The 54,977-nt window shown below is 68.3% G+C and carries 53 protein-coding genes (1 of these 53 only partly in view); 21 read left to right on the plus strand and 32 right to left on the minus strand.

The features are described from left to right. Window positions 1–122: 122 nt before the first annotated feature. From AC07Q9_RS09365 to AC07Q9_RS09375, 3 genes are all read right to left on the minus strand, one after another. Window positions 123–461: a hypothetical protein gene (locus AC07Q9_RS09365; protein ID WP_489056811.1), complete on the minus strand. Its 339-nt coding sequence runs from the start codon at window positions 459–461 to the stop codon at window positions 123–125. A gap of 19 nt (window positions 462–480) precedes the next feature. Next, complete coding sequence (locus tag AC07Q9_RS09370; protein ID WP_495308941.1) at window positions 481–1,530, minus strand: hypothetical protein; 1,050 nt, start codon at window positions 1,528–1,530, stop codon at window positions 481–483. A gap of 78 nt (window positions 1,531–1,608) precedes the next feature. Continuing rightward, window positions 1,609–2,301, minus strand: coding sequence for a hypothetical protein (locus AC07Q9_RS09375; protein WP_489056813.1), 693 nt, complete (start codon window positions 2,299–2,301; stop codon window positions 1,609–1,611). A 380-nt stretch (window positions 2,302–2,681) separates the two neighbouring features. On the opposite strand from AC07Q9_RS09375, the gene AC07Q9_RS09380 reads away from it, so the two are divergent. From AC07Q9_RS09380 to AC07Q9_RS09400, 5 genes are all read left to right on the plus strand, one after another. Continuing rightward, window positions 2,682–3,476: a LuxR C-terminal-related transcriptional regulator gene (locus AC07Q9_RS09380; protein ID WP_489056814.1), complete on the plus strand. Its 795-nt coding sequence runs from the start codon at window positions 2,682–2,684 to the stop codon at window positions 3,474–3,476. A 91-nt stretch (window positions 3,477–3,567) separates the two neighbouring features. Next, window positions 3,568–4,482 carry a sensor histidine kinase gene (locus AC07Q9_RS09385; RefSeq protein ID WP_495308942.1) on the plus strand — a complete coding sequence of 305 codons (915 nt, stop codon included), beginning with the start codon at window positions 3,568–3,570 and terminating at the stop codon, window positions 4,480–4,482. Between the two features lie 79 nt (window positions 4,483–4,561). Then, window positions 4,562–6,937, plus strand: coding sequence for a Tex family protein (locus AC07Q9_RS09390; RefSeq protein WP_495308944.1), 2,376 nt, complete (start codon window positions 4,562–4,564; stop codon window positions 6,935–6,937). Window positions 6,938–6,977: 40 nt separating this feature from the next. After that, entirely contained in the window at window positions 6,978–8,054 is a 1,077-nt protein-coding gene (locus tag AC07Q9_RS09395; RefSeq protein WP_495308946.1) for a phospholipase, read from the plus strand. Between the two features lie 95 nt (window positions 8,055–8,149). Beyond that, window positions 8,150–9,136: a tripartite tricarboxylate transporter substrate binding protein gene (locus AC07Q9_RS09400; RefSeq protein WP_495309956.1), complete on the plus strand. Its 987-nt coding sequence runs from the start codon at window positions 8,150–8,152 to the stop codon at window positions 9,134–9,136. A gap of 29 nt (window positions 9,137–9,165) precedes the next feature. Here AC07Q9_RS09400 and gbd read toward each other — a convergent pair whose 3' ends face one another. Then, complete coding sequence (gene gbd / locus AC07Q9_RS09405; RefSeq protein ID WP_495308947.1) at window positions 9,166–10,302, minus strand: 4-hydroxybutyrate dehydrogenase; 1,137 nt, start codon at window positions 10,300–10,302, stop codon at window positions 9,166–9,168. 63 nt (window positions 10,303–10,365) lie between these two features. On the opposite strand from gbd, the gene AC07Q9_RS09410 reads away from it, so the two are divergent. From AC07Q9_RS09410 to AC07Q9_RS09420, 3 genes are read left to right on the plus strand one after another with little or no spacing between them, the layout of a single operon-like run. Next, on the plus strand, window positions 10,366–11,235 hold the full coding sequence (locus tag AC07Q9_RS09410) for a 2-keto-4-pentenoate hydratase (RefSeq protein ID WP_495308949.1): 870 nt from the start codon (window positions 10,366–10,368) through the stop codon (window positions 11,233–11,235). Between the two features lie 50 nt (window positions 11,236–11,285). Then, window positions 11,286–12,200, plus strand: a complete 915-nt coding sequence (locus AC07Q9_RS09415) for an alpha/beta hydrolase (protein WP_495309959.1) — start codon at window positions 11,286–11,288, stop codon at window positions 12,198–12,200. Continuing rightward, the gene (locus tag AC07Q9_RS09420; RefSeq protein ID WP_095745275.1) at window positions 12,197–13,081 is read left to right on the plus strand and encodes a YbgC/FadM family acyl-CoA thioesterase; all 885 of its coding nucleotides are present in this window, start codon (window positions 12,197–12,199) and stop codon (window positions 13,079–13,081) included. Before AC07Q9_RS09415 ends, AC07Q9_RS09420 begins: the two co-directional genes overlap by 4 nt. Window positions 13,082–13,099: 18 nt before the next feature. On the opposite strand, the gene AC07Q9_RS09425 is transcribed toward AC07Q9_RS09420, so the two are convergent. Both AC07Q9_RS09425 and ygfZ read right to left on the minus strand, forming a co-directional pair. Further along, window positions 13,100–14,029, minus strand: coding sequence for a hypothetical protein (locus AC07Q9_RS09425; RefSeq protein WP_495308951.1), 930 nt, complete (start codon window positions 14,027–14,029; stop codon window positions 13,100–13,102). A gap of 148 nt (window positions 14,030–14,177) precedes the next feature. After that, on the minus strand, window positions 14,178–15,104 hold the full coding sequence (ygfZ, locus tag AC07Q9_RS09430; RefSeq protein WP_492696201.1) for a CAF17-like 4Fe-4S cluster assembly/insertion protein YgfZ: 927 nt from the start codon (window positions 15,102–15,104) through the stop codon (window positions 14,178–14,180). Between the two features lie 138 nt (window positions 15,105–15,242). On the opposite strand from ygfZ, the gene mltG reads away from it, so the two are divergent. From mltG to AC07Q9_RS09460, 6 genes are all read left to right on the plus strand, one after another. Further along, a complete protein-coding gene (mltG, locus tag AC07Q9_RS09435) occupies window positions 15,243–16,268 on the plus strand; it encodes an endolytic transglycosylase MltG (RefSeq protein ID WP_159271839.1) in 1,026 nt (341 codons plus the stop codon). Window positions 16,269–16,273: 5 nt separating this feature from the next. Then, a complete protein-coding gene (gene tmk, locus AC07Q9_RS09440; RefSeq protein WP_495309961.1) occupies window positions 16,274–16,945 on the plus strand; it encodes a dTMP kinase in 672 nt (223 codons plus the stop codon). Continuing rightward, window positions 16,942–17,964 carry a DNA polymerase III delta subunit-related protein gene (locus AC07Q9_RS09445; RefSeq protein ID WP_095947640.1) on the plus strand — a complete coding sequence of 341 codons (1,023 nt, stop codon included), beginning with the start codon at window positions 16,942–16,944 and terminating at the stop codon, window positions 17,962–17,964. The genes tmk and AC07Q9_RS09445 overlap by 4 nt, the downstream gene beginning before the upstream one ends. Then, complete coding sequence (locus AC07Q9_RS09450; RefSeq protein WP_062472893.1) at window positions 17,961–18,344, plus strand: PilZ domain-containing protein; 384 nt, start codon at window positions 17,961–17,963, stop codon at window positions 18,342–18,344. Before AC07Q9_RS09445 ends, AC07Q9_RS09450 begins: the two co-directional genes overlap by 4 nt. Before the next feature lie 85 nt (window positions 18,345–18,429). Continuing rightward, window positions 18,430–19,236 (plus strand): TatD family hydrolase, encoded by an 807-nt coding sequence (locus AC07Q9_RS09455; RefSeq protein ID WP_070060615.1) that lies wholly within the window; start codon window positions 18,430–18,432, stop codon window positions 19,234–19,236. After that, entirely contained in the window at window positions 19,233–19,913 is a 681-nt protein-coding gene (locus tag AC07Q9_RS09460; protein WP_095745272.1) for an ankyrin repeat domain-containing protein, read from the plus strand. The genes AC07Q9_RS09455 and AC07Q9_RS09460 overlap by 4 nt, the downstream gene beginning before the upstream one ends. A gap of 148 nt (window positions 19,914–20,061) precedes the next feature. Here the strand turns inward: AC07Q9_RS09460 and AC07Q9_RS09465 are convergent, their stop codons facing one another. Further along, the gene (locus AC07Q9_RS09465) at window positions 20,062–21,111 is read right to left on the minus strand and encodes a CaiB/BaiF CoA transferase family protein (RefSeq protein WP_495308955.1); all 1,050 of its coding nucleotides are present in this window, start codon (window positions 21,109–21,111) and stop codon (window positions 20,062–20,064) included. Between the two features lie 164 nt (window positions 21,112–21,275). On the opposite strand from AC07Q9_RS09465, the gene AC07Q9_RS09470 reads away from it, so the two are divergent. Further along, entirely contained in the window at window positions 21,276–22,250 is a 975-nt protein-coding gene (locus AC07Q9_RS09470; RefSeq protein WP_495308957.1) for an NAD(P)H-dependent flavin oxidoreductase, read from the plus strand. Window positions 22,251–22,293: 43 nt separating this feature from the next. Here AC07Q9_RS09470 and AC07Q9_RS09475 read toward each other — a convergent pair whose 3' ends face one another. From AC07Q9_RS09475 to AC07Q9_RS09535, 13 genes are all read right to left on the minus strand, one after another. After that, window positions 22,294–23,517, minus strand: coding sequence for a CaiB/BaiF CoA transferase family protein (locus AC07Q9_RS09475; RefSeq protein ID WP_495308959.1), 1,224 nt, complete (start codon window positions 23,515–23,517; stop codon window positions 22,294–22,296). Beyond that, complete coding sequence (locus AC07Q9_RS09480; protein WP_495308962.1) at window positions 23,514–25,865, minus strand: acyl-CoA dehydrogenase family protein; 2,352 nt, start codon at window positions 25,863–25,865, stop codon at window positions 23,514–23,516. Before AC07Q9_RS09480 ends, AC07Q9_RS09475 begins: the two co-directional genes overlap by 4 nt. A 22-nt stretch (window positions 25,866–25,887) precedes the next feature. Then, window positions 25,888–26,742, minus strand: coding sequence for an enoyl-CoA hydratase/isomerase family protein (locus AC07Q9_RS09485; protein ID WP_495308964.1), 855 nt, complete (start codon window positions 26,740–26,742; stop codon window positions 25,888–25,890). Between the two features lie 14 nt (window positions 26,743–26,756). Next, window positions 26,757–27,752 carry a Bug family tripartite tricarboxylate transporter substrate binding protein gene (locus AC07Q9_RS09490; RefSeq protein WP_495308966.1) on the minus strand — a complete coding sequence of 332 codons (996 nt, stop codon included), beginning with the start codon at window positions 27,750–27,752 and terminating at the stop codon, window positions 26,757–26,759. Between the two features lie 133 nt (window positions 27,753–27,885). Beyond that, entirely contained in the window at window positions 27,886–30,654 is a 2,769-nt protein-coding gene (locus tag AC07Q9_RS09495) for a winged helix-turn-helix domain-containing protein (protein WP_495308968.1), read from the minus strand. 262 nt (window positions 30,655–30,916) lie between these two features. After that, window positions 30,917–32,530, minus strand: a complete 1,614-nt coding sequence (locus tag AC07Q9_RS09500; RefSeq protein ID WP_495308971.1) for a GMC family oxidoreductase — start codon at window positions 32,528–32,530, stop codon at window positions 30,917–30,919. A 39-nt stretch (window positions 32,531–32,569) separates the two neighbouring features. Further along, on the minus strand, window positions 32,570–34,042 hold the full coding sequence (locus AC07Q9_RS09505) for an aldehyde dehydrogenase (protein WP_495308973.1): 1,473 nt from the start codon (window positions 34,040–34,042) through the stop codon (window positions 32,570–32,572). Window positions 34,043–34,065: 23 nt separating this feature from the next. Next, window positions 34,066–35,295, minus strand: coding sequence for an ABC transporter substrate-binding protein (locus AC07Q9_RS09510; RefSeq protein WP_495263416.1), 1,230 nt, complete (start codon window positions 35,293–35,295; stop codon window positions 34,066–34,068). Next, entirely contained in the window at window positions 35,292–36,311 is a 1,020-nt protein-coding gene (locus AC07Q9_RS09515) for a branched-chain amino acid ABC transporter permease (RefSeq protein ID WP_495308976.1), read from the minus strand. Before AC07Q9_RS09515 ends, AC07Q9_RS09510 begins: the two co-directional genes overlap by 4 nt. Then, window positions 36,308–37,186, minus strand: a complete 879-nt coding sequence (locus AC07Q9_RS09520; protein ID WP_495308978.1) for a branched-chain amino acid ABC transporter permease — start codon at window positions 37,184–37,186, stop codon at window positions 36,308–36,310. The genes AC07Q9_RS09515 and AC07Q9_RS09520 overlap by 4 nt, the downstream gene beginning before the upstream one ends. A 2-nt stretch (window positions 37,187–37,188) precedes the next feature. Continuing rightward, window positions 37,189–37,902: an ABC transporter ATP-binding protein gene (locus tag AC07Q9_RS09525; RefSeq protein ID WP_495308981.1), complete on the minus strand. Its 714-nt coding sequence runs from the start codon at window positions 37,900–37,902 to the stop codon at window positions 37,189–37,191. Next, window positions 37,899–38,705 carry an ABC transporter ATP-binding protein gene (locus tag AC07Q9_RS09530; protein WP_495308983.1) on the minus strand — a complete coding sequence of 269 codons (807 nt, stop codon included), beginning with the start codon at window positions 38,703–38,705 and terminating at the stop codon, window positions 37,899–37,901. The genes AC07Q9_RS09525 and AC07Q9_RS09530 overlap by 4 nt, the downstream gene beginning before the upstream one ends. 385 nt (window positions 38,706–39,090) lie before the next feature. Next, window positions 39,091–40,026, minus strand: a complete 936-nt coding sequence (locus AC07Q9_RS09535; RefSeq protein WP_495309964.1) for a LysR family transcriptional regulator — start codon at window positions 40,024–40,026, stop codon at window positions 39,091–39,093. A gap of 83 nt (window positions 40,027–40,109) precedes the next feature. Between AC07Q9_RS09535 and AC07Q9_RS09540 the strand changes: the two genes are divergently transcribed. The 3 genes from AC07Q9_RS09540 to AC07Q9_RS09550 are packed head-to-tail and all read left to right on the plus strand — an operon-like array spanning window position 40,110 to window position 41,793. Continuing rightward, window positions 40,110–40,886 (plus strand): SDR family oxidoreductase, encoded by a 777-nt coding sequence (locus AC07Q9_RS09540; protein ID WP_062482489.1) that lies wholly within the window; start codon window positions 40,110–40,112, stop codon window positions 40,884–40,886. Beyond that, window positions 40,879–41,277 carry a GlcG/HbpS family heme-binding protein gene (locus AC07Q9_RS09545; protein WP_495308986.1) on the plus strand — a complete coding sequence of 133 codons (399 nt, stop codon included), beginning with the start codon at window positions 40,879–40,881 and terminating at the stop codon, window positions 41,275–41,277. The genes AC07Q9_RS09540 and AC07Q9_RS09545 overlap by 8 nt, the downstream gene beginning before the upstream one ends. A 36-nt stretch (window positions 41,278–41,313) precedes the next feature. Further along, window positions 41,314–41,793: a hypothetical protein gene (locus AC07Q9_RS09550; protein ID WP_139702312.1), complete on the plus strand. Its 480-nt coding sequence runs from the start codon at window positions 41,314–41,316 to the stop codon at window positions 41,791–41,793. Window positions 41,794–41,832: 39 nt separating this feature from the next. On the opposite strand, the gene AC07Q9_RS09555 is transcribed toward AC07Q9_RS09550, so the two are convergent. The 7 genes from AC07Q9_RS09555 to AC07Q9_RS09585 are packed head-to-tail and all read right to left on the minus strand — an operon-like array spanning window position 41,833 to window position 48,225. Then, window positions 41,833–42,915: a phosphotransferase gene (locus AC07Q9_RS09555; protein WP_495308988.1), complete on the minus strand. Its 1,083-nt coding sequence runs from the start codon at window positions 42,913–42,915 to the stop codon at window positions 41,833–41,835. Window positions 42,916–42,953: 38 nt separating this feature from the next. Continuing rightward, window positions 42,954–43,730, minus strand: coding sequence for an enoyl-CoA hydratase/isomerase family protein (locus AC07Q9_RS09560; protein ID WP_495308990.1), 777 nt, complete (start codon window positions 43,728–43,730; stop codon window positions 42,954–42,956). Continuing rightward, on the minus strand, window positions 43,721–44,908 hold the full coding sequence (locus tag AC07Q9_RS09565; RefSeq protein WP_495308992.1) for a CaiB/BaiF CoA transferase family protein: 1,188 nt from the start codon (window positions 44,906–44,908) through the stop codon (window positions 43,721–43,723). The genes AC07Q9_RS09560 and AC07Q9_RS09565 overlap by 10 nt, the downstream gene beginning before the upstream one ends. 18 nt (window positions 44,909–44,926) lie before the next feature. Next, window positions 44,927–45,898: a Bug family tripartite tricarboxylate transporter substrate binding protein gene (locus AC07Q9_RS09570; protein ID WP_495308993.1), complete on the minus strand. Its 972-nt coding sequence runs from the start codon at window positions 45,896–45,898 to the stop codon at window positions 44,927–44,929. Window positions 45,899–45,926: 28 nt separating this feature from the next. Beyond that, window positions 45,927–46,700: an SDR family NAD(P)-dependent oxidoreductase gene (locus AC07Q9_RS09575; RefSeq protein WP_495308995.1), complete on the minus strand. Its 774-nt coding sequence runs from the start codon at window positions 46,698–46,700 to the stop codon at window positions 45,927–45,929. 14 nt (window positions 46,701–46,714) lie between these two features. Further along, entirely contained in the window at window positions 46,715–47,851 is a 1,137-nt protein-coding gene (locus tag AC07Q9_RS09580) for a thiolase family protein (protein WP_495308997.1), read from the minus strand. Next, a complete protein-coding gene (locus tag AC07Q9_RS09585; protein WP_495308999.1) occupies window positions 47,848–48,225 on the minus strand; it encodes a Zn-ribbon domain-containing OB-fold protein in 378 nt (125 codons plus the stop codon). The genes AC07Q9_RS09580 and AC07Q9_RS09585 overlap by 4 nt, the downstream gene beginning before the upstream one ends. A gap of 104 nt (window positions 48,226–48,329) precedes the next feature. On the opposite strand from AC07Q9_RS09585, the gene gcvA reads away from it, so the two are divergent. Continuing rightward, on the plus strand, window positions 48,330–49,226 hold the full coding sequence (gene gcvA, locus AC07Q9_RS09590) for a transcriptional regulator GcvA (RefSeq protein WP_495309001.1): 897 nt from the start codon (window positions 48,330–48,332) through the stop codon (window positions 49,224–49,226). A gap of 3 nt (window positions 49,227–49,229) precedes the next feature. On the opposite strand, the gene AC07Q9_RS09595 is transcribed toward gcvA, so the two are convergent. Then, window positions 49,230–50,465: an iron-containing alcohol dehydrogenase gene (locus AC07Q9_RS09595; RefSeq protein ID WP_495309003.1), complete on the minus strand. Its 1,236-nt coding sequence runs from the start codon at window positions 50,463–50,465 to the stop codon at window positions 49,230–49,232. A gap of 327 nt (window positions 50,466–50,792) precedes the next feature. Between AC07Q9_RS09595 and AC07Q9_RS09600 the strand changes: the two genes are divergently transcribed. After that, complete coding sequence (locus AC07Q9_RS09600; protein ID WP_495309006.1) at window positions 50,793–51,749, plus strand: quinone oxidoreductase family protein; 957 nt, start codon at window positions 50,793–50,795, stop codon at window positions 51,747–51,749. Window positions 51,750–51,900: 151 nt separating this feature from the next. On the opposite strand, the gene AC07Q9_RS09605 is transcribed toward AC07Q9_RS09600, so the two are convergent. The 3 genes from AC07Q9_RS09605 to AC07Q9_RS09615 form a co-directional block, all read right to left on the minus strand. Beyond that, the gene (locus AC07Q9_RS09605; RefSeq protein ID WP_307636462.1) at window positions 51,901–52,029 is read right to left on the minus strand and encodes a hypothetical protein; all 129 of its coding nucleotides are present in this window, start codon (window positions 52,027–52,029) and stop codon (window positions 51,901–51,903) included. Window positions 52,030–52,229: 200 nt separating this feature from the next. Continuing rightward, complete coding sequence (locus tag AC07Q9_RS09610) at window positions 52,230–52,664, minus strand: DoxX family protein (protein ID WP_495309008.1); 435 nt, start codon at window positions 52,662–52,664, stop codon at window positions 52,230–52,232. A 70-nt stretch (window positions 52,665–52,734) separates the two neighbouring features. Then, on the minus strand, window positions 52,735–53,592 hold the full coding sequence (locus AC07Q9_RS09615) for a pirin family protein (protein WP_495309010.1): 858 nt from the start codon (window positions 53,590–53,592) through the stop codon (window positions 52,735–52,737). Between the two features lie 100 nt (window positions 53,593–53,692). On the opposite strand from AC07Q9_RS09615, the gene AC07Q9_RS09620 reads away from it, so the two are divergent. Then, entirely contained in the window at window positions 53,693–54,601 is a 909-nt protein-coding gene (locus tag AC07Q9_RS09620) for a LysR family transcriptional regulator (RefSeq protein ID WP_307636464.1), read from the plus strand. 15 nt (window positions 54,602–54,616) lie between these two features. On the opposite strand, the gene AC07Q9_RS09625 is transcribed toward AC07Q9_RS09620, so the two are convergent. Further along, window positions 54,617–54,977: the 3' portion of a hypothetical protein gene (locus AC07Q9_RS09625; protein WP_495309012.1), read on the minus strand. Its footprint extends 299 nt past the window's final position; 361 of the gene's 660 nt are visible here — the last part of the coding sequence; its start codon lies beyond the right edge, outside the window — the gene reads right to left on this strand; its stop codon occupies window positions 54,617–54,619.

Genomic DNA, 54,977 nt, shown 5'->3' on the forward strand with positions numbered 1-54,977 from the left:
AAAAAACCCCCCCCCCCCCAGATTCCATAATCCGTCTCGTGGGCTCGGAGATGTGGAGAAGAGACAGGCCGGGACCTTGCGGGCCCGGCGCCGCGGCGTTCGAAAAGTCGACGTCTGTTTTTCTACTTGCGGCCGACGCTGCTGTCTTCGGCGGGGCGGAAGAACAGGTACTCGCCCCGGCCCAGTTCGGGCGTGACCTCGTAGCCGCTGCACCGCGTGACGTTGCACTGGATGATCACGACGCGCGGCCAGATGGTGGCCGAGGTCGGAAACCCCGGCATGTACTGCGGCACGTGCCAGACGCCGTAGTCGCCCACCGGCTCGGCGTTCTCCGTGCCGCTGGCGTTCTGCAGGCCGCTGCCCATGGGCATCCGCTCGATGCGGATGACCGGCGTGGCGGCCACCGAGGCCGTGGCCACGCAGGAGGCGGCGACCCAGAGGAAGAGGGTCCTGGTGTTCATGATGGATTCCAGGCGGACCTCATTGCGCGTCGGCTGGGGCGGCAGCCACCTCGTCGGTCGCGTCGGCCGGTAGGCGGCGCGTGATGCGCGCTTCCAGGATGTCCGGCTGCGGGGCGGCCTCGACCGGTGCCGCGGTGACGCTGGCGACCGGGGCGGGTTCGGCCGTGGCCATGGCGCCTTCTTCCGGCACGGCCGCGATCGGGGCCGGTGCCGGCTCCATCGGCGCGGGCAGCGGTGCGGCTTCCAGGGCCGGCGCCGCCGTCACCGGCGAGGGCACGGCCGGCTGTTCCTGCGCGGGCGCGACCACTGGCACCGCCGCCACGGGCGCTGCCGGCGCTGGGGCGACCGGCTGCGGCACGACGGCCACCGGAGCTGGAACGGGCGCCGGCGCGGGGGCGGGTGCCACGACAGCGACAGGCGCCGCCGGTGCAGGCGCGGGCACAGGTGCCGGTGCAGCGGCCACGGGCGCAGCCACCGCCGGACGTGCCGCCACCGGTGCGCCGCTGCCTGATGCCTGAGGTCCGAACGCGCTCACACGTTCTTCGGCGGTCATCGACTGCGGGCACTTCGAGCCGGTCATCTCCAGCGCGGCCTGGGCCGCCGGGTCCATGCAGTCCATGGCCAGCGACGCTGCCTTCATGCCCTTGTTCCAGAGCTCGCGGCTCATCTTCAGGCGCTTGCAGTGTTCGTCCGTCCAGGTGGTGCCGAAGCTCAGGCCGACCCCGGGGCCGTTGGCGCTGGCGCTCGTGCTGCCCATGCAGGTGTCATTGCTGGTCGTCAGGTTCGGGCCGCTCACGGACGGCACGTTCTTGACGGTGTAGCTGCCACGGTAGTCGACGACGCTGGTCGTCGCACCCGTGTTGTTGATGTTCTGTGTGCTGTTGCTGTCCACCGTGGCTCGGGAGGTGACATCCGAGGGGGCGGAGCTGTTGAAGTTCACCGCCTGGGTGTTGCCCTGGGCGTTGGTGGTGGCCGAGCTCTGCGACTGGTTGTTGGCGCCACCCGCCGTTGTTTGCGCCAAGGCGCCCGCGGACAAGCCCAGCAAGGTCAGGGCAATCAATGTTTTCATTTTTTCGACTCCTTTGGGAAGCAGGGGAGGGGCGTGCCCCTCCCCGTTTCTGGTCCAACAACCGATCTACCGGATCGCTCAGGGAGCGTTGGCGGTTGCGCCAGCGATCGCGCCGCCAGCGGTGCCGCCACCGTTGCTGAAGGTCGCTGCGTTGCCGAGGTGGAAGTTGACGACGCCGGTCGAACCGCCGGTCGAACCTGCCGTGGCCGAAGTGGTCGTGCCGTTGACCACGCCGTTCACAGCACCGGAAGTGGCGTTGTAGCCAGCCGTCGTGCCCGAGGTGCGTGTCACCACAGCCAGACCGCCGCCAGGACCTGCAGCCGTTGCCGCCGTGTTGTTGGTGGTCGAGCCCGCTGCGCCGCCTGCGGAACCGCTCACCGGATTCGCACCGCCGCCAGCGTAGTTGGCATTGGCAGCCGACGTTGCATTGGCCTGTGCGTTCGCACCGCCTGCGGCCACGCCGTTGCCGGTCGTTGCTGCCACGCTGGTCACGCTGCCTTGGGTCGTTGCCGTGCCGCCTGCCGTGGCGCCGCCCACACGCAGGAAGGCATTGCCCGCCGCGCCGCCCGCTGCGTTGGCCGTGGCCGACGAGCTGGAGTTGGCTGCGTTGTAGCTCAGTGCGCTGCCCGTTCCGGAGCTGGCGGCAACCGAGCCCGCCGAACTGGAGGAGCCGGTCGTGGTGTTGGTGACGGCGAGCGCCACGCTGCTACCGGTTGCAGTCCCGATGCCAGCCACGAGAACCACTGCCATGGCGATAAGAGTCTTCTTCATGATGCTTCCTCGATAGTGTTGAAACGAACCCGATCGCCGGGGAATCCGGCCATCAGCTAACGGTCAGCGAGCACGGATTGAATGGATTCCGTTGCGACCGGGATGCAGTTTCAGCGGGGGGAAGGGATCGAAAAATGCCTCAGGCTGGGTAGTGCAAGGCTATGGCGAAAGCAATGTCCGCAGCCATTTCCGGTACCGGCAGGGAGCCGGTTTTCCGCAGGGTTCCCCTCGGAGCCACTATCACTTTCGTTCACAATCTGGCAATATTGCAACCAGACGAAACCAAGGTAATCAAAAAAGCCGCGAACCAAAAAAAGAGTAGAAATCGATTAACTTTTGTTCACGAAGTCGCGACTTATTTCTGTGACAAGGGGACGTAAATGGAAAACGAGCTTGACATTTCATTGACCGATGTCGGTGGCGGTGCTAGGAAGTTCTCCAATCCTGGCCAGTTTGGTGGGCTCCTGGCCCCCTCGGCGGATACCCTGCCGTGGCCTGACTACCTCACGGGTCAGGAAACCAAGCCCGTTCGTGTCTTGCTCGTCGACGACGACCCCTTTGTCCGCCGTGTCATCGCCCAGGAACTGCTGGGCGATCTGCGCATCCAGCTCGAAGGCCAGGCCGGCTCCCTGCGCGAGGGCCGGCGCCTCCTGATGCAGCATGAGTTCGATGTGCTCATGGTCGACATCCGCCTCGGAGACGGCAGCGGATTCGAGCTCATCGAAGAGGCCAAGAAACACCGCAGCGCCGCCGAGATCATCGTCATTTCCGCGCTGGAAGACGAGCCTCAGGTGCTGCATGCCTTCGAGCTCGGCGCCTCGGGTTACCTGGTGAAGAACGCCTGGTTCCAGAGCTACGCCCAGGCTGTGCTGCAGGTGGTCAACGGCGGGGCCGCCATCACGCCCCGGCTGGCACGCCGGCTGCTCGTGCACCTGGACCACCAGCGCTCCAATGCGAGTCCGGTGCGCCCGCCGGACAGCAAGGCCACCTTGTCGGCACGGGAGCGCGAAGTGTTGCGACTTGTAGCCACGGGATATGTGACGGAAGAGATCGCCTTGCAGCTCACCATCAGTGCCCAGACGGTTAACGCACACGTCAAGAACATCTACCGCAAGCTGCACGCCCACACCCGCGCGCAGGCCGTGAGCTTCGCCTCGCACCGGGGGCTGCTCTAGGGCGCGCTTCGGGCGCGCCGCGTTCGCAGCGGAGCCACCCATGCCCGCGCCGGCGTCCCCGCTCCCGCCGTATTTCCTGGAGGACCAGTTCGTGTGGCTTTCCATCGCTGCGTGGTGCGTGCTCCTGATCTGGCTGTGGCCCCGTGCCTCGCGCCGGCGGCTGCTGCTGTGGGTCGGACTGGCCTGCGCGCTGCACCTGACGCCGGTGGTGGGGCAGGTGATTCGCGCGACCTCGGCGATCACCACACTGGGTACCGAGGTGCCGGCCGCCTTCTGGGCCCTGCAGGGGGTCAACATCGCCGTGCTCTGCATGATCGTCGGCACGTGGTATCTCACGCGGCGCCGCCTCGTGCGGTACCGCCAGACGCAGGCTGTGCTTGCCGAGCGCCGCCGCATCGCCAGCGACCTGCATGACGGCGTCGGCTCGCGGCTGGTGGCGCTCATGGCCAGCTACGACCCGCGCTCCGCCGACGCTCGCGAGCTGTCGATGGCCCTGCAGGCCTGCCTGCTGGAGCTGCAGATGACGGTCGACTCCCTCGACGACCAGGCCGACACCAGCATCGGCGAGCGTCTGGGCCATTTGCGTTACAGGCTGCAACCGGCGTTCGACCGCCTGGGCATCGCGCTCGTGTGGAATGTGCAGGATGTGGTGCTGGCACCGCCGCTCTCGTCCGAGGCCGCGATACAACTGTGTCGCATCGCGCAGGAGGCCTTGTCGAACGTGCTGCGCCATTCGCAGGCCACCCGCGTGGAAGTGCGCTTCGGCCCGCGCGAACGTTCACACGGGCTGATGCTCGAAGTGCTGGACGACGGGCGCGGCCTGGATGGGGCGGCCGGTGAGCCCGGGGGCAAGGGACTGCGCAGCATGCGCGAGCGCGCCGATGCCCTGCACGGCGAGCTGGCCGTCATGGACGTGGCGCCGCACGGGCTGCGCATCCGGCTCGTGATGCCCGGTGAGGTGCTGCCGCCGACGGCGGTCGCCGCAGAGGCCGAGAGCACGTTGTAACCATGCCGTGGGGGTGCCCGGCGGGACGCCTCTTCGCCTATGGCAAACTTCCGCGCTTTGCCAGGGACGCGCTCAAGACATGCAGAAAATCATTCGCCAGCTCGCCGTTGAAATCAAGGTCGGCGAGCACCAGGTGAAGGCCGCCGTCGACCTGCTCGACGAAGGCGCCACGGTTCCATTCATTGCCCGGTATCGCAAGGAAGTCACGGGCGGCCTCGACGACATCCAGCTGCGCGAACTGGAAGCCCGCCTGTCTTACCTGCGCGAACTTGAAGACCGCCGCGTGGCGGTGCTCAAGGCCATCGACGAGCAGGGCAAGCTGACCCCCGAGCTGCGCGCCGCGATCGAATTCGCGCCCACCAAGCAGGAACTCGAAGACCTGTACCTTCCGTTCAAGCAGAAGCGCCGCACCAAGGGCCAGATCGCCCGCGAATTCGGCATCGAGCCGCTGGCCGACAAGCTGCTGGCCGACCCCATGCTCGACCCCGCCGCCGAAGCCCAGGCCTTCCTGCAGCCCGCCACCACGCTGGACGACGGCAAGCCGGGCCCCGATTTCTCGACCGTGCCGCTCGTGCTCGACGGCGTGCGCGACATCCTGTCCGAGCGCTGGGCCGAAGACGCCGTGCTCGTGCAGGGCCTGCGCGAATGGCTCTGGAACGAAGGCCTGCTCAAGTCCAGCCTGATGAGCGGCAAGGACGAAAACAACGCCGACATCGCCAAGTTCCGCGACTACTTCGACTACGACGAGCCCATCGGCCGCGTGCCCTCGCACCGCGCCCTGGCCGTGTTCCGCGGCCGTGCGCTCGAAGTGCTCGACGCCAAGCTCGTGCTGCCCGTCGAACCCGAGCCGGGCAAGCCCAGCATCGCCGAAGGCAAGATCGCGCTGCACCTGGGCTGGAGCCACGCGGCCCGCCCGGCCGACGACCTGCTGCGCAAGTGCGTGGCCTGGACCTGGCGCGTGAAGCTGGCCCTGTCGACCGAGCGCGACCTGTTCACCCGCCTGCGCGAAGACGCCGAAAAAGTCGCCATCAAGGTGTTCGCCGACAACCTGCGCGACCTGCTGCTGGCCGCACCCGCCGGCCGCCGCGTCGTGATGGGCCTGGACCCGGGCATCCGCACCGGCGTGAAGGTGGCCGTGGTCGATTCGACCGGCAAGCTGGTCGAAACCGCCACCGTGTTCCCGCACGAACCGCGCAAGGACTGGGAAGGCTCGCTGCACACCCTCGGCAAGCTCTGCGCCAAGCACGGCGTGAACCTCATCGCCATCGGCAACGGCACCGCCAGCCGCGAGACCGACAAGCTGGCCGGCGACCTCATCAAGCTGCTGGCCAAGATGGCCGCGCAGGCCGGTGCGCCCGAAATGACGGTCGACAAGGTCGTGGTCAGCGAAGCCGGTGCCTCGGTGTATTCCGCCAGCGAATTCGCCTCGCAGGAAATGCCCGATGTCGACGTGAGCCTGCGCGGTGCCGCCTCCATCGCACGCCGCCTGCAGGACCCGCTGGCCGAGCTCGTGAAGATCGACCCCAAGAGCATCGGCGTGGGCCAGTACCAGCACGACGTGAACCAGAGCGAGCTCGCGCGCACCCTGCAGGCCGTGGTCGAAGACTGCGTGAACTCGGTGGGCGTCGACCTGAACACTGCGAGCGTGCCGCTGCTCAGCCGCGTGTCCGGCCTGTCGGCCAGCGTGGCCAAGGCCGTGGTGCGCTGGCGCGAAGCCAACGGTGCGTTCTCCACCCGCAAGCAGCTGCTCGACGTGACCGGCTTCGGCCCCAAGGCCTTCGAGCAGAGTGCCGGCTTCCTGCGCATCCGCGACGGCGCCGACCCGCTGGACATCACCGGCGTGCACCCCGAAACGTATCCGCTGGTCGAGCAGATCATCGTCAAGACCGGCAAGCCCATCGCCGAGCTGATGGGCCGCGCCGACATGCTCAAGACGCTCAAGCCCGAGCTGTTCGCCAACGAGAAGTTCGGCGTCATCACGGTCAAGGACATCCTGGGCGAACTCGAGAAGCCCGGACGTGACCCGCGCCCCGACTTCAAGGTGGCGCGCTTCAACGACGGCGTGGACGACATCTCCGACCTCACCGAGGGCATGATCCTCGAGGGCACCGTGAGCAACGTGGCCCAGTTCGGCGCCTTTGTCGACCTGGGCGTGCACCAGGACGGCCTGGTCCACGTGAGCCAGCTGAGCCACAAGTTCGTCAACGACGCCCGCGAAGTCGTCAAGACCGGCGACATCGTCAAGGTCAAGGTGATGGAAGTCGACGTGGCGCGCAAGCGCATCGGCCTGTCGATGAAGCTCGACGCCGCGCCCGCGCGCCGCGACGGCCCGCGCGACAACCGCTTCGAAGGGGCAGGGCGCGGGCAGCAACAGCAAGGCCGGCGCGACAACTCGCCGCAGCCGGCGGGGCAGATGGCAAGTGCGTTTGCCAAGCTGCAAGGGCTGCGCAAGTAACCCACCCGCGGACCGCGCGTTTCTTGCAAACATCGCCGGCATGAAAGCCCTGCGCATCTACGCCGGCCCCGCGGCCCGCCAGCACATCGAGCAGCACGGCCTGCGCCCGCAGGACGTGCGCACCATCCCCGGCGCGGCGGGCGGGCCCAAGGGGCTGATCCTCGGGCCGCTCGATCGCTTCATCTTCGGGCGCTGGCTCACGCAGTCGAGCCAGCCGGTGGACCTGGTGGGCGCGTCGATCGGCGCGTGGCGGCTGGCGACGGCCTGCCTGTCGGACCCGGAGGCGGCCTTCGGGCGCTTCGAGCACGACTACGTGCGCCAGCAGTTCGAAGTGCCGCCGGGCCAGAAGCGGCTCAGCCCGCACCAGCTCAGCGAGCGCTTCGCGGAAAGCCTCGACACCTTCTATGGCGGGCGCATCGGCGAGGTGCTGGGCCATGCGCGCTACCGGCTGCATGTGGTGACCTCGCGCGGGCGCCACATCCTGGGGCGCGAGGGCAGGGCGCGGACGCCGGTGGGCTACCTGGGCGCCTTCGCGAGCAACAGCCTGCACCGCAAGAGCCTGGGGGCCTGGCTGGAGCGCTGCGTGTTCTCCACGCCCGGCGCGGCCTTGCCTTTCGGCACGACCGACTTCCGCACGCGCCAGCACGCGCTGAGCGAGGCCAACTTCAACCGGGTGCTGCAGGCCTCGTGCTCCATTCCGTTCCTGCTGGCGGCGGTGCACGACATTCCGGGCGCGCCGCGCGGCGCCTATTGGGACGGCGGCATCACCGACTACCACCTGCACCTGGACTACCAGCCGGCCGACGAAGGCATCGTGCTGTACCCGCACTTCCAGCAGGCCGTGGTGCCGGGCTGGCTCGACAAGGGGCTGCGCTGGCGCCACAAGTCGACGCGCTTTCTCGACCGCATGGTGGTGCTCGCGCCCAACCCCGAATGGGTGAAGACGCTGCCACACGGCAAACTGCCCGACCGCAAGGACTTCATCCGTTTCGCGAACGACGCGCAGGCCCGCATCGCGGCCTGGGGCCAAGCCACGCGCGAGGCGACGCGGATGTCGGATGAGTTCGAGGCCTGGCTCGGTGACGACGGGCGTTCGCGCGACATCCTGCCGCTCTGAGCCCAGCTTGTCCCGTCGGGGACAAACCCTGAGCGCCGGCGCAGGAGCGCGCTTCGAGAATGGTCCGATCCATGCCATCCGAAGGGTTCCCGACCATGCCGCACGCCACGCTCTCCCGCCGCCGTTTTTCCCTTGCCACGGCCGCCGCCGCAGCCAGCCTCGCCGTACCGTCTTTCGCGCAAAGCGCGTGGCCGAACAAGCCGATCCGCATCGTCGTTCCCTACACACCGGGCGGCTTCACCGACCAGATGGCGCGGCTGGTGCAAGTCGGCCTGCAGACGCGGCTCGGCCAGCCCGTGGTGATCGACAACAAGCCCGGCGCCAACAGCCTGATCGGCGTCGATGCCGTGGCCAAGGCCCCGCCCGACGGCAGCACCTTCGGCGTCGTCATCGCGGCCTACACGGCCAACACCACGCTGTACCCCAAGTTGCCCTACGACCCGCGCAAGGACCTCGTGGGCGTGTCGCTCATGGGCGTGTCGCCGCTGCTGGCCGCGGTCAACAACGACGCGCCGTTCAAGACCGCGCGCGAGCTCATCGACTACGCACGCAAGCATCCCGGCAAGATCAGCTTCGGTTCCTCGGGCAACGGCTCGGCCGCGCACCTCACGAGCGAACTATGGAAGTCGCTCACGCAGACCTACATGATCCACATCCCGTACCGCGGCGCGGTGCCTGCACTGACCGACCTGATGGGCGGGCAGATCCAGCTGTTCTTCGACGCGCCCACGGGCCTCATCAACCAGGGCAAGGCCGGCAAGGTGAGGCTGATCGGCGTGGCCGGCGACAAGCGCCTGCCGGCCGTGCCCGACGTGCCCACCTTCATCGAACAGGGCTTCGCGGGCTTCACCGGCAGCACCTGGGCCGGCATGCTGGCGCCGGCGGGCACGCCACGCGAGATCGTCAAGCGCATGTCGGAGGAGGTGGCGCGCATCATCAAGAGCGACGAGACGCGCGCCAAGCTCGATGCCATGGGCACCTTCCCGGCGGGCAGCACGCCCGAGGAGTTCGATGCCTTCATTGCCGCGGAGACCACCAAGTGGGGCAAGGTGATCCGCACGGCGGGGGTCAAGCTGGAGTAAAGCGGCGATCATCGTCGCCGCCGGCGGACTTACATCGACGCTTCGAGCATCGCCCTGTAGTCGTCGCGCGTGGCCAGCCGCGGGTTGGTCTTGTGGCAATGGTCGGCCATGGCGCCGTCGATGATCTGTTCGAACATCGCGGGCGTCACGCCCACTTCGGCCAGGCCAGCGGGCAGGCCCAGGCGCGCGTTCATGTCGCGGATCGCATGGCCGAGATCACCGGCTGAATCCAGGTGCATGGCCTGCGCCATGCGCTGCAGGCGCTGTTCTTTCTGCACCGACTCGGCGCCCGAATTGAAGTGAATCACCGCCGGCAGGAAGAGGGCGTTGAGCGTGCCGTGATGCAGGCGCGGATCAACGCCGCCCAGGCTGTGGCTCAGCGAGTGCACGCAGCCCAGGCCTTTCTGGAAGGCCATGGCGCCCTGCATCGACGCGCTCATGAGGTTCAGGCGCGCTTCGCGGTCGCTGCCGTCCTTGGTGGCGCGTTCGATGTGGCCCCAGGCGCGCTCCAGGCCGTCGAGGCCGATGCCGTCGGCCGGCGGATTGAACGCGGCCGACATGAAGGTTTCCATGCAGTGCGCGATGGCGTCCATGCCGGTGGCGGCCGTGAGCCGGGGCGGCAGGCCGAGCGTGAGCTCGGGGTCGCAGATGGCGGCCTTGGGCATCAGGAACCAGCTGTGGAAGCCCAGCTTGCGGTGGTCGTCGACGATCACGATGGCGCCGCGCGCCACCTCGCTGCCGGTGCCGCTGGTGGTGGGCACGGCAATGAGCGGCACCGCGCGCTCGGTGATCTTGGGCGAGCCGCCTTCGATGGTGGCGTAGGTCTTGAGCGGACCTTCGTGCGTGGCCGCGATGGCCACGCCCTTGGCGCAGTCGATGGCCGAACCGCCGCCCACGGCGATGAGGCCGTCGCAGCGGCCGCTGCGATAGAGCTCGACGGCGGCGCGCACCGCGGCCTCGGTCGGGTTGGACGGCGTCTGGTCGAACACCGAGACCTCGAGATCGGCGATGGCGTCGAGCGCCTTCTGCAGCAGGCCGGCCGCGCGCACGCCGGCGTCGGTGACGATCAGGGGGCGGTTGATGCCGATGCGTGCGCACTCGCTCGACAGGAGCTGGATGGCGCCGAATTCGAACTGGATCTGGGTGAGGTATTGGATGAGGGCCATGAGGGGGAACGCCCGAGGGCAGTACGATTGCTGACCGTTCGAATCTAACAAGAGGGGACATTCTTGCCCATCAACAAAACCCTTGCGTGTGTCGCGCTCGGCTCACTGCTGGCCGTCTCGGCCCAGGCCGCCTGCCTCAGTGACTCCCAGATGGCCGACTTCGCTGCCGCGCAGGCGGCGCGCACGCCCGCCGCCGACATCGAGAACCTCGACGAAGCCGACGCGGCCTGCACGCGCGCCAAGCTCAACGTGCTGCATGCGCGCAACCTCGGTGACGTGGTCGGCTACAAGGCGGGCCTGACCAACCCCGCGGTGCAGAAGCGCTTCAACTACGACCAGCCGGTGTGGGGCGTGCTCTACCAGCGCATGCTGCTCGACACCGGCGCAGTGGTCGACGCGGCCTTCGGCGCGCGGCCACTGTTCGAGGCCGACATGCTGGTGCGCGTGAAGAGCGCCGACATCCACAAGGCGAAGACGCCGGCCGAGGTGCTGACCAACATCGACCAGCTCATTCCCTTCATCGAGCTGCCCGACCTCGCGGTGCAGACGCCGTCGAAGCTCAACGGCCCGGGCGTGGCGGCGATCAACGTCGGTGCGCGGCTCGGCGTGCGCGGCCTGCCGGTCGATGTGCCGACGACCACCGACGGTCAGGCCTGGATGCTCGAAAGCCTGCGCGACATGCGCGTGGTCATGAAGGACGGGCAGGGCAAGGAGCTGGCGACCGGCAAGGGATCGGACATCCTCGAACACCCGCTCAACGCGGTGGTGTGGCTGGCCGGTGCGCTCGCCAAGGAAGGCATCGCGCTCAAGCCGGGCGACCTGATCAGCCTGGGCTCGTTCTCGCCGCTGCTGCCACCCAAGGCCGGGCTAACGGTGGTGGTGAGCTACGAAGGGTTGTCGCGCATGCAACCGGTGGTGGTGTCTTTCAAGTGAGCACGACCACGACAGCGAACCGCCTCGCGCAACCCGCACTCACTCCGAAGATGGCCGGCGTGGTCGAGCGCATGGCGCGCGCGGGCCATCCGCCGCTCGACCAGCTCACGCCCGACGAAGCCAAGGCCTCGTACGAAAAAGGCGCGGGCGTGCTCGAGGTGCCCAAGCCCGGACTGGCGCGCATCGAAGACTTCCACATCGCCGCGCGCGACGGCCACGCCATGCCCGCGCGGCTGTATGCGCCGTCGGCCGACGTGCTGCCGGTGCTCGTGTACTTTCACGGCGGCGGCTTCACGGTCGGCAACATCCGCACGCACGACACGCTGTGCCGCGTGCTCAGCCTCAAGAGCGGCTGCGCGGTGGTGTCGGTCGACTACCGGCTCGCGCCCGCGCACAAGTTTCCGACCGCGTCGAACGATGCCTGGGATGCCTTCCAGTTCGTCGCCACGCAAGGCGCGAGCCTCGGCCTCGATGGCACGCGCATCGCGGTGGGCGGCGACAGCGCGGGCGGCACGCTGGCGGCCGTGTGCGCGATCCTGGCGCGCGATGCCGGCCTGCCGGTGGCGCTGCAGCTGCTCATCTACCCCGGCATGGCCGCGCACCAGGACACCGAGTCGCACCGGCGCCATGTCGACGGCCCGCTGCTGACCAAGGCCATGATCGACTTCTTCTTCGCCCAGTACGTGAACACGCCCGCCGACCGCGACGACTGGCATTTCGCGCCCTTGCTGGCCGACGACGTCGACGACGTGGCGCCGGCCTGGATCGGGCTGGCCGAGGCCGACCCGGTGGTGGACGAAGGCATCGCCTACGCCGACAAACTGCGCGCCGCGGGCGTGGCGGTCGACATGGAAATCTACCGTGGCGTGATCCACGAATTCATCAAGATGGGCCGCGCGATTCCCGAAGCGCTGCAGGCGCAGAACGACGCGGCCCGCGCACTGAAAGAGGCATTGAACCCATGAGCGAGAACAACAACACCCCGGTCCGCCGCGAGGACTTCCACTACTTCCACCGCCTGCGCGTGCGCTGGGCCGAGGTGGACATGCAGAAGATCGTCTTCAACGCGCACTACCTGATGTACTTCGACACCGCCATCGCCGACTACTGGCGCGCGATGGCGCTGCCGTACGAAGAGGCAATGCATTCGCTGGGCGGCGACCTGTACGTGCGCAAGGCGACCATCGACTTTCGCGCCTCGGCCCGCATGGACGACGTGATCGACGTGGGCATGAAGTGCGCGCGCATCGGCAACTCGTCGATCATTTTCCAGGGCGGGCTGTTCCGCCAGGACGAGTTCCTGGTGGGCTGCGAACTCGTCTATGTGTTCGCCGACCCGGCCACGCAGACCTCGAAGCCGGTGCCCGCGGCCCTGCGCGAGACGCTGACGGCCTTCGAGGCCGGCGAGCCGATGCGCACCGTCGAGACCGGCGACTGGGCCACGCTCGGCGAAGGCGCGAGCGCGCTGCGCCGCGCCGTGTTCATCGAGGAACAGAACATTCCCAAGGAGCTGGAGTGGGACGCGCATGACGCGGTCGTGCTGCACGCGGTGGCGCGCAACCGGCTCGGTCAGGTCATCGGCACCGGCCGACTGCTACCCGCCGAGGATGGCGTCTCGCACATCGGCCGCATGGCGGTGCACCGCACCTTGCGCAGCGGCGGCCACGGCGCGGCCGTGGTGCAGGCGCTCGAAGACGCGGCCCGCGCGCGCGGCGACCGCGAGGTGGCGCTCAATGCGCAGCGCAGCGCCGAGCGCTTCTATGCGCGGCTCGGCTACGCAGTGCACGGCCAGCCTTTCGAGGAAGCCGGCATTGCGCACATCGAGATGCGGCGCGCGCTGCGCTGAGTGCCGCAGCGCCTGCGGTCAGTAGCGGGCCGGCGGGTCCGGCACGTAACCGGGGTCCGAGTCCGGGAAGGGTGAGGGGCCCGACGGGCGCGGCCAGCGCTGCGGCACCGGGATGACGCCCGCGGCGACCAGGTTCTCGCGGCTGTCGTAGCGGATGCGGATCACCTCGTCGGGCTGCGAGCTGGCGCGCTCGAAGGTCGTCTTGCCGACGTACGAGGTCTCGCGCCGTCCGTGGGCCGTGCCCAGGCTCGGGCTGGGCGCCGACTGGCGGGCCATGGCGCTGGCCGACGACTCGGCGGCCATGTCGGCATTGCCGGCGCTGCCTGCGGGTGGGGCCGCCTTGGCGCGCGCATCGCCCATCGACGACGGTGCCGGCGGCGCCTCGCTGCGCCGTTCGCGGCTGCTGTTGCCGCCGCTGTATTCGTCGCGCGACGGATAGGGCGTCACGACCGGTGGCGGCGGTTCCGGCCGGCGTTCGCGGAACATCGCGACGCCGATCACGCCCACGTCGTCGGGGCGGCCGGTGCGGCTCGCGTAGGAATTGCCGGCGGCAGCGAATTCGAAGGCCGCGATCTGCGAATCGCTCTTGCGCCAGCCCGCGATGTCGCTGCGCTCGCGCGGGCCGAACACGTAGCCGTTCTGGCCGACGCCGGCGGTTTCGCCGGTGACGACGTTGACGCCGTCCACCGACATCACGGCCATGATGCGTTCGCCCATCGCGTTGCGCGCCCGGATCGCATAGCGCGCGCCGGGGCGGCCGGCCACCCAGTACTCGCCGCGATGGCGGTAGATCGGCAGCTCGGCGCCGCTCGTGCGGTCGACGATGCTGATGTTCATCAGGCCGCCGATGCGGCTGGCGCCGGAGGGGTACGGCCGCATCGGGCTTTCCGCCCCCGCCGACAGCGCGGTCAGGGCCAGGACGGTGGTGAGGAGAAGTCTGCGCTGCATCATGGTGGCTTCCTTGCCAGGAGTGGATCGATGCAGGCTTCTACGGCGGGGCCTCGCGAACGGGGTTAAGCGTCGCGCAAAAAAAAATGGCGCTGTCGGTGAGACAGCGCCAAGCGCCCCCGGAAAGAAGGCAGGGACGCAGGGGAAATCAGATGTCTTCGAGCAGCGGGTAGGGCAGCGGCTCGACCGACAGCGCCGGTCCGCCAGGCGCCCCCGCGTGCAGGCCGCCGGCCTCGAGCGCAGCGATCTGGATCGAGATGAGCGCCGACCAGCCGCCATCGGGCGCGGGCGCGGCCTGCGCCACGGTGCCCACGGGCTGTTCGGCGTCGTTGGCGGCGAACACCTCCTGGCCCGCGGCCAGGGGGGCGTCGGTCTGCGCGAGGTAGGTGCGGCGCTTGAGCGTGCCGCGGAACTGGCTGCGCGCCACGATTTCCTGGCCGGGGTAGCAGCCCTTCTTGAAGTTCACGCCGCCCACCGACTCGTAGTTGATCATCTGCGGCACGAAGGCCTCGATCACCGGCGTGGTCAGCGTGACGATGCCGCTGCGCACCTCGCTCCAGGGCCACAGGGCGGCGTCGAGCGTCGGGCCCACGGGCGCCTTCTGGTCGGTGGGCGCGATCCACAGCGCGCGCGGCACGCCGTCGGCCGGGTACAGCGACACCACGCTGATGTCTTCGCCGATGGCCGTGCGGCGTCCGGGCGGCAGGGCCGCGTCCAGGCCGTTGGCGGTCAGGGCCGTGCCGGCCACGCCGTGCAGCGCGAACTGCTCGGTGGCGTCGGTCAGCTTGACCTTGGCGCGCAGCACGTACATCGACAGGCGCTTGAGCGTGGCCGCCAGGATGTCGCGGCTGCACACCAGCAGGATGAGTTCGGGTTGCGGACGGATGCCGATGAAGCTGGCGATCACGCGGCCCTTGGCCGTGCAGAGCGCCGCCAGGCGGGCTTCAGTGGCGCCGAGCAGTGAGAAATCCTGCGTGAGCTGGCCGTGCAGGAAGCTGGCGGCATCGGGGCCTTCGGCGCGGATCACGCCGAGGTGGGGCAAGGTGCTCACCCCGTTGAGAACGACTGTGGTCATCGCTGAATTATCATGGCCGTGCCTGTTCCTTCGGGGCGGCAGGGATTCCCCGTCGCAGCGACGGGGCCGGCCGTTCCCGCGGGTCGGTGTCCATCTGCTTGCCAGCCCTTTTTCTTCCTCCGTCTTTTCCTCGGATTCGTGCGCAGCTTCTTCCTCACGCTCTTCCTGCTCGTGGCCCTGGCCGTCCTGGCGCTCGGCGGCGCCGGTCTCTGGTGGGTGCACCAGCCGCTCAAGTTGCCGACGCCCAGCGTCGACCTGTCGGTGGAGCCCGGCACCACGCCGCGCGGCATTGCGCAGGCCGTGGCCGACACCGGCGTCGACGTGCAGCCACAGCTGCTGTACCTGTGGTTCCGTGTCTCGGGCCAGGACCGCCAGATGCGCGCTGGCAGTTACGAACTGGAACGCGGTGTCACGCCCAAGCTGCTGCTCAACATCCTCGTGCGCGGCGAGGAAGCCACGCGCAGCGTGGTGCTGGTCGAAGGCTGGAACATCCGCCAGGTGCGCGCCGCGCTCGCCAAGGCCGAACAGCTCAAGCCCGAAAGCGTGGGCATGAGCGAAGACGCGCTGATGGCCGCGCTGGGCAAGCCGGGCCTGCACCCCGAAGGCCGCTTCTTCCCGGACACCTACACCTACTCGAAGGGCTCGACCGATATCGCGCTGCTGCAGCGCGCCATGCGGGCCATGGACAAGAAGCTCGAGGCCGCCTGGGCGGCGCGCGCGGCCGATTTGCCGCTCAAATCGGCCGACGAGGCGCTTATTTTGGCCAGCATTGTCGAAAAGGAGACAGGCAAGGCCAACGACCGCGCGGAGATCGCCGCCGTCTTCACCAACCGGCTGCGCATCGGCATGCCGCTGCAGACCGACCCGACCGTGATCTACGGCATGGGCACCGCCTTCGACGGCAACCTGCGCAAGCGCGACCTGCAGACCGACACGCCCTGGAACACCTACACGCGCGGCGGCCTGCCGCCCACGCCGATCGCCATGCCCGGCAAGGCCGCGCTGCTGGCGGCCGTGCAGCCGGCGCAGAGCAAGTCGCTGTACTTCGTCTCGCGCGGCGACGGCACGAGCCAGTTCAGCAGCTCGCTCGACGACCACAACCGCGCGGTCAACCGCTACCAGCGAGGCGGTGGCAGCAGCTCCCAACCCAAGGCGACCCAATGAGTTCGATCAGCAATGGCGGTCTGTTTCTGACGCTGGAAGGCATCGACGGCGCGGGCAAGTCGAGCCACCTCGACGCGCTGGAAGCCCGCTTCAAGGCGCAGGGCCGCACCGTGGTGCGCACGCGCGAACCCGGCGGCACGCCGCTGGCCGAGACGCTGCGCGAGCTGGTGCTCGAACAGCCGATGAACCCGCTGACCGAATCGCTGCTGGTGTTCGCGGCGCGCTGCGACCACATCGCCCAGGTCATCGAACCGGCGCTGGCGCGCGGCGAGGTTGTGCTGTGCGACCGTTTCACCGACGCCACTTTCGCCTACCAGGGCGCGGGACGCGGCTTCGACACCGCTGTGCTGGCCACCCTCGAACAGTGGGTGCAGGCGGGCCGGGCGGGTCTGCCGGCGGCGCAACTGCTGCAACCCCAAGTGACCGTGTGGTTCGACCTGGCCCCCGAGATCGCCGCCCAGCGCCTGGCCGGCGCGCGCGTGCCCGACAAGTTCGAGGCCCAGCCCGTCGAGTTCTTCCGCCGCGTGGCGCAGGGCTATGCGGACCGCGCCGCCGCCGATGCGTCGCGCTTCGTGCGCATCGACGCGAGCCAGGCCCGCGACCAGGTCTGGCAGCAGATCGACACGGCGCTGGTGGCGCGCGGCGTGCTGTCGCCCGCGCAGGGAGCCGCACGATGAGCGAGCCGGTGAACACACTGACCCCGTGGCTGCGCCAGCCGCTGGCCGAGCTGCTGCGCCAGCGCGGCCATGCCTGGCTGCTGCAAGGCCCGTCGGGCATCGGCCAGTACGAACTCGCGCTGGCGCTTGCCGCCGCCTGGCTGTGCGAACAGCCGGTGGAGGAGGGCGGTGCCGCCTGCGGCCACTGCGCGAGCTGCCATGCCATCGAGGTCCGCACCCATGCCGACCTGTGCGTGCTGATGCCCGAGGTCGCGATGCAGGAACTGGGCTGGCCGCTCGACGAAAAGGCCCAGTCCGACATCGACGACAAGAAGCGCAAGGCCAGCCGCGAGATCCGCGTCGAAGCCATGCGAGACGCCGTCGGCTTTGCCCAGCGCACCAGCGCGCGCGGCCGCGGCAAGGTCGTGCTCGTGTATCCGGCCGAGCGCATGAACACCATCACGGCCAACGCGCTGCTCAAGACGCTCGAGGAACCCGTCGGCGACGTGCGCTTCGTGCTCGCCAGCGAGGCCGCGTGGCAACTGCTGCCGACCATCCGCAGCCGCTGCCTGGGCTTCACGCTGCCGTGGCCCGAAACCGCCGAGGCCGAGGCCTGGCTGGTGGCGCAAGACGTGCCTGCCGCCGACGCCGCGCAGCTGCTGCGTGCCGCGGGCGGACGGCCCAGCGACGCGCTGCGGCTGGCGCGCTCGGGCCAGTCGCCCAAGGCATGGTCGCTGCTGCCCAAGGCGGTATCGCGCGGCGACGTGGGCGCGCTGGCCGACCAGGCGCCGGCCCAGGCCGTGGTCTCGCTGCAAAAGCTCTGCCACGACCTCATGGCCGTGGGCCACGGCGCCGAACCCCGATTCTTCGATGCGGCCGACCTGCCGCCGGCCCCGCACAAGCTGGCGCTGGCGCGCTGGTCGAAGTCGCTCGCCGCCGCCGCGCGGACCGCCGAGCACCCGTTCAACGCCGGCCTCATGCTCGAAGCGCTTGTGAGCGAGGCGCGAAGCACCCTAAACTCTGCCGCTCGCCGCCCATGAACCAACCTGTCGCTCCCGCCGCCGCTTCGTCTGCCACGCCCGCCCGGCCGAGCGTCATCCAGCTCGCCATCAAGGAAAAGGGCGCGCTCTACGCGGCCTACATCCCGCTGTTTGCCGAGGGCGGCATCTTCATTCCGACCACGCGCGAATACCGGCTGGGCGACGACGTCTACGTGCTGCTCACGTTGCCCGAAGACCCGCAGCGCTACCCGGTCGCCGGCAAGGTCGCCTGGATCACGCCGGCCCGCGCCGCCGGCAACCGGGCGCCGGGCGTCGGCGTGCGCTTTCCCTCGGACGAGAAGTCGCGCCAGCTGAAGGCGCGCATCGAAGCCGCGCTCGGCGGCTCCATGGCCTCCGACCGCCCGACCCAGACCATCTGAGTTCTTTCTCCGCCGCCGTCCCCGTGACGCGGAACTCCGGACACGGCGCGATCTCCCACAGGCGCACCGCACTTCATCCTTTCCGATGTTCACCGACTCCCACTGCCACCTGACCTTTCCCGAATTCGCGGACCAGATGCCCCAGATCCGCGCCGCCATGGCCGCCGCCAAGGTCGATCGGGCCTTGTGCATCTGCACCAAGCTCGAGGAATTCGACGACGTGCAGGCCCTGGCCGCCAGCTACGACAACTTCTGGGCCAGCGTGGGCGTGCACCCCGACAACGAGGACATCGCCGAGCCCACCGTGGAAGACCTGGTGCGCCTGTCGGCACGCCCGCGTGTCGTGGCCATCGGCGAAACCGGCCTCGACTACTACCAGATGGAAGAACGCAAGGGCGGTCGCAGCATCGCCGACATGGAGTGGCAACGCGACCGCTTCCGCGTGCACATCCGCGCCGCGCAGCAGACCCGCAAGCCGCTGATCATCCACACGCGTGACGCCTCGGCCGACACGCTGGCCATCCTCAAGGAGGAGGGCGAAGACGGCGCGGGCAGGGCGGCCGGCGGCGTGTTCCATTGCTTCACCGAAACCGCCGAGGTGGCACGCGCCGCGCTCGACCTGGGTTTCTATATTTCCTTTTCGGGCATCCTGACCTTCAAGAAAGCCCAGGACCTGCGCGACGTGGCGGCCTTCGTGCCGCTGGACCGCATGCTGATCGAGACCGACAGCCCGTACCTGGCTCCCGTGCCGTACCGAGGCAAGACCAACAACCCGTCGTACGTGCCCTTCGTGGCACAACAGATCGCCGAACTGCGACAAATGCCCGTAGAGGACATCGCCAAGGCGACAAGCGACAACTTCGAAGCTCTATTCAGGGAAGTCAAATCATGAAAAACTACTTTAAGAAGTCGATATATCTTGTTGTTATGGCTGCATCTTTTGCAGCGCATGCCGGTTCCTTCGAGGACTTTTTCCGCGCCGTGCGCGGTGACAACGCCAGCGGTGTGCGCACCCTGCTGAACCGCGGTTTCGACCCGAATACGCGCGACGAACACGGCCAGACCGGCTTGATGCTCGCGCTGCGCGAGCCGTCGCCGAAGGTCATCCAGGTGCTGATGGAGTCGCCGCAGCTCAACGTCGACCTGGCCAACGCCAAGGACGAAACGCCGCTCATGCTGGCGTCGATCAAGGGCCAGCAGGACCTGGTCGTACAACTGCTCAAACGCGACGCCGCCGTCAACAAGACCGGCTGGGCACCGCTGCATTACGCCGCCAGCAGCGGGCAACTGTCGATCATGAAGCTGCTGCTCGAGAACCACGCCTTCATCGACGCCCAGTCGCCCAACGGCACCACGCCGCTGATGATGGCCGCGATGTACGGATCGAACGATGCCGTGAAGCTGCTGCTGGCCGAAGGCGCGGACACGGCGATGAAAAACCAGCTCGGCATGACTGCGGTCGACTTTGCGGTGAAGGCCAATCGGGCTGAGTCTGCGGAGCTGATCAAGGCGGCTGGGGATGCGAAGGCGAATGGGGTGAAGGCGGTGCCGAAGGATGGGAAGTGGTGAGTGGCCGGATGGGTTGAATGCGGCTGGGATGGCTCATCTGAAATAGACACAATGTGCATTATGTAAAATCAAATGCACGGTGCTCGCGGTCGACTTCCAATAGCAATCTCTTTTGGAAGCCTGAGGCGCGCGCAGGCGCCCCCTCCTTTCACAACGCCGCGAAGCGCGGCACCACCTGCGTATCGATCGCCCCCGAGGGTGTCTGAGGAAACAGACGGCGCGCCATGTTGTGCGGATGCACGGCGGCCTTCGAAATCGTCAGCACCGGCGCGAAGCACACGTCGCTGCCCTCGAGCAGCGCACACCATTCGTCGCGCGTGCGGCCCAGGAAGCAGGCGGCAAAGCGCTGCTTTAGCGCCGGCCATTTCTCGCGCTGCATCTGCTCGCGCGGGTCCACGTCGGCCATGCCGAGCTTGTCGAGCAGCAAGGCGTAGAACTGCGGCTCGATGGCGCCGACGGTGACGAAGCCGCCGCCCTTGCAGGCATACACGTCGTAGAACGGCGAGTCGTGGAACACGCTGGGCTGCGTGCCGCCGATGCTGCCGTTGGCATGCAGCCAGTGCACCAGCGTCCCCAGCATCGCGACCACGTCCAGGATCGCCGCGTCGACCACGCGGCCCTGCCCCGTGCTGCGCGCTCCCAGCAGTGCGCTGACCATGCCGAAGGCCAGGCCGAGCGCACCGCTGGCGTCGCCCAGGGTCGGCGGCACCATCGGGGTCGCGCCGGGTTGCGCCGACAGCGACAGCAGGCCGGTCAGCGCCACGTAGTTGAGATCGTGCCCCGCGGCCTGCGCCAGCGGGCCGTCCTGGCCCCAGCCGGTCATGCGGCCATAGACGAGGCGCGGGTTGCGCGCCGCACACACCGACGGGCCGAGCCCAAGGCGCTCCATGACGCCCGGGCGGTTGCCTTCGATGAGCGCATCGGCCGTGGCCACGAGGTCCAGGGCCTGCGCCACGCCTTCGGGCGTCTTCAGGTCGAGCGTGACGACCTGCTTGCGCGCGCGCAGCGGGTTGTCGGTGGTGCTGCCCAGGCGCTGCACGGCGCCGCTGTGCGGGCGTGCGATCACGGTGACCTCGGCGCCGAGTGCCGCCAGGATGCGCCCGGCCACCGGGCCCGGGCCGATGCCCTCGAACTCGACGATGCGGACGCCCTGCAAGGGCATGGAGAGCGCCGGGGCGGCGGAGGCGTGTTCGTTCATCAGGAGTTGCCTTTCTTGCGCGGCCTTCCGGGCCTCGCGTGTTCGCTGTTGCTCGGGGTCGACCGGTGGCGGCACCCCGCATCCGATGATCCGCGCGGCCACGGCCTTCTCACCCACTCCTGAAGAGTGGGGCCTTGGCGTGCGCGGCGGCATCTACTTGCGCCATGACCTCCCCTCACCCCCTGCTCCAGCGGTTGCGCCTGCCGGCCGTCGCCTCCCCCATGTTCATCGCCAGCGGCGTCGCGCTCGTGGTGGCGCAGTGCAAGGCCGGCATCGTCGGTTCGTTTCCCGCGCTGAACGCACGCCCCGCCGCCGCGCTCGATGCGTGGATCGACACCATCGAACAGCAGCTCGCGGCGCACGACGCCGCGCACCCGCACGCGCTCGCCGCGCCCTACGCGGTGAACCTGATCCTGCACAAGACCAACGACCGCCTCGCCGCCGACCTCGCGACCTGCGTGCGCCGCCGCGTGCCGATCGTCATCACCTCGGTGGGCAACCCGGCACCAGTGGTGGAAGCCGTGCACGCCTACGACGGCCTGGTGTTCCACGACGTGGTCAACCAGCGGCACGCACGCAAGGCGGCGCAGGCCGGCGTGGACGGCCTGATCCTGGTGTGCGCGGGCGCCGGCGGGCATGCCGGGCGCCTGTCGCCCTTCGCGCTGGTGGGCGAGGTGAAGCAGTGGTTCGGCGGCCTGGTGCTGCTCGGCGGCGCGATCACGCGGGGCGACGACATCCTGGCCGCGCAGGCCATGGGCGCCGACCTCGCCTACATGGGCACGCGCTTCCTGGCAGCGAGCGAGGCGAGCATCGTGCCGGCCTACCGGCAGGCCGTGCTCGACGCGCCGGCCGAAGGCATCGTCTACACCGACCTGTTCTCCGGCGTGCATGCCAACTACCTGCGCAGCAGCGTGGCGGCGGCGGGCTACGACCCCGACGCCCTGCCCGCGCGCGGCGCCGCCGAAGAAGACTTCGGCTCGGAAAGCATGGCCAAGGCCAAGGTGTGGCGCGACATCTGGTCGGCCGGGCAAGGCGTGGGCTGCATCGGCGAGGTCCGGCCCGCGGCCGAGATCGGTGCCCGGCTGCGGCGCGAATACGACGACGCGCGGGCGCGGCTGGGGTTCGGCGTGGCCGCCTGAGGCACGCGCCCAGTGCAAGGCATGGGGCGCGTGGCGCCCCTCCTCAGATCACGCCCTCCTCCCGCAGCCGCGCCTGCTCGTCCGCATCGAGCGCGAGCCATTCGCCGAACACCTCGGCGTTGTCCTCGCCGATCGCGCCGCCGGGCGTGTGGATGGCGCCGGGGTCGCGCAGGAAGCGCGGCACCACGCCCTGGATGCGCACCTCGCCGAAGTCGCGGTCGGGCACGCTGCACAGGAACCCGCGCGCCTTCACCTGCGGGTCTTCCACGATCTGGCGCGCCGAATAGATGGGCGCCAGCGTGCCCTGGTGGCGCTCGAAGGAGGCCAGCCCCTCGTCCAGATCGTGCGCCAGGAACCAGTCGGCGAACAGCGCATTGAGTTCCGCCGTGTGCGCGCAGCGCGCCGGGTTGCTGCCGAAGCGCGGGTCGGCCAAGAGGTCCTCGCGCCCGATGGCGCGGCAGTTGGCCGCGAACAGCGCGTTGGTGCTGCCCGACAGCGACACCCACTGCCCGTCGCGCGTGCGGTACACGCCGGTGGGGGCCGCGTACTGGCTGGTGTTGCCCGAGCGCTCGTGGCTTTCGCCGAGCAGGTCGTACTTGATCGGCAGGAACTCGATCAGCTTGAGCATGGCCTCGGTGAGCGACAGGTCGATCTCCTCGCCCGGCGCCTCGGGGTGGGCCGCGCGCTTCCACAGGGCGGTCATCACGCCGAGCGCGCCGAACAGGCCGCCGATCGAATCGCCGATGGGGTAGCCCGCATGCATGGGCTGGCCGTCGGCCTCGCCCGAGATGTAGGTCAGCCCGCCCATGGCCTCGAAGATGCGCGCGAAGCCCGGCCGGTCGCGGTACGGGCCGGTCTGGCCGAAGGCGGTGGCGCGCAGGATGACGAGGCCCGGCTTCAGCGCCCACAGCGTGTCGCGGTCCAGGCCCCAGCGGTCGAGCGTGCCGGGACGGAAGTTCTCGATCAGCACGTCGAAGCGCGGCAGCAGGCGCTTGAACAGCGCCAGGCCGCGCGGCTTGCGCAGGTCCAGCGAGATCAGTTTCTTGTTGCGGTTGGTCACCTTCCACCACAGCGCCTTGCCGTCCTTGAAGGGCGGGAAGGCGCGGCAGCCGTCGCCCACGCCGGGCAGCTCGATCTTGAGCACCTCGGCGCCGTAGTCGGCCAGCAGCGCGGCGGCCGAGGGCGCCGCCACCACGGTGGCGATGTCGAGCACGCGCAGGCCGGCCAGCGGGCCCTGGCCCCGGCCGGGTTCTTGGCGGGAGGTCATGGGGTCGCGGCTCCTGCGGCGGCAAAGCGGCCGAGATGGAAGGTGGCATCGCCGAGCAGCACGTCGTTGGCCGTGAGGCGCTTGGCGTAGTGGCTGATGGCGGTCTCGTCCTGCAGGCCGATAGCGCCGTGCAGCTGCAGGCTGTCGAGCGCGATGGCGCGGCCCGCCAGGCCGGCGGCGTACTTGGCCGCGCTCACGCGCCGCACGCGCTCCTGCGGCGACACCGAGGGCCAGCCCTGCGCGGCCTCGCGCACCAGCGTGCGCGCCTGTCCCCACAGCCGGTAGTGCTCGGCCACGCGGTGCTGCAGGGCCTGGTAGTCGGCCAGCGCACGGCCGAACTGCTTGCGCGTGCGCAGGTAGTCGACTGTGAGTGCCAGCGCGCGCCGCATCGCGCCGACGCTCTCGGCGGCCAGCGCGAGGGTGGCGAAGGCCACGGCCTCTTCGATGATCTCGCCGGCGCGCTCGGGCCCGGCCATGAGCGCGTCGAGGGGCAGCGCCACGTCGTCGAACACGGCATCGCAGGCGCCGCGTCCGTCGTGCAGGCGGTAGCTGCGCCGTGCCACACCTGCGGCCCCCGCACCGCAGGCGAACAGGCCGAGGCCGCCGTCTTCGAGCCGCGCGCTCACGAGCAGCGTCTGCGCGCCGTCGCCGCCGAGCACGAAGCGCTTGTGGCCGCTCAGGCGCCAGCCGTCGCGGCCGCGCCGCGCGAGGGTGTCGACACGCGCGACATCGGCCACGCCGTTGCCTTCGCCGTGCGCGAACGCCAGGCGCATCGTGCCCTCGGCCAGGCCGTCGAGCAGGCGGCTGCGCAGCTGCGAAGGCGGCGTGTCGCTCACCAGCTGCGCGCCCAGCACCGTGCTCCAGAGCAAGGGCTCGAGCAGCAGCGCCTCGCCGGTCGCTTCCATGACGGCGCACCGTTCGACCGCGCCGCCGCCGAAGCCGCCGTCGCGTTCGGGCACGCACAGGCTGCCGATGCCGAGTTCGTGCAATGCCTGCCAGAACGACGCGTCGAAGCCGCCGTGGTCCGCCAGCACGCGCTGGCGGTGCTCGAAGGCGTAGCGCTGCGCCAGCAGGCGGCGCAGCGCCGCGTCGAGCATCGCCTGCTCGTCGTTCAGCGGCTCGCCGGCATCGCCGTCGAGCGCGCTCTGCCCGCCGAAGATGGCCTTGGAGACGATGCCGCGCTGCACCTCGGACGTGCCGCCGCCCAGCGTGATGCCCCGGTAGCGCCAGACATGCAGCGCCAGGTTTTCCGCATGGGTGGGCGACAGCGGCGCGGGGTTGGGCACGCCCTCGATCGCACCCGCATCGCAGGGCAGTGCCTCGAGGCCGGCGAATTCGAGCTGCAGCTGCTGCAGGTCCTGCAGCAGCGTGTTGCCCTGCAACTTGAGCAGCGAGGCCTCCAGGCCCGCGTCGCCGCCGGCCTCCACCGTGCGCACGGCGGGCCACCAGGCGGCGTCGAGTGCACGGGCGCGCACGTCGAGTTCCGCGAAGCGCCGCGCGTACACGTCTTGTTCGAGCAGCGAGGCGCCGCCGGGTCCGCGCCCGGCCGCCATGCGCCCGGTCTCGACCAGGTCGGCCTTGCACTCGGCCACGCGCGCGACGAACAGGCGCTCGATCACCAGCAGCCCCTTGGCCACGCTCCAGCCGGCATGCTCGACGCCGACGAGGTTCTCGACTGGCACGCGCACGTCGTCGAAGAACAGCTGCACGTGGAACTGCGCGCCGTTCATGAAGCGGATCGGGCGCACGGTGACGCCCGGCGATTCGAGGTCGATCAGCAGCACCGAGATGCCGTCCTGCTTGCGCGCCGCGCCGGCGTCGCTGCGCACCAGCACCAGCGCCCAGTTGGCCCAGTGGCCGTAGCTCTGCCAGATCTTGGTGCCGCTGACGACGTAGTGGTCGCCCTCGCGCCGCGCGGCCGTGCGCAGCGAGGCCAGGTCGGAGCCGGCGTCGGGCTCGGAGTAGCCCTGCGCCCAGTAGTCGTCGAAGGACAGCATGCGCGGCAAAAAGCGGGCCTGCTGCGCGGGCGTGCCGTGGCGCATCAGCGTCGGGCCGATGGTGTCGATGCCCAGGTTCTCGTAGCGCGGCGCATCGCTGGCGGCGAGCTCTTCGCGGAACACGGCCTGCTGCACGAGCGACCAGCCGGGGCCGCCGTGTTCGCGCGGCCATCCGGGCGCGCCCCAGCCGCGCGCATGCAGGATGCGCTGCCAGCGGCTGGCCTGCTCGCGCGTGACCAGGCAGTGCGCGCGCACCGAGGCGCGGATGTCGGCGGGAATGGCTTCGTCCAGAAACTGCCGCACCTCGGCGCGGAAAGCCTCGAGGTCGGCGGTGGATGCATGAGGGGACATGATGAAAGTGCTCTTTCTCGTTCTATTTCTGCTGCGGCGCGGCGCTGTCGCGGTCCCAGTCGAACAGGCCGGGCTCGCCACGGGCGAAGCGCGCCGCCGCCTCGGCGTGGTAGGCCGAGGCCATGGCCACGCCCTGCGCGCAGGCCTCCAGCGTGGCCAGCGTGGCGTAGTCGGTCTCGAAGCTCTTGTTGAGCAGGCCGCGCGTCATGGCTGCCGCCTCGCGCGGGCCGGCCGACAGCCGGTGCGCGAAGTCGCGCGCGGCCTGCGCCAGCGCCTCGGGTTCGTGCACGGCATGGACGAAGCCCATGGCCTGCGCCTCCTGCGCGCCGATGCGGCGCGCGGTGAGCATCACCTCCTTGGCGCGCGCCAGCCCCACGATGCGCGGCAGCGTGTACAGCGCGCCGTAGTCGGGCACGGCGCCCATGCGCGCGAACGACATGCAGAAGGCCGCACGCGTCGACGCCAGGATGAAGTCGGCCTGCAGCGCCAGGCCGAAGCCGGCGCCGTAGGCCGCACCGTCCACCGCGGCGATCACCGGCAGGTCGAGCTCGCGCAGCTGGGTCAGCCACAGCTGCGAGTCCATGAGGCGACGGCGCGTGGCGTCGGGCGAATTGCGTTCGGGGTCGGGGTCCTGCAGCCGCTCGTTCATGCCCTTGACGTCGCCGCCCGCGCAGAAGCTGCCGCCCGAGCCGGTGAGCACCAGCACGCGCAGCGCGCGGTTCTCGCGCACGCGCGCCAGCATCTCGGCGTAGTCGGCGCGCAGCTCCATCGACAGCGCGTTGCGCGCGCCGGGCCGCTGGTGGGAGAACTCGGCGACCGGGCCGTCGATGACGAGCCGCGATTCGCGCAGGGAAAGGATCTCGGTGTCGGATGCCATGGGGTTCTTTCGTTTCATTCCTTGAACGACACGCCGAGCTCCTGCGACAGCCGCGTGATGCGTGCGCGCTCGCCCAGGAAGTAGTCGGTGGCCGCGGCGGCCGTGCTGCCCTCGGGCTCGATGCCGGCGGCGCGCAGCGGCTGCTGCACCTCGGGGAGCCTGAGGATCTCGTTGACGTGGCGGTTCAGCAGCTCGACCACCGGCTTGGGCGTGCCCGCCGGCGCCAGCCACATGAACCAAGGCGTCATGCCCTCGATCTCGCGCGTGAGGCCCTGCTCGGCGCCGGTGGGCACGTCGGGCGTGAGCGCGAAGCGCTTGGGCTCGGTCACCGCCAGCAGGCGGATGTTGCCGCGCTCCACCATCGGGCGCACGGCGGCGTACTCGAGCATTGCGAAGTCGACCTCGCCCGCCGCCACGGCCAGCGCCGTGGGCGCATTGCCCTTGTAGGGCGCGCCGATGGCCTTCACGCCGAGCGAGCGCACCAGCGTGAGCGCGGCCACGTGCGGGTTGCTGCCCGCGCCGCCGTAGCCGAAGCTCAGCTTGCCGCTGTTGGCTTTCGCGTAGGCGATGAACTCGGCCACGTTGCGCACGGGCAGCGTGCTGCGCACGGCCAGGAACGACGGCGCACGGCCGACCATCGAGACCGGCACGAAGTCCTTGCCCGGCACGAAGGGGAAGTTGTCGAACATCAGCGGAAAGCTGGTCGAGACCGCGTTCGCCAGGCCCAGCGTGTAGCCGTCCGCCGGCGCGCGCGCCATGGTCTCCATGCCGATGCGGGTGGCCGCGCCGGTGCGGTTCTCGACGATGAACGGCTGCCCCAGCCGGTCGCCGAGCTTCTGCGCGACCAGCCGCGCGAGCGTGTCGGTGCTGGCGCCGGCCTGCACGCCCACGAGGATGCGCACGGGGCGCTCGGGGTAGCCGGCGGCCTGCGCCTGTGCGCACACCGCGAACACGGCACCGACAAGCAGCGCGCGGACCGCACCGGCAAAGGGAAGAAATCGAACGGACATGGATGCGTCTCCTGGAAGTCGCTGTCGCGCTCAGGAACGACGCGACGCGCTGGAGGTCATCATCCGGTTCGGTGCGGCGAACACCCCACCCCTTTGGGGCGGCTCGGGAAAACCCGGTGGGGGTGGGCCGGCCCTACTTCGGCCCGGCGGCGCGCAGCCGCTGCACCACGTCGTCCCGCCCGGTCGCGCCGAGCTTGCCGTAGACGTTCTTCAGGTGCCACTTCACGGTGTCGAGCGACACCCCGAGGGCGCGCGCGATCTTCTTGTTCGGCATCGACTGCTGCAGCAGCTGCACGATCTCGGTCTCGCGCGGGCTCAGCAGTTCGAACGAGGCGGTGCGGGCCGCGTCACTGCCTGCGCCCTGCCCGCCCCCTGCGTTCGCCTGCGGCTGGCGGGCCGAGGCCTGGACGCGCCGGGCATAGAAGGCCAGCAGCGGGTCCGTGCCGGGCTCGTTGCCCACGGCCTCGATCAGGGCCAGCGCGTCGGGGTCGGCGTCGAGCAGCGAGCGCACCAGGCCCAGCCGGTGGCCGATGCGCAGGGCTTCGCGCGTGCGCTCGCGCGCCACGTCGTCGCGCCCCAACCGGCGCTCGAGCACGGCCGCCTGCAGGTGCAGGTAGGCCAGGCGGCGGATGCGCCCGCGCCGCTCGCACAGGACCCACAGCGCGTCGATGCGCCGCAGCGCGCCCTGCAGATCGCCGTCCCAGATCGCCAGACGGATGCGCGCGCGCTCCGCGACCACCATGATCTCGCTCAGGGTTTCGGACTCGACGCCCGCGTGCCGCGCATCGAGCGCGTCCAGCCGTGCCATGCACTGGCGCGCCGCCTCGGATTCGCCGCGCTGTGCATGCAGCTTGAACTGCTCCAGCAGGCAGTAGGCCAGCACGCGGTCCAGGCCCAGGCGCTGCGCGTAGTCCTCGACCTGCTCCAGGTGGGCGAAGGCGTCGAGCGGGCGGCCGGCCATGCCGTGGGCGCGCGTCAGCACCAGCATCACGCGCACCACCGTGTCGGGAATGGACACCCGCTCCATCACGTCCAGCCGCTGCTCGATCAGCTGCGCCGCGGCGACCGGGTCGTTCAACTCGTACAGCACCTCGGCCAGCAGGCCAGCCGCCATGCAGGCGGCGTCGACGCAGCTGCCGCCGCGCTGGTCGGCTTCGAACAGCACGTCGCGGTAGATGCGCTCGGCCTGGATCATCTGGCCTTCGACCCCGTGCGCGAGCCCGACCAGGCAGCGGCCGACCAGTGCGCCGAAAGGCGTGCCGTGCAGCACCTGGCCTTCGACCAGCGGCGGCTCCTCGTCGAGCTGGATGCGGCGCGCGCGCTCGTACTCGCCCCGGTAGATGTACAGCCAGCTCAGGATGTTGCGCCGCCCGGCGCGCGCGATGCCGTCGGCCCCTTCGGGCGCGTGCTGCAGCTCCTGCAGGATCGCCATGGCGCCGAGCGTGTCGTCGCTTTGCACCGCCAGCAGGCCGCGCAGCAGCGTGAGCCGGTAGCGCATGGCGGGCGGGGCGTCGGCCAGGTCGATGCGCAGCTGGGCGACGGTGCGCGCGCAGTCGGCCAGCCGACGCTCGTACACCTCGACCCAGGCCATCCACAGGCGCAGCCCCGCGCGCTCGCGCAGCAGCGCGGGCGGCAGCAGCCGCACCAGGCTCACCAGCTGGCGCAGCTCGCCGCGCACGAACAGGTCGCTCGCGCAGCCCTCGACCAGTTCGACGGCGGCGTCGGCCTCGCCGGCCTGCATCGCATGGCGCACGGCATCGTGGTGCAGGCCCTCGGCCGCGAACCAGTGCCAGGCCGCGACATGGACGCGGCGACGCTCGGGCGCCGGCCAGGTCTCGAAGCGGGCGCGCAGCACGTCGCGCAAGAGCGGATGGATGCGCCACCACGCGGCCGGGTCGTCCGCGCCGGCGGCGCGGGTCATGAACAGCCCCTCGCCCGCGAGCCGGCCCAGCCGCGCCGCGCAGCGCGCCGCGGCCTGTGCTTCGCCGAGCAGCGCCGCGCCCAGCGACGCATTGAAGCGCGACGACACCGCGCAGCACACCATCAGGCGCAGCTCGTCCGGCGCCAGGCGGGACAGCACCTCGTGCTCGAGGTAGGCGGAAAAAGTCTTGGGATCGCAGACGCGCTCGAGCTGCGCCGGCAGCGCGCCCGGCCGGCGGCGCAGCGCCACGCTCAGCAGCTGCAGCCCGGCCGGCCAGCCGTCGGTCAGCGCATGCAGGCGCTCGGCGATGCGGTCGTCGGCGCCCGACAGCCGCCCGCGCAGGAACTCGGCCGATTCGTCGCGCGAAAAGCGCAGGTCGTCGGGGCCCAGCTGCAGCACCTGGTCGGCGGCGCGCGCCCGCGCGAGGAACAGCGGCAGCGCGGTGCGCGTGGCCAGTGCACAGCGAAGGTTGACGGGCGCGTACTCGACCAGCAGCTGGATCGCATGCACCGCCTCGCCGCCGTGCAGGTGGTGCGCGTCGTCGAGCACCAGCACGATGTCGCGCCCGCTGGCCGCGATGCCCTGCACCAGGCCGATGACCATGCGCTCGACCGCCTCGGCATCGCTGCCGCGCCCGGCCAGCAGCCGCGCCTCGCGCGTGATGGCGGCGTCGATCGGCTCCAGCGCCGCGAACAGGTCGTCGACCAGCCGCGGGATGTCGTTGTCGTCGCTGCCCAGCGCGACCCAGGCGACCTCCGAACCCGCCGCCACCAGTTCGCGGCGCCACAGCTGCAGCAGCGAGGTCTTGCCGCAGCCTGCGGGCGCTTGAACGACGACGAGCCGGTGCGGCGCCGACGCAGACAAGGACAAACGCGCGAGCAAGGTTTCGCGCGACAGCAAAAGCCCGGCGGATCGCGGGAGCGATCCGGACACGGGCTGCGCATCGTTGTGTTTCGTGCGCTCGGTGGGCAGGGTCGGCATCGGCGTGGATTCTCGCGCACCGTGCCCCGGCCCACCCGCAGGGGGGGCGCCCCGCCACGCTGCTGCATCGACCGCGATGCCGGTATCACCAAGGTCGACAGCCCGGATACGTTCGAGCGCCCGATCTACGCCCGCAACAACCACCCGTCCTGTCCAAACGCCCCTGGCGAAGATCACATCAGCGCCGCCGATGTGCAGGCGGCCAACCGACGACACCGACGGGCAAGAAGGAACCCGGTTCTCGGCAGTTGGGGATCTGGCGTCAACGTCCCTCTGTCGCGCGGATCATGTCGGCGCCTTTTTCCCCAATCATGATCGCAGGCGCGTTCGTGTTGGAAGAGGTTATTCGAGGCATGACAGAGGCATCCACGACGCGCAGGCCGTCGATGCCGCGCACTCGCAGTTCGTGATCCAGTACAGCCATGCCGTCGTTGCCCATCGCACAGGTGCCCACCGGGTGGTAGACGGACTGAGCCGAGTCGCGGATGAAATCCTCCCACTCGCTGTCCGACTGGACTGCATGTCCCGGCGCGTGCTCGCTCCGGATGAAGCGCGAGAGCGGCTCGGTCTCGAAGGTCTTGCGTATCCAGCGAAGTCCCTCGCGCATCACTTGCAGATCCTCTGTGTTGTCCAGGTAGTTGGCGTGGATCCGCGGGTAATCGCGCGGATTGGCGCTGGCCAGGCGAATGCGCCCGCGGGCCCGGGGACGCAGCAAGCTGCACGAGGCGTTGATGCCCGGGAAGCTGTCCAGCGCGATGTCGCCCTTCTTGCTGATGTTCAGGCTCATCGGCCGGAAGCTGACCTCCACGTCGGGTCGGGTGGCCTGCGGCCCGACGCGGGCAAACGCAGTCGCCTGGACCGCGCCGATGTTCAGGTAGCCGCTGCGGTTCGCGAAGTACTTCATCGCCTCGACGTACAGGTTCGGTCCCGAGAGCTTGTGGTTCAGGGAGATGGACTTCTCGCACTTCGCCACGTAGTACACGTAGAGGTGGTCCTGGAGGTTCTCTCCCACGCCCGGCAAGTCCAGCGCAACGTCGATGCCGTGCTCGCGCAGATGTGCCGCCGGGCCGATGCCCGAGAGCATGAGAAGCTGCGGTGAATTGATCACGCCGCCGCACAGGATGACCTCGCACCGGGCGGTGGCAAGCTTGCTGACGCCGCGCTGTGAATAGCGCACGCCTGTGGCGCGCTTGCCTTCGAGCACCACTTTTTCGGCGAGCGCTTCGACGGCGATGTGCAAGTTGGCACGCCCGCGCACCGGGTGCAGGAAAGCAACGGAGGTCGAGCTTCTGCGGCCATCGCGCACGGTGACTTGCGCCCGCCCAACGCCTTCCTGCACGCCGTCGTTGAAATCCCTGCGCAAGGGCGAACCGGTGTTGATCGCCGACTCGATGAAGAGCCGCCCAGCGGGATCGTCGATGACCGGGTCGGTCACGGCCAGCGGGCCGCCGGCACCATGCAGGGCACTGGCGCCGTGCTGCTGATCTTCGCTCTTGCGAAAGTACGGCACCACGTCATTCCATCCCCAGCCCGGATTGCCCAGGTGCGCCCACTGGTCGTAGTCTTCCGGATGGCCGCGCAGATAGACCATGCCGTTGATCGAGCTCGATCCGCCCAGCGTCCTGCCACGCGGCCAGTAGATCTTCCGGCCGCGCAGGTTCGGTTCGGGCTCGGTGAAGTAGCCCCAGTTGACGGCGCTGGGCCGGAAGACCTTGGTCGTCCCGGCGGGGATCTTCATCCACATGCTGCGGTCTTCGGGGCCGGCTTCGAGCAGCAGCACCGTTTTCGAAGCGTCTTCGGAAAGCCGGTTGGCGAGCACACAGCCCGCCGATCCCGCGCCGACGATGATGTAGTCGTACTGTTCTGTCTGTGTCATGAGAGGCGTTGTTCCTGATGGCTTGGGGCTGGGCTGGCACTAGATGCGCATCACGAACGGATTCGCGGTCGGCGCGTCGTAGTTGAGCCACACGCTCTTCGTCTGCAGGTAGCCTTCGATGGCCTCCAGGCCGTTCTCGCGCCCCAGCCCGCTGCGCTTGAAGCCGCCAAACGGCATGTGCACGCCCAGCGCCCGGTAGGTGTTGATCCAGACCGTCCCAGCCTCCAGCGCGTTGGCCATCCGGAACGCCCGGCCCATGTTCTGGGTCCAGACACCCGAAGCCAGGCCGTAGAAGGTGTCGTTGGCGATCTCCAGCGCCTCGCGCTCGTCCTTGAAGGTGAGGATCGACAGCACGGGCCCGAAGACCTCCTCGCGCGCGATGCGCATGCCGTTGTGGATGCGGGTGAAGATCGTCGGCTCGATGAACAGGCCGCCCAGCTCCGCGCTCGGGCGTCCGCCCAGCACGCAGTGGCCGCCTTCGTTCTTCGCGATCTCGATGTACTTCAGGATCTTGTCGTACTGGGGCCGGGTCGCGATCGGGCCGATCTGAGTGTCAGGCAGGTTCGGATCGCCCAGGCGTGCGACCTTGGCGACCGCCACCAGCCGCTCGACGAATGCGTCGTGGATGCTCTCCTGCACGAGCAGGCGCGAGCCCGCGATGCAGGTCTGCCCCGCGGCCCCGAAGATACCCGCGACTGCGCCGTTCACCGCGTCATCCAGGTTGGCATCGTCGAAGACGATGTTGGGCGACTTTCCACCCAGCTCCATCGTCACGCTCTTGAAATCGCGCGCGGCCAATTCGTTGACGCGCTGACCGGCCGCCTCGCCGCCGGTGAAGGCGATCTTGGCCGTCAGTGCATGCGTCACCAGCGCTTCGCCCAGGTCGGCACCCAGGCCGGTCACGATGTTCACGACACCCGGCGGAAAGCCGGCCTGCTCGAACAATCGACCGAACTCCAGCGAAGAGGCCGAGGTGTACTCGGACGGCTTGACAACGACCGTGCAGCCGGCGGCCAGCGCGGGAAAGGCCTTCGACGCGAGCAGCGCCAGTGGTGAATTCCACGGCGCGATGCAGACGACGACCCCCACGGGCTCGCGGCGCGTATAGGTGAACATGCCGCTGCGGTCGGGCGGAGGCACGCTGCCCTCCACCTTGTCCGCCAGGCCCGCGTAGTAGTGCGCCATGTGCGCCACCGCGTTCAGCTGCGCGCGCATCTCGGCGAAGAGCTTGCCGTTGTCGCGGACCTCGGTGCGGGCCAGCGTCTCGGCCTCGCCGGCGATCAGGTCGCCCAGCCGGCGCAGGAGCGCGCCACGTCCGCTGGCGGTGAGCGACCCCCACGGGCCCTGTTTCAAGGCCCTGTGGGCCGCGCGCACGGCGGCATCCGCATCCTCGGGCGCCGCCTTGGGAATGCGGGCCCAGGGCTTGCCTGTGTAGGGATTTTCTGTGTCGAGCGTCTGGCCGGAACGGGCGTTCAGCCATTGCCCGTCGATGAGAATCTTGTAGTCGTGCATGGTTCTTTCCTGGATTCCGTGGTCTATTCGTCGCTGCCCATGACGGAGCCGAACGGCTCCCATTTCTGGCCATTCAGCCGCACCATCTGCAGCTGCCGCACCGGGAAGAAGTTCTTGTCACTGCTGTTGGCGAAGATGCCCGGCAGCATCAGCTTGAAGCGCACGTTCTTCATGCTGGCGGCCTGCTTCATCAGGTTCTCGCGCGAGAGGTCGTCGCCGCACTGCTGCAGCACATGCACCAAGGCCTGCGCAGCCACATAGCCGAAGACGTTCATCCAGTCGGCCTTGTTGGCGTCGGGCAGGTACTTGTCCATGAAGGCGTTCCACTCCCGCATCTCGGGGTAGTCCTTCCAGCGGTCGTCGGTCGCCTCCATCAGGTAGGCCGCGCTGATGATCCCCTGCCCGTTCTCCAGGCCCGCGGGCCGCATCACGGCGCCCATCGAGATCGAGATGCTGGTCAGGAAGTGCGTCGGCTTCCAGCCGATCTCGGCCACCTTCTTGATGGTCTGGGCGGCGAACTTCGGCGTGGTGATGTTCACCAGGACGTTGGCACCCGACGCCTTCATCTTGAGGATCTGCGAGTCGACGGTGGCGTCCGTGGGCTCGTAGGTGGTCTCCGAGACGATCAGGCTCTTGGCCTTGTCGCCGAATCCCGCCTTGAGGCCGCCGAGATAGTCGCGACCGAAATCGTCGTTCTGCGACAGGATGGCGACCCGCGCATCGGGGATGTTGGCCAGGATGTACTTCGCGTAGATCGCGCCTTCGCTGTGGTACGTCGGCTGCCAGCCGATGGTCCAGGGGAAGGTCTTCGGATCGATCAGCCGCGTCGAGCCGGCGCCGATCATGAGCTGCGGCACCTTCTTGTTGTTCAGGTACTTCTGCACCGCCAGGTTGGCTGCGGTGCCGACCGAATTGAACACGGCGAGCACCTGGTCCTGCTCGACCAGCTTGCGCGTCTGCTCGACGGTCTTGGGTGGGCTCAATGCATCGTCGTAGGAAAGGTAGTTGATCCGGCGGCCGTTGACCCCGCCCTTCTCGTTGATCATCCTGAAGTACGCCGCATGCATCTTCGCGATCGCGCCGTAGGCCGACCCCGGGCCGCTGTAAGGGCTGGTGTTGCCGATCTTGATCTCGGTGTCGGTGACGCCGGGGCCGTATCGTTTCTGAGCCCGTCCGGTCAGCGGCCCCCCTATCAGCAGTGCGGCCAGGGCCGTGAGGCCGGTTCTTCTGGAAAAGCGCGTGTGCGTGTTCAAGATCCTGTCTCCTTTTCTTGTGAAAGCGATATCTGGCGCGTCGTGCGCCCGGTGCGTGAAAGCAGTCCGCGCCAGGCGGCGCCGAACCCTGCCGAGCCGCCGGGGCGCAGCACGATGAGTGCGATGAGCAGCACGCCGTAGACGGCGCCCGACAGGCCCTTGGACACGCCCTCGGCGATGTTGGGCACGAAGAGGATGAAGGCGGCACCGAGAAAGGCGCCCGGCAGCCAGCCGACGCCGCCGACCACGAGCCCGACCAGGATGGCCACCGACAGGTAGAAACTGAAGCTGTCCGGCGAGACGTACTGGACGACGATCGCGCTGAGTCCCCCCGCGATACCGGTGAAGCAGGCGCTGACAGAAAACGCCAGCGTCTTGTAGAGCGCGACGTTGATGCCCATCGTGCGAGCGGCCAGCGCGTTGTCCTTCACCGCCATCAGCGCGCGCCCCGTCCTGCTGCCGATCAGGTTCCTGGCCAGCCAATAGACAAGACACGTGATGGCCAGGGTCAGCACATACAGCCACTGGTCCGCATTGAGCGGCAGGAACGCGGGCGCCTCCGGCTTCGCGATGGAGATGCCCTGCACGCCGCCGGTCCACGGGTCGAGCACCGACAGCTTCAGGATCTGAGGCAGCGCAATGGCGAGCGTGAAAGTGGCCAGCGCGAGGTAGATGCCTTCCAGGCGAAGCGCCGGCAGTCCGAAGGCAAAGCCCGCGGCGAAAGTGATCAACGCCGCGACGGGCAGCGCCCACCCATAGGGCATTCCGTAGCCGTCCATGAGGATGGCGACGGTGTAGGCGCCCAATGCATAGAAAGCGCCATGCCCCAGCGAGAGCTGCCCGTTGATGCCGACCAGAATGTTCAAGCCCATGATGGCAATGGCATAGACCATCAGTTGCGTTGCCTGGAAGACGAGGAAGTCCTTCGCCAGCACGGGCACCAGAACAGCAATGAGGATCGCGATCACAGGGCCGTACCGGCCGGCTGGGGAGCGGGAGTTGGATGAAGCGGTCATACCCTGTGCGTTGTTGGCTTGCCGATGAGGCCCTGCGGACGGACCAGAAGCACGACCACGATCGCGATCAGTGCGATGGTGGACTTCAGTTCCCCGCCGACGACCGGAACGAAGGTGCTGATGAGGTTTTCCAGCACGCCCAGAAGCAGCCCGCCGATCAGCGCGCCGAGCAGGCTGTTCAAGCCGCCGAGCACGGCACCTGCAAAGCCGTAGATGACGATGCCGGCCATCATGTTCGGTTCGAGAAAAACGATGGGCGCCACCAGGATGCCGGCGATGGCCCCGATGCTGGCGGCCATGCCCCACCCCAGTGCTTCGAGCGCCTTGACCCGGATGCCCAGCAATCGCGCGGAGTTCGGATTGCTCACCGCCGCGCGCATCGCCAGACCGGTGCGGGTGAAGCGGAAGAAAAGGAACAGCAGCAGCAGCACGACGAGGATCACACCGATCATTCCCACCTGGTGCGCGCTGGCCAGGGGGCTGCCCATGAAAGGTGCCGTCCCGAAGGGCGAAGGGAACGGCTTGACGGTGTAGCTCCAGATGAACCCGGCCACACTGTTGAGCACCAGCAGCACGCCGATGAAGACGATGATCTGGTTGATGTCCGATGCGTTGCGGATCCGGCGGATGAGCAGGTGCTGGACCATGGCGCCCAGCACGAAGGACAGCACCAACGTCAGAACGAAAGCCAGCCGGTACGGCAGTCCGAACTCGATGAGCTGCCAGGCCAGGTAGGTCGAGACCATCGCCATCTCGCCCTGCGCGAAATTCACGTGGCCGATGGCCCGGTAGATCATGACGATCGCCAGCGCGACGCAGGCATAGATGGCACCGGTCGCAAGACCGGCGGTGACCTGTTGAATGAGCAGTTCCATGTTCAGCCTCCCAGGTATGCGCGACGGATGTCTTCGTTGTTCTGCACGCTGGCGGCGCAACCCGAGAAGACGATGCGGCCGGTCTCGATCAGGTAGGCTTCCTGCGCAATTTCGAGGGCCAGGGCGGCGTTCTGTTCGACCAGCAGAATGCTCAGCCCCTCCTTCTCGTTGAGCTGGCGGAAGATCGCGAAGATCTCCGCGACAACCTTGGGCGCCAGGCCAAATGACGGCTCGTCGAGCAGCAGCAAGCGCGGGTGCGACATCAAAGCCCTGCCCACGGCAAGCATCTGTTGCTCCCCCCCCGAAAGCAGGCCGGCTTGCTGCAGGCGGCGCGCCTTGAGGATCGGGAAGTACGCGTACATCCGCTCGATGTCGGACGCCAGTTGCTTCTTGTCTTTCTGGAAGATCCCGCCCAGGCGCAGGTTGTCCTCGACACTCAGATGGGTGAAGGTGCCGCGCCCATCGGGCACGTGGCTGATGCCCAGGCGGGCGATGTCCTCCGTGCCCATGCCTGTGAGCGGCCTGCCGTCCAGCTCCATGGATCCCTTGCGCGTCAACAGACCGCAGATGGCTCTCAGCGCGCTCGTCTTGCCCGCTCCGTTGGCGCCAAGCAGCGCCGTGACGCTGCCGCGCTTCACGTCGAGGTCAATGCCGTGCAGCACCGTGATGGCCCCGTAGGAGGCGGACAACTTCTTCACCTGCAGCAGCGGCGTCATTTGGATTCCCCCAGGTATGCCGCGATGACCTCCGGGCTCGCCTGCACCTGGGCAGGTGTCCCGGCGGCGATCCTGCGGCCGAAGTTGAGTGCAACGATCCAGTCCGAGATGCCCATCACCAGGCCCATGTGGTGCTCCACCAGCAACACCGTCAGGTCGAAGTCACGCTGCGTCCCGCGGATGAGCTCGGCCAGGCCCTCGACTTCTTCGTGGTTCAGGCCGCAAGCCGGCTCGTCGAGCAGCAGCAGCCGGGGCTTCATCGCCAGCGCTCGCGCGAACTCCACGCGCTTTTGCGTGCCGAAGGGCAACTCCGCGACCTTGCGGTGCGCGACGTCGCCCAGTCGCAAATAGGCGATCAGTTCGTTCGCCACGGCAGCCGCCGCGCGGTTGACATGCCGGCTGCGCCGCAGGCTGAGCATGTCGGCCAGGAGATTGCCGTGCTTGCGCGTATGGCAGCCGATGAGGATGTTCTCGAACACGGTCGCACTCGGGAACAGCGCGAGGTTCTGGAACGTGCGTCCGATGCCGCGTGCCGCCATCGCATGGGCCGGCAGGTCCAGGATGGAAAGGCCGTCGAGTTCGATGCCGCCGGAAGTGGTCTCGTACAGTCTGCTCAGGCAGTTGAACAGCGTGGTCTTTCCCGCGCCGTTGGGCCCGATGAGTCCAACGATCTTCTGCTTGGGAACATCGAAGCTCACTTGATCGAGCGCGACGATGCCGCCAAACCTGACGACCACCTCACGCACACGCAGCAGCGGTGCGTTCGGGTCGGGCCGGGTGATCGATTCCAGGGAAGGGTTCATGGCATTCGCACACGCGCAGTGCACGGCTTTGCAGGCGGAAGCCCACATGCACCGGTTGCATTCGCGTTGACTTCCTCCTTGCAGAGAAAGCTTGTCTCTTCGTTGTTCGGTGCGGGAACTTTAGGCCGCGCGCACTGCCGGAACAATGCACAAATAATCTGCCTTGTCTTTAGTTCTATTGAAACGACCCTGCCCTTTTCACCCTCGATGCCGCGGGGTTCATGGGTGTCGTTCGTGCAGCGATACGCAAGGCTTCGGTGCGTTGAAATGACGAGGGACCTCCGCCCCAGGGAGATGCCGAGAGCGTCCCTTTCGACCGCGGATTCAGCTGAGAAAAATCGTGGCTGCGCAGACGACTGCGCGCCCTGCGCTCACGCGCACGAATTCAGGCGCGCTCGTGCTGCACGTCGTTCTGGAGCGCCTCGCGCAGCATCGCGATCAGTGCGCGCAACGCGCTGGAAACATGCCGGTGGCCGGGGTAGTAGAGGCACAGGCCTGGATATGCCGGGCACCACGCATCCAGCACACGCTCGAGTCGCCCGTCGCTCAGCGCGCTGGCTGCGAGGTGATCGGGCACGAAGGCGATGCCGATGCCGTCGATGGCTGCATCGACCATCAAGGGCTGGTCGGTCAGGGTGAGCGGACCGTTGACGTTGACGGTCTCGGCATTCCCGTGGTGCTCGAACTCCCAGCGATAGATCGCTCCGCTGTCGAAGCGGAAGCGGATGCAGTCATGGCCCTGCAGATCCTGCGGCACGGCAGGTCGTCCACGTGCCGCCAGATAGCCCGGCGAAGCCACCGCGGCGAAACGCACCGGTGCACCCACGCGGATCGACACCATGTCCTGCGGGACGGCCTCCGCCAGCCGGATGCCCGCATCGAAACCGTGGGCCACGATGTCGCTGAGCTTTCCGTCGCACACGATGTCGAGGTGAACCTGCGGGTTCTCGCGCAGAAAGCGCGCCAGCACCGGTTGCAGCACCAGGCGGACCGCGCCTTCGCTGGAATTGATCCGCAGGGTGCCGCTCGGGATGCCGCCGAAGCTGTCGATCTCCTGCAGGGCGCCGGCCACTGACGAGAGTGCGGGCCGCAGCGTGGCCGCCAATCGCTCCCCTGCATCGGTCAGCGACACGCTGCGCGTGGTCCGGTTGAGCAGCCTGACCGACAGGCGCTGCTCCAGCACCTTGATGGAATGGCTCACCGCCGATGCGGTGATGCCGAGTTCCTTGCCTGCCTCGCGAAAACTGGCATGCGCCGCGACGGCAAGGAACACATTCAGGGAGAGCAGGTCACAGCCCTTGAATTGATGAATGGGATTCACCGGCACAACAAGAATTGATGGGATTGTTTTGATCGTACGGGCTTCCTAGACTGAATGCACGATTCACTCGCAGGTACTCATTCATGTCCCAGAAGATCTTGATGACGGGCGCAAGCTCAGGTTTCGGCCGCGGCACGGCCATTGCATTGGCGCGGCTCGGCCACAAGGTGGTGGCCGGCGCCGAAACATGGCCGCAGGTTCGCGAACTGCGTGCCGATGCGGCCGAAGCAGGCGTCGAGTTGGAGGTGATCAAACTCAACCTGCTCGACAAGATCGACATCGCCCACGCGGGCTCCTTCGACCCTGACGTGCTGGTGCTCAATGCCGGCGTCATGGAGGCCGGTCCGATCACCGACATCCCGATGCAGCGGGCGCGCGAGTCGTTCGACATCAACGTGTTCGGGCACCTCGAACTGGTCCAGGCCATCGTGCCCAAGATGGTGGCCCGCCGCGCCGGCAAGGTGGTGTGGACCTCGTCCATGGGCGGCATCCTGGTGGTGCCGTTCCTTGGCATCTACTGCGCGACCAAGCACGCGATCGAGGCCATCGCCGGCTCGATGAAGGTCGAGCTCGCGCCCTTCGGTGTCAAGGTGGCCACCGTCAATCCGGGCGCCTTCCTCACCGGGTTCAACGACACGGGCGTGGAAAGCCATGTCCAGTGGTACGACCCCAAGACCGCGGTCGTTCCGATGCCCGACTTCACCGAAGGCCTGGCCAACCAGGAAGACCCGCAGGAAATGATCGACGCGATGGTCGAGATCATCCCTGCCAAGGAACACCTGTATCGCACGATGCGCCCGTTCGCGACGGTCGACGTGGCCAAGCAATGGCAGGAGACGGAGTGGACCCAGAATGCCTGACATTTCCATCGACGAGGCGCATCGCATCGTGGCCCGCGGCCGCCAGGCGGCGAAGGATGCGGGCCTCAACGCGGTGTTCGCGATCCTGGATCGCGGCGCCAACCTCGTGACCTTCTCGCGCATGGACGACGCATGGCTGGCGTCGAACGAACTGGCGCTGGCCAAGGCGCGTGCGTCGGTGATGTTCCGCATGCCCAGCGAATCGCTGAACGCACCGCTGCAGGTAGGGGCCCCGGTCCCGCACTTCGACCACGTCCATGCAGGCGGCCTGCTGTTGATGGGCGGCGGCCTGCCGATCTTCGACGCGGAGGGGGCACTGACCGGAGCGCTCGGGGTGTCCGGTGGAACGCCGGAGCAGGACGCCGCCCTCGCCAGAGCGGCCGTGGCCTGAGGCGTGATGCAGCGGCTCCCCGCGCCGGACCTTCGGATGAACACGGCCGAGACCTACTTCCATGCGGAGCGATGGGGTGGCCTGATGTTCGTCGCCGTCGCGGTGACCGCGATCGCCGTGGCCGCATGGACCTGGCGCCACAGCGCGTTCTGGCGCGGTGCGGCGGGCCCGCTTGTCTTGGCGGCGCTGGTCCAGCTGGGTGTCGGCGGCTCCGTCTGGTGGCGCAGCCCGCAAGACCTCGCGCGCGTCCAGCACATCGTCGCAAACGAGCGCGTGCGCCTGGGCATCGAGGAAATTCCTCGCATGCAGGTCGTCATGAACGAATTTGCGAGGAATCGCTGGATCGAGTTCGCGCTCGCCGCAGCCGGGATCCTGCTCGTCATCCTGGCGCCGCAGAGCTCCGTCTGGCAAGGCGCGGGAGCTGGTCTTGCGGTGCAGGCGGCAATGATCTTCCTTCTCGACGGCAGCGCGGAACGGCGAGCTGCCGGCTACCTCTCCTGGCTGCAGTCGCTCTGAACCCGTACGGGCAAGGAGTCCAGCAGGCCGCCATCGTGCTCAGGCCCGCTGCGCGAAACGCCACGCCAGTTCAGCCATCGGCCGCACACCCCCGGCCTCGGCCTGCGCGCTCGACGCCGTGCCCGCCTCGACCCGCTTGGCGATGCCCTGCAGGATCGCCGCCATGCGGAACAGGTTGTAGGCCAGGTAGAAGTTCCAGTCCGGCGCCAGCGCTTCGGGCGTCGTGATGCCGGTGCGATCGCAGTACCTGCGGATGTAGTCGCTCTCGGTCGGAATGCCCAGGCGCTCCAGGTCGAGTCCGCCGATGCCGCGAAACATCCGGGGCGTGATGTGCCACGACATGCAGTGGTAGCTGAAGTCCGCGAGCGGATGGCCGAGCGTGGACAGCTCCCAGTCGAGCACGGCGATCGCGCGTGGCTCGGTGGGGTGAAAGATCAGGTTGTCGAGGCGGAAGTCGCCGTGCGCGATCGAGACCATCCGTTCATCGTGCGCACTTTCGGGCACGTGCGCCGGCAACCACGCCATCAACCGCTCCATCTCGGGAATCTCCTGAGTGGCAGATGCAACGTACTGCTTGCTCCAGCGGCCGATCTGGCGCTCGAGATAGTTGCCGGGCCTTCCGAAATCGGCGAGGCCATGCTTCGCGAACTTCACCGCATGCAGGGCTGCAATCACGCGGTTCATCTCGTCGTAGATCGCTGCGCGCTCTACGTTGCTCATGCCTGGCTGGGACTGGTCCCACAGCACGCGGCCCTGGACGAACTCCATGATGCAGAACGCACGGCCGATGACCGACTCGTCTTCGCACAGGCAGTACACGCGCGGCACCGGCACGTCGGTCCCGGCAAAGGCACGCATGACCTTGAACTCGCGCTCCACCGCGTGCGCGGAAGGCAGCAGCTTCGCCGCGGGGCCCGGTTTGGCGCGCATCACGTAGCTTCGCGTGGGCGTCACCAGCTTGTAGGTCGGGTTGGACTGCCCTCCGCTGAACATCTCCACGGCAAGTGGTCCGGCGAAGCCATCGAGGTTGCTTTCGAGCCAGGCAGCGAGCGCGTTCACGTCGAACCGGTGCTGCAGGGCGATGGCACGAGTGCCGGCGAAATTTTCAGCGTCCTGGGTCATGTCTCTCCAATGTTCTTGGTCGGCGCAGCTCGCGCGGCTCAGCGCCCCTGAAAACTCGGCGCGCGCTTCTCGGCGAAAGCACGGCGCCCTTCGATCCGATCGTCGGAATCGCGCAGGTTGCCGAAGCTCTGCTGCTCCAATTCGAGGCCGGCGGTCAACGGCAGCTCGCGGCCGACCTGGGCGAGCCTCTTGGCGGTGACCACGGCCAGGGGTGCATTCGAGGCGATGCGCTGGGCGATCGACCGCGCGGCCGCCGCGAGATCCGGTGGCGCCACCACCCGGCTGACCAGGCCAATGCGCAACGCTTCCTGGGCGTCGATACGCTCGCCGGTCAACAGCAGCAGCATCGCGTCCGACTGGCCCACCGCGCGCACGATGCGCTGCGTCCCACCGCCGGCCGGGATGCTCCCGATGCAGACCTCCGGCAGGCCGAATACCGCGGTGCTCGCGGCGATCCGGATGTCGCAGAGCATCGCCATCTCGAGCCCGCCTCCCAACGCGAAGCCGTTGATCGCCGCGATCATCGGCTTGGGCGTCTGCAGGGTCGACACGGGCGGGAGGCCGGCGCTCGAGCCGAAATGCAGTTCGGCAAAGCTCTCTGCGGGCGGCATGGTCTTCTTCAGATCGGCGCCGGTACAGAAGGCCCGTTCGCCCGCTCCCGTGAGAATGCCGACCCGCACGTCCTTGCGAACCGATATCTCGTTCCAGGCTTCGTGCAACTGCGCGGCGGACTCCGGGTCGATCGCGTTCATCGCTTCCGGGCGATTCAGGGTCACGGTGGCGATGAAATCGCGCACCTCGAGCGTCACGGGCATGTCGTGTCTCCTTCGTTGTCGTGAGCGAGCCCGGCGGCACGCAACACCTCGCGGGTGTGCTCGCCCACGAGGGGTGCGGGACGCCGGGCGCGCGGCACCTCGCCCACCGCGCGCAACGGCGTTGCGGGCAGGGTCAGTTCGCCGGCAATCGGATGGCGCACCGTCTCGGACAACCTCGCATCCGCGAATGCCGGCGAGGCGATGACTTCCGAGTAGTCGTTGATCGGCGCGCAGATGATGTCCACCGCCTCGAAGCGCTTCAGCCATTCGGCGCGCGGGCGGCGCGTCATGCGCTCCTCCAGCAACTGCACCAGCTCGCGACGGTGCGCAATGCGGCCCGACAGTTCGCGAAAGCGTGGGTCGGTCAGCAGCCCGGGGCATTCGAGGACACCGCACAGCGCCTCCCAGCGCGACGGGTGGTAGGCGGCAAGCATGATCCAGCCATCCGCACAACGCAGCGCCTCGTTGGGCGCGGCATAGGGCGCGGCGCTGCCGATGCGCGCCGGGGGAACCCCGTCGGCGAAGTAGCTGGCGAAACTCATCTGCTGCAACGCGATGGCGGACGCGAACATGCTGGCGTCGATCCATTGGCCTTCGCGATCGCCCTCTCCCTCACGTCGGCGCCGCGCCAGCGCTCCCAGCACGCCGATGGCGGCGACGTAGCCGGTCACCATGTCGACGACCGGCACCTGCACCTTGCATGGCGGTGCCTCCGGCAAGCCCGTCACGCTCATCAGGCCGGAGACCGCCTGTAGCACGCCATCAACGCCTGGCTTGTGCTGCCACGCCCCCTCCTGCCCGTAAGCAGAGACGGAGCAATAGATGACGCCCGGATTGCGTTGCCGCACATCCTCGTAGCCCAGCCCGAGCCGCTGCATCACGCCGGGACGGAAGCTCTCGACCACCACGTCCGCGTCGGCGGCGAGCTGGAGCGCCGCTTCGCGCTGCTGCGGATTCTTGAGGTCGAGCGCCACGCTGCGCTTGTTGCCGTTGAGCGCCATGAATCCGAGGCTCTGCCCTTCGACGAAAGGCGCCAGCGCGCGGCACAGCTCGCCCGTGGGCGCCTCTATCTTGATGACATCCGCGCCGAGGTCGGCGAGTGTCTGCGTGCACACCGGTCCTGCGGCGACCTGGGTGAAGTCGATGACGCGGATGCCGTTGAGGGAGTCTCCAAGCATGTCGGTTCGTCTCCTCGGTCAGCCGCCGCGAAGGTTGTTCGCGCGGATCACCTTCGTCCACTTGGCGGTGTCCTCCCTGAGTGCCTTCTCCGCCTCGGCGGGCGACAGCAGCATCGGCTCGAAGCCGCTCTTGAGCAGGGACTCGGTCAGCGCCGGGGTGCGCAGTGTCTTGTCCACGGCATCGCGCAGCTGCGCGATGACTGCTTGCGGCGTGCCGGTCGGCACGGTCACATGCCACCAGTAACCGGCATTGAAGCCCGGCACCCCGCTCTCGCTGATGGTGGGAATCTCGGGCGCCAGGGCGGAGCGCTGCGCGGTCGCGACGCCGAGGATCTTCAGCTTGCCCTGGCGTGCGAACGGCAAGGCCGAAGGCAGGCCCAGCATGGCGAGCGGCACGTGACCACCGACCAGATCGGTCAGCGCCTGCGAGGTGCCCTTGTACGGCACATGCACCAGCGGAAGGCCCGCCATCTCGCCCAGATAGATGCCTGCCAGATGGTGCGGCGAGGCAGTCCCGGGCGAGGCATAGGCCAGCGGTTGCGCCCCCTTTGCGCGCCCGGCGGCGAGCAGTTCCTGCAGGGTCTTGGCAGGAATGCTCGGGCCGGCAGCCAGCACGATCGGCACCGTCGCCAGCGTGGCCACGAACGTCAGGTCGGCCGAGGGATTGAACGCCAGCCTGTCGTACAGAAGGGGCAGCAGCGGGTCGCTGGTGCCGCCGACGCCGACGGTGTAGCCATCGGGGCGGGACCGCGCCAGTTCGCCCAGGCCGATGGTGGTGCCGGCGCCGGCCTTGTTGTCCACCACGAAAGGCTGCCCCATGAGCGTGGCGACACGCTCGAACACAGCGCGGGCCACGGTGTCGGTGCCACCACCGGGCGGATACGGCACGATCAGGCGCACGGGTTTCGACGGGTAGTTGTCTGCCCGCACGGACGCTGCCGGTGCCAGCAGCGCGGCGGCGGCTGCCAACGTGAACTCTCTTCTTTTCATGTTGTCTCCTTTCCTTGTGAGGCCGGTGTCAGACCGATGCGCTGCTCAGGCTACGCCCGCCGCACACGTACAGCACCTGCCCCGTCACATAGCTGGACGCCGGCGAAGCGAAGAAGCGCACCGCGTTGGCGACATCTTCGGCCTGGCCGATGCGCTGCATGGGAACGGTACGCTTCAGGTCTTCCTGAGCCTGGGCCGCGAGCGTGCCGAACAGCGGGGTTTCCACAATGCCTGGCGCAATGGCATTGGCCGTGACGCCGCTGCGCGCGAACTCCAGCGCCAGGCTGCGGGTCAGGCTGACGACACCGCCCTTGGACGCCGAGTAGCTGGCTTGGCCGCGGTTGCCCAGCCAGGCGCGCGAAGACAGGTTGATGATTCGGCCGAACTTCTGCGCGACCATCGTCGGAAGCACCGCCTTGCAGCAGATGAATTGCGAGGTCAGGTTGGTCTCGATGACACGCTGCCAGAAGTCGAGCTCCATCTTCGTGACGAGCTTGTCGCCGCCGATGCCCGCGTTGTTGACGAGCACGTCGATGCGCCCGTTGCGCTCCAGGAGCTCGGAGGTGGCGGCCTGGACGTCCTCTGGCGACGTCACGCTCACGCGACGCGCGGACACCTCAGCGCCCTCTGCCCTGAGCTCTTCGGTCGCGGCATGGAGTGCGTCTGCGTCAATGTCCCACAGCGCAATGCGGCATCCGGCCTCGGCCAGGCTTCGGGCGATACCGAGGCCGATGCCCCGGGCGCCGCCCGTCACGATGGCGGTCAGGCCGGTCAGCTCGTTGGGGATGGTGTGGTCTGTCATCACGGGCTCCTTCTTCACGCAGCGAGGATGTGAATGGAACACGCGGCATGGTCCACACCCCAGATGCCGCCCCCTGTCACCTGGCTCAGCCCGAGGCGGGCGCCCTGCACCTGCCGCTTGTCGGCGCGCTGCTGCAGCTGCTCGCACAGTTCGACGATCTGCGCGACACCCGTGGCGCCAGGCGGATGCCCCTTGGCCAGCAAACCGCCGCTCGCGTTCACGGGAATGCGCCCGCCGAGCGCCGTGGCGCCGCTGGCCAGCAATCCCGGCCCTTCCCCAGGCTCACACAGGCCGAGTGCCTCGTAGTACAGCAGCTCGGAAATGGTGAAGGCATCGTGCAGCTCAATCAGGCTGAGATCGCCAGCGCCGACACCGGCCTGCTCGTACGCCAGCCGCGCCGCGCGCCGCGTGATTTCCGCCTCGGTCATGTCCACCTGGTGGATCTCGAACAGGCCCGACTGCACCACCGAGGCCAGCACGCGCACCGGCTTGGCCGTGCCCCGGGAAGGACGTGTGCTGAGCACCAGTGCGGCAGCGCCGTCCACCACACCCGGGCAGCACTGCAGCAGCGTCAACGGATCGGCCACCATGCGCGAAGCCAACACCTCTTCGCGCGTCACGGGGCGACAGAAGGTCGCGATGGGATTGAGCATGCCGTGGCGCCGATTCTTCACCGCCACATCCGCCAACACCTCGGCCGGCACGCCGCGCTCGTGCATGTAGCGCTTCGCGCGCATCGCGTAGAGCGCGGGCATGATCATTCCGCGCCGGTTGTTCCAGTCGCGTTCGTTCATGGGCAGCGCGCCGCCGCCGAGTCCGCTCAGGTGGTCCATGCCGAAGACCAGCACCGTCTCGTACTGTCCGGCACGAAGCGCCTGCAGCGCCAGGTGAAACGCGGTGGCCCCGCTCGAGCAGGCGTTGTCGATGTTGTAGACGGCTTCGCCGCCGGTACCCAGCTCGCGCAGCGCGCGCTGGCCGGGCAGGTGGCCGCCGAGGGCGTTGCCGCAATAGAAGGCCTGCACATCGCGCATGCCCACACCCGCATCCTTCAGCGCGGACAGGATGGCTGCCTGTGCGAGCGCCTCTTCGTTGAGATGGGGGAAGCGGCCGAAGTCGGAAATGCCGACGCCGGTGATCAACGGCTCGTTCATGCTGCGGCTCCCTTCAGCGGTGCAAAGGCATAGTCCGGCGTGCCATCCGGGAGCGCGAACGCAACCGCATGCACCACGTCACCGATGGCGGGCTCGCTGCCCTCCGGCCAGGCCAGACGGCCAAACACCCGCAGGCCGTTGTCGAAGTCGACCATGCCCAGCGCGTACGCGGCCGCCTTGGCGGGGTGAACCGTGGTGAAGGTGTACAGACGCCCGCTGGCGCCCATGGAGACCGGCTCCGCGGCCTCTCCGGCCTGGAGAAACTCGGGTGGTGGGAAGCGCAACTCGCCGGTGTCGCGGTAGCGCGCCCCCAGCAGCGTCATGCCGTCCGCATCATTGCGGAAGTGCGGTTCAGGGTACTTGGTGATTTCCATGTCTTGCCTCGTCGTTTTAGATTGGCTAGATTTCAGTTTATGTAGCTGACCATCCTCAAACAAGGCAGTTTTTTCCTCCTCACCTTTTAGAAGTACTAAATCAAATGAACCGTAGCCGCCTGCCCCTTCTCGGCCTGCGAGCCTTTGAAGCCACCGCGCGCCATCAAAGCGTCTCGAATGCGGCAGCGGAGTTGTGCGTTACGCCCGGCGCGGTGAGTCAGCAAGTCAAACTGCTCGAGGAAGTCGTGGGCGTTCCGCTGTTGCGGCGCAAGGGCCGCTCGGTCGAACTGACGGACGCGGGCCAGGTGCTGCGGCCCGCGCTCACGCAGGCATTTCAGACGATCGAACTGACGCTGAACGCCATCGCACGCGGACCGCGTCACGACACGCTCAAGCTGTGCCTGCTGCCTACGCTCGCAGAGAAGTGGCTGGTGCCCCGCCTGTCCCGTTTCCACGGGGCACATCCCGAGCTGGACATCCAGCTCATGACGAGCTTTCGCGAAATCCGCTTTGAAGCCGAGGACGTGGACATGGCCTCCTTCATGGGAACCGATGTACCTCCAGGCCTTGACGGTCTGAGGTTGTTCGACGACGCCTTCCAACCCGTCTGCAGCCCCGCGTTCCTGCGTGATACATGCCCGCTCGCGACACCCGCCGACCTGTCGAAGGCGACGCTCCTGCATTCCGTGCGTCGCATGGACGACTGGCAACGCTGGCTCGACCACGCCGGGTTGACGAAGCTCAAGCCCAAGCGCCGCTTGTCGTTCGAGAACTCCTCGCTGGCGATCCAGGGGGCTGTCGATGGGCTGGGTGTCGCCGTCGTCCAGCGCGCCTACGCTGTGGAGTTGCTCAAGGTCGGCACACTCGTCGCCCCCTTCGACCTGGTCGCGCGCAGCGACAACGGCTACTACCTCGTGTGGTCCACGGCGCGCGCGGCAACACCGGCCTTCGGATCCTTTCTTCAATGGATCCGGCAGGAGGTGCGAAACAGCACCACCTGAGCGCTAGAGAGCAATCGTCCTGGTGATGGCGGCGAGCATCGCCTCGCGATGGCGATCCAGCAGCCGGTCGTGATTGGCGTTGAAGTTGCGCAGTGCGAGCGCGAGTAGCCGGGGCGCATCGGCGGCGGGGATTCCACAATCGTGCAAGTCAGTCCGCCACCCTCGCGCCTGAAAGTTGCGTGCCACTTGCGCCGCGACCTGCGCGGCCGCCTCGGTGCCATTGCCGCTCGATGGCAGTTCCATACCCAATGCCTCGCCCATCGCGTGCGCCACCTCGGGCACTGCCGCGCCCAGTTCACGGATCATGGCCGGTGCAAAGGCCGCATAGCCGCGCGATTGCGTCACCCCTTCGTAGTGGTTGAAGACGCCGACGGCGGATGCGTAGGCCGCGCGCGCCAGCAGCTGGCATGACCAGGGCCGCCCGCCATCTTCCTCGTCGCGGTTTTGCAGCAACGCAGCGGCGCACAGGTCGATCCGGGCAGCCGCATCGTCCGCTTCGCCCAGCTTCGGATAAGCGTGTCGTGCCAGCTCCCACGCGTGACGTCGACTGGCCTGGACCAGCGGGTTGGCTGTGCGCAAGGCCCCCATGCACATCAAGGCCCACCAGTAGACCTCGAAGCTCGTGGAGCGCGCGAGCGCCGCCGGCGCAGTGGCCAGCGCCCTCGTGTCCCAGAACACCGCGCGTGGTCGGGTCTTCGGATCGAAAAATTCCAGGTGATGCGCCGATCCACGATAGCGCGCTGCCGAACCGCCACGGTTCTGCGCCGAGGTTGGCGAGGTCAGCACATTGAAGATGGGCATCTTCGGCGCAGCCAAGCGCTGGCTCACCGGCGGCTCGTCATCGCGATGCACCGTTGCCATTTCCAGCAGGGACCGGTTCTCCCCGAGCAACATGGCAACGATGCGCACGCCCTTGATCACGCTGCCTGCACCGACAGCAATGAGCGCGTCGGCCTGCACCTCGCGCGCCTTCGCAGCAGCCTCCTCGAGGCACTCCGCAGGCGCGCCTTCGGAGATGCCCGAGAAGATGCCGACGATGCGGCCACCCGCCAAGGTCTCGATCACTTGCGTGAGCCCGGTGCGCTCACGGACGCTGCGCCCGCACAGGATCAGCGCACGGGAGGCGCCGGCGCGCTGGAGTTCCCGGGGAAGTTCGATCAGCGCATCCGTCCCCGAGTGAATTCTCAGCGGATAGGTTCGGGCGTGAAAGTCATGAATGGCCGGTTCGTCAAAAGACATGTCGAAGCTTTGGGCGGTGGAGGATGTCGCCCAAGGTTAGAGACGGTCATGCCGGTCCACAATGCATATTCCATCGCTTGATCATTGAGTTCGCCTAAGGATTGCCGTCCAGTCCGCCGTGCAGTTTCTGCATGTGCGGCTCTCCTGAACGTCGGGCGAATGGCGCGCCCCGCGTTGGCGATCCATCTTTCATCTCGATAGAACCTATCTAGAAAAACAGGCTGTTCCGATGGATGGAGCGCCCCTACTCTTCGGACACGCAGATCGCCGACGTGGGCGCCCTGCTGACAACCATCCCAACCCCCTACGTCCAGAAGAGAGCCCATCATGAGCACAGTCATCCGTTTCCACGCCTACGGCGGCCCCGAAGTCCTGCAGGTGGAAGACCGCAGCGTCGGCGCGCCGGGTCCCGGCCAGGTGCGCCTGCGCCACGACGCCATCGGCGTCAATTTCATCGACACGATCTTTCGCCAGGGCATCTACCCGGTGGCCTTGCCGTCGGTGCCGGGCGTCGAGGGTGCCGGCGTGGTCGAAGCTGTCGGTCCCGGCGTCGAGACGTTCGCCGCGGGCGATCGCGTGGCCTATTTCCTGGCGCCGGGCAGCTATGCGGCCGACCGGCTGATCGACGCCGAGGCGCTGGTGAAGCTGCCCGACGACATCACGACCGAACAGGCGGCCACCGTGCTGACCAAGGGCCTGACGGCATGGACCGCACTGAACGGCTTCCACCGCCTGCAAGCAGCCGGCGAGACGATCCTGGTGCAGGGCGCGTCCAGCAGCGTCGGCTTGCTGCTCGCACGATGGGCCAAGGCCCGGGGCGCCACGGTCATCGGCACCGCGGGTGCTGGCAAGCGCGATGCCCTGCGCGCTGACGTGCACCACGCGCTGGTTTCCAGCGACGCCGACCTCGCGGCGCAGATCCGCGCGATCGCACCGCAGGGTGTCGACGTCGTCTACGAGTTCGTCGGAAAAGCCACTTTCGCGACCTCGCAAGCGAGCGTTCGCGACGGCGGGACGATCGTCAACATCGGCGCAGCCTCCGGTGCGCCCGAGATCGACGCGCCCTCGCTCGGGGCCCGGGGTGTGAAGGTGCTCGGCGGCCCGATGGCGCAGCATCTGCAAGGCGATGCGCGCGCCCAGGCGACTCGCGCGGTGTTCGATGCGCTGCGTGCCGGCGTCTTCGGCCAGATCGAGGTCACGCGCTATCCGCTGTCGGCCGCGGCCACTGCGCACGCGGACATCGCAGCCCGCAGTCGCTCGGGGTCGGCCATCCTGGTGCCGTGACCCGACGCGCCTTCGGCGCTTCCATATGAAAGAAAAGCCCGCCAGCAGCACTGGCGGGCTTTTTTTTCGTCCTTGAAGTCGGCGAACGCGAAGGGCGGAAGCATCGACCGCCCTCCTCCACCCGACGCCCCAACGCCGATACCGCGAGGTCCTAGCGGAACAGCAGGCCGATGCCGAAAACGATCCCGGCCGTCGCAAATGCCGTCAGCAGGCAAGGAAGAATGAAGAGCGCAACGCCGAGGTCTTCGTGGTGCTTGTCGATGAAATTCCAGAGCTTCATGTCGATCTCCTGGTGGGTGATTCAAGTGACAGATTAGGGAGATTTCGCCTCCCGCAGAAGCCTGAATTTCTCGATCCGAGCCATCGATTCGAACGATGGATGGCGGCCGGCTTCCAATGCAATCTGCCAGGGGTCGCCTCCCCCGTACCCACGAAAAAAGCCCGCCCCATCGCTGGGGCGGGCCTTGTGTTCACGTCAGCTCAGCGGGTGACCAGCGAATGACGCAGCGCCTGCTTGCGGTTGTCGATGCTGAAGGCACCGGCGCCGAAGGCCACGACCTGGACCAGGCCACCGGCCATCGCGAGATTCTTCAGGAAGTGGAACAGCTGGTTCTGGTCGCCCAGCGCGTGGTGAAAGATGAGCGCGGAGGCAATCGAGAACACGGCGAGCCCGAGCGCGACGACTCGGGTGCGGTAGCCCGCCAGCAGCAACAGGCCGCCGCCCAGTTCGATCGCAATGGCCGCCAGGTAGCCCAGCAGCGGCGCGGGCAGGCCCACCGATGCGATGTAGCCCTGGGTGGCCTCGGGCGCTGCGATCTTGCCCAGGGCGCTGACGATGAAGATCGCCGCCAGGAGGATGCGTCCGACGAAAGGCAGGACGGTGGTTTGGGTGGTGGAAGTGGTGGTCGTGGTCATGATGAATTTCCTAAGTAAGTCAGTGGATTGAAAGCACAGGGGTTGAAGAAACTGAAAACCGAACGGCGAGTCAACGGATGCGTCCGTCCGCACGAAGCTGCCGCCCGAGCCGGGCGATTTCCGCCTCGCCTTGTTGCAGCGCCTCGGGCGAGGTGTGGACGGAGTAGTAGCCCAGCACGAGGTCGTGCGGGTGCTTCACGGCCGACCCGACGATGAAGTCGGTGTCGCCTTCGGCAGTGAAATCGATGGCGCTGTTCGATTCGTCGAACACCGCGAGCTCGCCTTGCAGCCGGTCGCCGGCCACGCGCAGCTCGCCGCGGTGCACGTGGGTCCAGGCCACGTCGTGCCCCGCGGGCGGCTGGTAGCGCCAGCGTTCGCCCGCAGCCAGCCGCACATGCAGCAGGTTCATGCCTTCCGGCGCGGCCACGCGGCTGTGCGCGCCCTCGTGGCGACCCAGCACGATGCGGGCGGGGCCGGCCTGCGGCACGGCCTCGGCGGGCAGGTACTGGCTGTGCGCCATGCGGTTTTCCAGGCTGCGCGGCAACGCGACCCACACCTGGTAGCCCTGGAAGCGCTCGAAGCCGCTCGGGCTCGCGTCGTGCCACACGCCGTTGCCGGCCCGCATCCATTCGACGCTGCCCGCGGACAGGGTGCCCGATGCGCCGGTGGTGTCTTCGTAGCGCAGGTCGCCCGAGAGCAGCACGGTGATCGTCGCAATGCCCGAGTGCGGATGCATCGGGAACAGCGCGTTGCCCGTGGGCTTGAAATCGAAGTAGTCGAGAAAGACGAACGGCTTGATCAGCTCGCCGATGTCCGACGGACTGACGACGCGCGTGACCGGTCCGTGCGCCCGGCCCCGGGTGCGGGCCACGATGCGGCGCGTCTGGACAGACAGGACTGGCGGGGATTCGCTGAGGGCGTGCTCCATGAAATTTCCTTCAGGTGATGAGATGGCCTGAAGGTTAGGAGCTGGACATCCCCCTGAGAAGCCTATATCTTTCGATGCAACCCATCCAAAGGAACGATAGATGCTCGACGGCTTATCCATGGACCAGCTGCGCACCTTCATTGCCGCGGCGGACGAAGGCAGCTTCTCGGCGGCGGGCCGCAAGCTGCGGCGGGCGCAGTCGGTGGTCAGCCAGACGCTGGCCAACCTCGAGGCGCAGATCGACGTGCAGCTGTTCGACCGCTCAGCGCGCTACCCGCAACTCACCGAGCAAGGCACCGCCCTCCTCGCGGAGGCCCGCGTGGTCGTGAGCAGCATGAACGGCTTCAAGGCCAAGGCACGCACCATGGCCGAAGGGCTGGAGCCCGAGCTGTCGGTCGCGGTGGACGTGATGTACCCGATGGAGTCGCTGACGGTGGCCGTCGGCCTGTTCCGCGCGGCTTTTCCGCACACGCCGCTTCGCCTCTACGTGGAAGCGCTGGGCGCCGTCATCCAGCCCGTGCTGCAGGGCACGTGCCGCCTGGGCATCATCGGGTCCATGCCCGTCGTGCCCGATGCCGTGGAGGCCGAGAAGCTGCTCGACGTGCCCATGGTCACGGTGACGGGCAGCGCGCATCCGCTGGCGCGCCGCAAGGGGCTGATTCGGATGCGCGAGCTGGAAGAGCACGTGCAGCTGGTCCTCACGGACCGCACGAGCCTGTCGGACGGCAAGAGCTACGGCGTCTTCTCACCCTCGACCTGGCGCCTGGCGGACCTGGGCGCCAAGCACGCTTTCCTGCGTGCGGGGTTCGGCTGGGGGCACATGCCGCAGGCCATGGTGCGGCACGATCTGGACACGGGTGCGTTGGTGCAGATCCAGATCGAGAACTTCCAGCCGCGCACACCGCCGATCGCGATGTTCGCGGCCTACCGCAAGGATGCGCCGCCGGGGCCGGCCGGGCGCTGGTTCCTCGAGCAGCTCAAGCAGGCCGATGCGCCCGCCCGCGCGTGATGAAGCCAGGCGGCGCTACGCCAGCGTCGCCCGCGCAAGAAACGGCGCCAGCTGCGCGCGTGCCATCTCCGGCGTCACGACATCCGCGGGCGCGAGCTTCTCGTAGCTGTAGCTCTGCGGATCGTCGTAGATGCGCTCCGAGATCAGCTTGGGCTGCGCGTCGCGCGTGTACGTGAAGATCTGGAACAGGTGGTGGTTCATGAGGTACCAGGCCTGCGGGTCGGCATCGACCGGGTGGTCCTTCAAACAGGCGCCGGGCACCACGTGCGTCCAGACGGCCTCGGTGGTCACGCCGTAGTCTTCCACGCCCATGTTCATCGTCCGGGCACCCATGACGTTCTGCCGGGTCTCGAAGGTCTGCCGGTAGAAGCCCTCC

The organism is Variovorax sp. GW821-FHT09A10 (genome assembly GCF_059418385.1).

Bases quoted from the DNA above. Each gene is read 5' to 3' on its own strand.
- AC07Q9_RS09365 (WP_489056811.1), bottom strand. From the start codon at position 461: ATGAACACCAGGACCCTCTTCCTCTGGGTCGCCGCCTCCTGCGTGGCC.
- AC07Q9_RS09370 (WP_495308941.1), bottom strand. From the start codon at position 1,530: ATGAAAACATTGATTGCCCTGACCTTGCTGGGCTTGTCCGCGGGCGCC.
- AC07Q9_RS09375 (WP_489056813.1), bottom strand. From the start codon at position 2,301: ATGAAGAAGACTCTTATCGCCATGGCAGTGGTTCTCGTGGCTGGCATC.
- AC07Q9_RS09380 (WP_489056814.1), top strand. From the start codon at position 2,682: ATGGAAAACGAGCTTGACATTTCATTGACCGATGTCGGTGGCGGTGCT.
- AC07Q9_RS09390 (WP_495308944.1), top strand. From the start codon at position 4,562: ATGCAGAAAATCATTCGCCAGCTCGCCGTTGAAATCAAGGTCGGCGAG.
- AC07Q9_RS09395 (WP_495308946.1), top strand. From the start codon at position 6,978: ATGAAAGCCCTGCGCATCTACGCCGGCCCCGCGGCCCGCCAGCACATC.
- AC07Q9_RS09400 (WP_495309956.1), top strand. From the start codon at position 8,150: ATGCCGCACGCCACGCTCTCCCGCCGCCGTTTTTCCCTTGCCACGGCC.
- gbd (WP_495308947.1), bottom strand. From the start codon at position 10,302: ATGGCCCTCATCCAATACCTCACCCAGATCCAGTTCGAATTCGGCGCC.
- AC07Q9_RS09415 (WP_495309959.1), top strand. From the start codon at position 11,286: ATGGCCGGCGTGGTCGAGCGCATGGCGCGCGCGGGCCATCCGCCGCTC.
- AC07Q9_RS09420 (WP_095745275.1), top strand. From the start codon at position 12,197: ATGAGCGAGAACAACAACACCCCGGTCCGCCGCGAGGACTTCCACTAC.
- AC07Q9_RS09425 (WP_495308951.1), bottom strand. From the start codon at position 14,029: ATGCAGCGCAGACTTCTCCTCACCACCGTCCTGGCCCTGACCGCGCTG.
- ygfZ (WP_492696201.1), bottom strand. From the start codon at position 15,104: ATGACCACAGTCGTTCTCAACGGGGTGAGCACCTTGCCCCACCTCGGC.
- AC07Q9_RS09445 (WP_095947640.1), top strand. From the start codon at position 16,942: ATGAGCGAGCCGGTGAACACACTGACCCCGTGGCTGCGCCAGCCGCTG.
- AC07Q9_RS09450 (WP_062472893.1), top strand. From the start codon at position 17,961: ATGAACCAACCTGTCGCTCCCGCCGCCGCTTCGTCTGCCACGCCCGCC.
- AC07Q9_RS09455 (WP_070060615.1), top strand. From the start codon at position 18,430: ATGTTCACCGACTCCCACTGCCACCTGACCTTTCCCGAATTCGCGGAC.
- AC07Q9_RS09460 (WP_095745272.1), top strand. From the start codon at position 19,233: ATGAAAAACTACTTTAAGAAGTCGATATATCTTGTTGTTATGGCTGCA.
- AC07Q9_RS09465 (WP_495308955.1), bottom strand. From the start codon at position 21,111: ATGAACGAACACGCCTCCGCCGCCCCGGCGCTCTCCATGCCCTTGCAG.
- AC07Q9_RS09470 (WP_495308957.1), top strand. From the start codon at position 21,276: ATGACCTCCCCTCACCCCCTGCTCCAGCGGTTGCGCCTGCCGGCCGTC.
- AC07Q9_RS09475 (WP_495308959.1), bottom strand. From the start codon at position 23,517: ATGACCTCCCGCCAAGAACCCGGCCGGGGCCAGGGCCCGCTGGCCGGC.
- AC07Q9_RS09480 (WP_495308962.1), bottom strand. From the start codon at position 25,865: ATGTCCCCTCATGCATCCACCGCCGACCTCGAGGCTTTCCGCGCCGAG.
- AC07Q9_RS09485 (WP_495308964.1), bottom strand. From the start codon at position 26,742: ATGGCATCCGACACCGAGATCCTTTCCCTGCGCGAATCGCGGCTCGTC.
- AC07Q9_RS09490 (WP_495308966.1), bottom strand. From the start codon at position 27,752: ATGTCCGTTCGATTTCTTCCCTTTGCCGGTGCGGTCCGCGCGCTGCTT.
- AC07Q9_RS09495 (WP_495308968.1), bottom strand. From the start codon at position 30,654: ATGCCGACCCTGCCCACCGAGCGCACGAAACACAACGATGCGCAGCCC.
- AC07Q9_RS09500 (WP_495308971.1), bottom strand. From the start codon at position 32,530: ATGACACAGACAGAACAGTACGACTACATCATCGTCGGCGCGGGATCG.
- AC07Q9_RS09505 (WP_495308973.1), bottom strand. From the start codon at position 34,042: ATGCACGACTACAAGATTCTCATCGACGGGCAATGGCTGAACGCCCGT.
- AC07Q9_RS09515 (WP_495308976.1), bottom strand. From the start codon at position 36,311: ATGACCGCTTCATCCAACTCCCGCTCCCCAGCCGGCCGGTACGGCCCT.
- AC07Q9_RS09520 (WP_495308978.1), bottom strand. From the start codon at position 37,186: ATGGAACTGCTCATTCAACAGGTCACCGCCGGTCTTGCGACCGGTGCC.
- AC07Q9_RS09525 (WP_495308981.1), bottom strand. From the start codon at position 37,902: ATGACGCCGCTGCTGCAGGTGAAGAAGTTGTCCGCCTCCTACGGGGCC.
- AC07Q9_RS09530 (WP_495308983.1), bottom strand. From the start codon at position 38,705: ATGAACCCTTCCCTGGAATCGATCACCCGGCCCGACCCGAACGCACCG.
- AC07Q9_RS09540 (WP_062482489.1), top strand. From the start codon at position 40,110: ATGTCCCAGAAGATCTTGATGACGGGCGCAAGCTCAGGTTTCGGCCGC.
- AC07Q9_RS09545 (WP_495308986.1), top strand. From the start codon at position 40,879: ATGCCTGACATTTCCATCGACGAGGCGCATCGCATCGTGGCCCGCGGC.
- AC07Q9_RS09550 (WP_139702312.1), top strand. From the start codon at position 41,314: ATGAACACGGCCGAGACCTACTTCCATGCGGAGCGATGGGGTGGCCTG.
- AC07Q9_RS09555 (WP_495308988.1), bottom strand. From the start codon at position 42,915: ATGACCCAGGACGCTGAAAATTTCGCCGGCACTCGTGCCATCGCCCTG.
- AC07Q9_RS09560 (WP_495308990.1), bottom strand. From the start codon at position 43,730: ATGCCCGTGACGCTCGAGGTGCGCGATTTCATCGCCACCGTGACCCTG.
- AC07Q9_RS09565 (WP_495308992.1), bottom strand. From the start codon at position 44,908: ATGCTTGGAGACTCCCTCAACGGCATCCGCGTCATCGACTTCACCCAG.
- AC07Q9_RS09570 (WP_495308993.1), bottom strand. From the start codon at position 45,898: ATGAAAAGAAGAGAGTTCACGTTGGCAGCCGCCGCCGCGCTGCTGGCA.
- AC07Q9_RS09575 (WP_495308995.1), bottom strand. From the start codon at position 46,700: ATGACAGACCACACCATCCCCAACGAGCTGACCGGCCTGACCGCCATC.
- AC07Q9_RS09580 (WP_495308997.1), bottom strand. From the start codon at position 47,851: ATGAACGAGCCGTTGATCACCGGCGTCGGCATTTCCGACTTCGGCCGC.
- AC07Q9_RS09585 (WP_495308999.1), bottom strand. From the start codon at position 48,225: ATGGAAATCACCAAGTACCCTGAACCGCACTTCCGCAATGATGCGGAC.
- gcvA (WP_495309001.1), top strand. From the start codon at position 48,330: ATGAACCGTAGCCGCCTGCCCCTTCTCGGCCTGCGAGCCTTTGAAGCC.
- AC07Q9_RS09595 (WP_495309003.1), bottom strand. From the start codon at position 50,465: ATGTCTTTTGACGAACCGGCCATTCATGACTTTCACGCCCGAACCTAT.
- AC07Q9_RS09600 (WP_495309006.1), top strand. From the start codon at position 50,793: ATGAGCACAGTCATCCGTTTCCACGCCTACGGCGGCCCCGAAGTCCTG.
- AC07Q9_RS09605 (WP_307636462.1), bottom strand. From the start codon at position 52,029: ATGAAGCTCTGGAATTTCATCGACAAGCACCACGAAGACCTCGGCGTT.
- AC07Q9_RS09610 (WP_495309008.1), bottom strand. From the start codon at position 52,664: ATGACCACGACCACCACTTCCACCACCCAAACCACCGTCCTGCCTTTC.
- AC07Q9_RS09615 (WP_495309010.1), bottom strand. From the start codon at position 53,592: ATGGAGCACGCCCTCAGCGAATCCCCGCCAGTCCTGTCTGTCCAGACG.
- AC07Q9_RS09620 (WP_307636464.1), top strand. From the start codon at position 53,693: ATGCTCGACGGCTTATCCATGGACCAGCTGCGCACCTTCATTGCCGCG.